This is a genomic window from Desulfovibrio sp. 6_1_46AFAA (assembly GCF_000224635.1).
GTDB classification, from domain to species: domain Bacteria; phylum Desulfobacterota; class Desulfovibrionia; order Desulfovibrionales; family Desulfovibrionaceae; genus Desulfovibrio; species Desulfovibrio fairfieldensis.
Genome location: NZ_JH114300.1, coordinates 797264 through 854934, shown reverse-complemented (window position 1 = coordinate 854934; position 57671 = coordinate 797264). Strand labels below are relative to the sequence as shown.

48 protein-coding genes and 1 tRNA gene (2 of these 49 running past the window's edge) are annotated in these 57671 nt (G+C 61.7%); 25 read left to right on the top strand and 24 right to left on the bottom strand.

Annotated elements, in window-relative coordinates; genetic code table 11:
• The 5 genes from HMPREF1022_RS03495 to HMPREF1022_RS03475 form a co-directional block, all read left to right on the top strand.
• On the top strand, positions 1-262 hold the end of the coding sequence (locus HMPREF1022_RS03495) for a DUF4851 domain-containing protein (protein ID WP_009301902.1). 560 nt of this gene lie to the left of the window's left edge; 262 of the gene's 822 nt are visible here — the last part of the coding sequence; the start codon falls outside the window, past its left edge; it ends in the stop codon at positions 260-262.
• A 434-nt stretch (positions 263-696) separates the two neighbouring features.
• Positions 697-1938, top strand: coding sequence for a pentapeptide repeat-containing protein (locus tag HMPREF1022_RS03490; RefSeq protein ID WP_009301901.1), 1242 nt, complete (start codon positions 697-699; stop codon positions 1936-1938).
• 139 nt (positions 1939-2077) lie between these two features.
• Positions 2078-4243: a polyphosphate kinase 1 gene (gene ppk1, locus HMPREF1022_RS03485; protein WP_008686387.1), complete on the top strand. Its 2166-nt coding sequence runs from the start codon at positions 2078-2080 to the stop codon at positions 4241-4243.
• 25 nt (positions 4244-4268) lie between these two features.
• Positions 4269-5078: an HD domain-containing protein gene (locus tag HMPREF1022_RS03480; protein WP_009301900.1), complete on the top strand. Its 810-nt coding sequence runs from the start codon at positions 4269-4271 to the stop codon at positions 5076-5078.
• Entirely contained in the window at positions 5063-6709 is a 1647-nt protein-coding gene (locus HMPREF1022_RS03475) for a Ppx/GppA phosphatase family protein (RefSeq protein ID WP_232221539.1), read from the top strand. The genes HMPREF1022_RS03480 and HMPREF1022_RS03475 overlap by 16 nt, the downstream gene beginning before the upstream one ends.
• Before the next feature lie 51 nt (positions 6710-6760).
• Here the strand turns inward: HMPREF1022_RS03475 and HMPREF1022_RS03470 are convergent, their stop codons facing one another.
• A complete protein-coding gene (locus HMPREF1022_RS03470; RefSeq protein ID WP_009301898.1) occupies positions 6761-7594 on the bottom strand; it encodes a nitroreductase family protein in 834 nt (277 codons plus the stop codon).
• Positions 7595-7705: 111 nt separating this feature from the next.
• Here HMPREF1022_RS03470 and HMPREF1022_RS03465 point away from each other — a divergent pair, with 111 nt between their 5' ends.
• Positions 7706-8473 carry a helix-turn-helix domain-containing protein gene (locus HMPREF1022_RS03465; protein ID WP_009301897.1) on the top strand — a complete coding sequence of 256 codons (768 nt, stop codon included), beginning with the start codon at positions 7706-7708 and terminating at the stop codon, positions 8471-8473.
• Between the two features lie 7 nt (positions 8474-8480).
• On the opposite strand, the gene HMPREF1022_RS03460 is transcribed toward HMPREF1022_RS03465, so the two are convergent.
• Complete coding sequence (locus HMPREF1022_RS03460; RefSeq protein WP_009301896.1) at positions 8481-9338, bottom strand: DMT family transporter; 858 nt, start codon at positions 9336-9338, stop codon at positions 8481-8483.
• Between the two features lie 250 nt (positions 9339-9588).
• Between HMPREF1022_RS03460 and HMPREF1022_RS03455 the strand changes: the two genes are divergently transcribed.
• Positions 9589-10182, top strand: a complete 594-nt coding sequence (locus HMPREF1022_RS03455) for a hypothetical protein (RefSeq protein WP_009301895.1) — start codon at positions 9589-9591, stop codon at positions 10180-10182.
• A 78-nt stretch (positions 10183-10260) separates the two neighbouring features.
• On the opposite strand, the gene HMPREF1022_RS03450 is transcribed toward HMPREF1022_RS03455, so the two are convergent.
• Positions 10261-11826: a polysaccharide biosynthesis/export family protein gene (locus HMPREF1022_RS03450; protein WP_008686394.1), complete on the bottom strand. Its 1566-nt coding sequence runs from the start codon at positions 11824-11826 to the stop codon at positions 10261-10263.
• 202 nt (positions 11827-12028) lie between these two features.
• On the bottom strand, positions 12029-12427 hold the full coding sequence (locus HMPREF1022_RS03445; protein ID WP_008686395.1) for a DVU3141 family protein: 399 nt from the start codon (positions 12425-12427) through the stop codon (positions 12029-12031).
• 451 nt (positions 12428-12878) lie between these two features.
• Here HMPREF1022_RS03445 and HMPREF1022_RS03440 point away from each other — a divergent pair, with 451 nt between their 5' ends.
• The 10 genes from HMPREF1022_RS03440 (at position 12879) to HMPREF1022_RS03395 (ending at position 25395) form a co-directional block, all read left to right on the top strand.
• A complete protein-coding gene (locus tag HMPREF1022_RS03440) occupies positions 12879-13904 on the top strand; it encodes a molybdopterin-binding protein (protein ID WP_442852258.1) in 1026 nt (341 codons plus the stop codon).
• Positions 13905-13963: 59 nt separating this feature from the next.
• Positions 13964-16687, top strand: a complete 2724-nt coding sequence (locus HMPREF1022_RS03435) for a molybdopterin-dependent aldehyde oxidoreductase (protein ID WP_009301894.1) — start codon at positions 13964-13966, stop codon at positions 16685-16687.
• Positions 16688-17119: 432 nt separating this feature from the next.
• Positions 17120-19585, top strand: a complete 2466-nt coding sequence (locus HMPREF1022_RS03430) for a pyridine nucleotide-disulfide oxidoreductase/dicluster-binding protein (protein ID WP_009301893.1) — start codon at positions 17120-17122, stop codon at positions 19583-19585.
• On the top strand, positions 19582-19797 hold the full coding sequence (locus HMPREF1022_RS03425; RefSeq protein WP_009301892.1) for a DVU_1557 family redox protein: 216 nt from the start codon (positions 19582-19584) through the stop codon (positions 19795-19797). The genes HMPREF1022_RS03430 and HMPREF1022_RS03425 overlap by 4 nt, the downstream gene beginning before the upstream one ends.
• A complete protein-coding gene (gene trsM / locus HMPREF1022_RS03420; protein ID WP_009301891.1) occupies positions 19794-20516 on the top strand; it encodes a DVU_1556 family methyltransferase in 723 nt (240 codons plus the stop codon). Before HMPREF1022_RS03425 ends, trsM begins: the two co-directional genes overlap by 4 nt.
• Positions 20513-20998, top strand: a complete 486-nt coding sequence (locus HMPREF1022_RS03415) for a DVU_1555 family C-GCAxxG-C-C protein (protein ID WP_009301890.1) — start codon at positions 20513-20515, stop codon at positions 20996-20998. The genes trsM and HMPREF1022_RS03415 overlap by 4 nt, the downstream gene beginning before the upstream one ends.
• Positions 20995-22437 (top strand): radical SAM (seleno)protein TrsS, encoded by a 1443-nt coding sequence (gene trsS, locus HMPREF1022_RS03410; RefSeq protein WP_009301889.1) that lies wholly within the window; start codon positions 20995-20997, stop codon positions 22435-22437. Before HMPREF1022_RS03415 ends, trsS begins: the two co-directional genes overlap by 4 nt.
• Positions 22434-23582, top strand: coding sequence for a DVU_1553 family AMP-dependent CoA ligase (locus HMPREF1022_RS03405; protein WP_232221537.1), 1149 nt, complete (start codon positions 22434-22436; stop codon positions 23580-23582). The genes trsS and HMPREF1022_RS03405 overlap by 4 nt, the downstream gene beginning before the upstream one ends.
• Entirely contained in the window at positions 23579-24814 is a 1236-nt protein-coding gene (locus tag HMPREF1022_RS03400) for a DVU_1551 family NTP transferase (protein WP_009301887.1), read from the top strand. The genes HMPREF1022_RS03405 and HMPREF1022_RS03400 overlap by 4 nt, the downstream gene beginning before the upstream one ends.
• Positions 24811-25395: a histidine phosphatase family protein gene (locus HMPREF1022_RS03395; protein WP_008686405.1), complete on the top strand. Its 585-nt coding sequence runs from the start codon at positions 24811-24813 to the stop codon at positions 25393-25395. Before HMPREF1022_RS03400 ends, HMPREF1022_RS03395 begins: the two co-directional genes overlap by 4 nt.
• A 13-nt stretch (positions 25396-25408) precedes the next feature.
• On the opposite strand, the gene HMPREF1022_RS03390 is transcribed toward HMPREF1022_RS03395, so the two are convergent.
• Entirely contained in the window at positions 25409-25969 is a 561-nt protein-coding gene (locus tag HMPREF1022_RS03390) for a hypothetical protein (RefSeq protein WP_009301886.1), read from the bottom strand.
• 404 nt (positions 25970-26373) lie between these two features.
• Between HMPREF1022_RS03390 and HMPREF1022_RS03385 the strand changes: the two genes are divergently transcribed.
• Positions 26374-26460: transfer RNA gene (locus tag HMPREF1022_RS03385), tRNA-Leu, on the top strand.
• Between the two features lie 245 nt (positions 26461-26705).
• On the opposite strand, the gene HMPREF1022_RS19145 is transcribed toward HMPREF1022_RS03385, so the two are convergent.
• The gene (locus tag HMPREF1022_RS19145) at positions 26706-27017 is read right to left on the bottom strand and encodes a DUF2726 domain-containing protein (protein WP_442852257.1); all 312 of its coding nucleotides are present in this window, start codon (positions 27015-27017) and stop codon (positions 26706-26708) included.
• The gene (locus tag HMPREF1022_RS19140) at positions 27014-27409 is read right to left on the bottom strand and encodes an AAA domain-containing protein (protein WP_156802812.1); all 396 of its coding nucleotides are present in this window, start codon (positions 27407-27409) and stop codon (positions 27014-27016) included. Before HMPREF1022_RS19140 ends, HMPREF1022_RS19145 begins: the two co-directional genes overlap by 4 nt.
• A 302-nt stretch (positions 27410-27711) precedes the next feature.
• Between HMPREF1022_RS19140 and dsrO the strand changes: the two genes are divergently transcribed.
• The 4 genes from dsrO (at position 27712) to HMPREF1022_RS03365 (ending at position 33226) form a co-directional block, all read left to right on the top strand.
• On the top strand, positions 27712-28449 hold the full coding sequence (gene dsrO, locus HMPREF1022_RS03380) for a sulfate reduction electron transfer complex DsrMKJOP subunit DsrO (protein WP_009301884.1): 738 nt from the start codon (positions 27712-27714) through the stop codon (positions 28447-28449).
• Positions 28442-29389 (top strand): hypothetical protein, encoded by a 948-nt coding sequence (locus HMPREF1022_RS03375; protein WP_009301883.1) that lies wholly within the window; start codon positions 28442-28444, stop codon positions 29387-29389. The genes dsrO and HMPREF1022_RS03375 overlap by 8 nt, the downstream gene beginning before the upstream one ends.
• 202 nt (positions 29390-29591) lie before the next feature.
• Positions 29592-32693, top strand: a complete 3102-nt coding sequence (locus HMPREF1022_RS03370; protein ID WP_009301882.1) for a molybdopterin dinucleotide binding domain-containing protein — start codon at positions 29592-29594, stop codon at positions 32691-32693.
• A gap of 5 nt (positions 32694-32698) precedes the next feature.
• Positions 32699-33226: an AAA family ATPase gene (locus HMPREF1022_RS03365; RefSeq protein ID WP_009301881.1), complete on the top strand. Its 528-nt coding sequence runs from the start codon at positions 32699-32701 to the stop codon at positions 33224-33226.
• A gap of 31 nt (positions 33227-33257) precedes the next feature.
• On the opposite strand, the gene HMPREF1022_RS03360 is transcribed toward HMPREF1022_RS03365, so the two are convergent.
• The 11 genes from HMPREF1022_RS03360 to HMPREF1022_RS03310 all read right to left on the bottom strand — a co-directional run bounded on the left by HMPREF1022_RS03360 (position 33258) and on the right by HMPREF1022_RS03310 (position 45163).
• Positions 33258-33485, bottom strand: a complete 228-nt coding sequence (locus tag HMPREF1022_RS03360) for a hypothetical protein (protein ID WP_008684783.1) — start codon at positions 33483-33485, stop codon at positions 33258-33260.
• Positions 33486-33670: 185 nt separating this feature from the next.
• On the bottom strand, positions 33671-33841 hold the full coding sequence (locus HMPREF1022_RS03355; protein ID WP_008684781.1) for a hypothetical protein: 171 nt from the start codon (positions 33839-33841) through the stop codon (positions 33671-33673).
• A 42-nt stretch (positions 33842-33883) separates the two neighbouring features.
• Positions 33884-35326 (bottom strand): putative sulfate exporter family transporter, encoded by a 1443-nt coding sequence (locus HMPREF1022_RS03350; RefSeq protein ID WP_009301880.1) that lies wholly within the window; start codon positions 35324-35326, stop codon positions 33884-33886.
• Between the two features lie 584 nt (positions 35327-35910).
• Positions 35911-36429, bottom strand: coding sequence for a HyaD/HybD family hydrogenase maturation endopeptidase (locus tag HMPREF1022_RS03345; protein ID WP_009301879.1), 519 nt, complete (start codon positions 36427-36429; stop codon positions 35911-35913).
• An 84-nt stretch (positions 36430-36513) separates the two neighbouring features.
• On the bottom strand, positions 36514-37212 hold the full coding sequence (cybH, locus tag HMPREF1022_RS03340; RefSeq protein ID WP_008684775.1) for a Ni/Fe-hydrogenase, b-type cytochrome subunit: 699 nt from the start codon (positions 37210-37212) through the stop codon (positions 36514-36516).
• A gap of 86 nt (positions 37213-37298) precedes the next feature.
• On the bottom strand, positions 37299-39107 hold the full coding sequence (locus tag HMPREF1022_RS03335; protein ID WP_009301878.1) for a nickel-dependent hydrogenase large subunit: 1809 nt from the start codon (positions 39105-39107) through the stop codon (positions 37299-37301).
• Between the two features lie 12 nt (positions 39108-39119).
• A complete protein-coding gene (locus HMPREF1022_RS03330; RefSeq protein ID WP_008684772.1) occupies positions 39120-40238 on the bottom strand; it encodes a hydrogenase small subunit in 1119 nt (372 codons plus the stop codon).
• A gap of 221 nt (positions 40239-40459) precedes the next feature.
• Positions 40460-41017, bottom strand: coding sequence for a DUF305 domain-containing protein (locus HMPREF1022_RS03325; protein ID WP_009301877.1), 558 nt, complete (start codon positions 41015-41017; stop codon positions 40460-40462).
• Between the two features lie 690 nt (positions 41018-41707).
• Positions 41708-43303 (bottom strand): (Fe-S)-binding protein, encoded by a 1596-nt coding sequence (locus HMPREF1022_RS03320; RefSeq protein WP_008684768.1) that lies wholly within the window; start codon positions 43301-43303, stop codon positions 41708-41710.
• 11 nt (positions 43304-43314) lie between these two features.
• Positions 43315-44253 (bottom strand): respiratory nitrate reductase subunit gamma, encoded by a 939-nt coding sequence (locus HMPREF1022_RS03315; RefSeq protein ID WP_008684766.1) that lies wholly within the window; start codon positions 44251-44253, stop codon positions 43315-43317.
• A gap of 487 nt (positions 44254-44740) precedes the next feature.
• Positions 44741-45163 carry an RrF2 family transcriptional regulator gene (locus tag HMPREF1022_RS03310; RefSeq protein ID WP_009301876.1) on the bottom strand — a complete coding sequence of 141 codons (423 nt, stop codon included), beginning with the start codon at positions 45161-45163 and terminating at the stop codon, positions 44741-44743.
• A gap of 314 nt (positions 45164-45477) precedes the next feature.
• On the opposite strand from HMPREF1022_RS03310, the gene HMPREF1022_RS16990 reads away from it, so the two are divergent.
• Positions 45478-46023, top strand: coding sequence for an RrF2 family transcriptional regulator (locus HMPREF1022_RS16990; RefSeq protein WP_008684761.1), 546 nt, complete (start codon positions 45478-45480; stop codon positions 46021-46023).
• On the top strand, positions 45947-46300 hold the full coding sequence (locus HMPREF1022_RS03300) for a response regulator (protein ID WP_009301875.1): 354 nt from the start codon (positions 45947-45949) through the stop codon (positions 46298-46300). The genes HMPREF1022_RS16990 and HMPREF1022_RS03300 overlap by 77 nt, the downstream gene beginning before the upstream one ends.
• Before the next feature lie 158 nt (positions 46301-46458).
• Here HMPREF1022_RS03300 and hmcF read toward each other — a convergent pair whose 3' ends face one another.
• From hmcF to HMPREF1022_RS03280, 4 genes are all read right to left on the bottom strand, one after another.
• On the bottom strand, positions 46459-47844 hold the full coding sequence (gene hmcF, locus HMPREF1022_RS03295) for a sulfate respiration complex iron-sulfur protein HmcF (protein WP_009301874.1): 1386 nt from the start codon (positions 47842-47844) through the stop codon (positions 46459-46461).
• A gap of 50 nt (positions 47845-47894) precedes the next feature.
• Positions 47895-48575: a sulfate respiration complex protein HmcE gene (gene hmcE / locus HMPREF1022_RS03290; RefSeq protein WP_008684756.1), complete on the bottom strand. Its 681-nt coding sequence runs from the start codon at positions 48573-48575 to the stop codon at positions 47895-47897.
• A gap of 171 nt (positions 48576-48746) precedes the next feature.
• Positions 48747-49160 (bottom strand): cytochrome c3 family protein, encoded by a 414-nt coding sequence (locus tag HMPREF1022_RS03285; protein WP_008684754.1) that lies wholly within the window; start codon positions 49158-49160, stop codon positions 48747-48749.
• Positions 49161-49266: 106 nt separating this feature from the next.
• Entirely contained in the window at positions 49267-49557 is a 291-nt protein-coding gene (locus HMPREF1022_RS03280; protein WP_008684752.1) for a hypothetical protein, read from the bottom strand.
• 233 nt (positions 49558-49790) lie between these two features.
• Here HMPREF1022_RS03280 and HMPREF1022_RS03275 point away from each other — a divergent pair, with 233 nt between their 5' ends.
• Positions 49791-50474, top strand: coding sequence for an MgtC/SapB family protein (locus tag HMPREF1022_RS03275; RefSeq protein ID WP_008684750.1), 684 nt, complete (start codon positions 49791-49793; stop codon positions 50472-50474).
• A gap of 350 nt (positions 50475-50824) precedes the next feature.
• Here HMPREF1022_RS03275 and rpoC read toward each other — a convergent pair whose 3' ends face one another.
• Both rpoC and rpoB read right to left on the bottom strand, forming a co-directional pair.
• Positions 50825-54997 (bottom strand): DNA-directed RNA polymerase subunit beta', encoded by a 4173-nt coding sequence (gene rpoC, locus HMPREF1022_RS03270; RefSeq protein ID WP_009301873.1) that lies wholly within the window; start codon positions 54995-54997, stop codon positions 50825-50827.
• 197 nt (positions 54998-55194) lie between these two features.
• A protein-coding gene (rpoB, locus tag HMPREF1022_RS03265; RefSeq protein ID WP_008684747.1) for a DNA-directed RNA polymerase subunit beta crosses the window boundary here: on the bottom strand, positions 55195-57671 show its 3' portion. The gene runs 1663 nt beyond the window's last position; the window shows 2477 of its 4140 coding nt (coding positions 1664-4140); its start codon lies beyond the right edge, outside the window; the stop codon is at positions 55195-55197.

Sequence of the window (57671 nt, the reverse complement as noted above, 5' to 3'; positions counted from 1 at the left end):
GCCCGGCGTGCCTCTCGCCGAGGATGACAGCGTGCCCCAGGACTTTGTGGAACGCGCCCAGGCCTCGTTCCGGCTTATCAGGGGCAGCGGGGAAGCTCCTTTGCCCGGCGGTTCAGGTGCGCTGCCTTTCTCGCCTCCGGAAGTGGATGCCAAGCTGCTTGCGGATATGACCGGCATGCTGTTGCGCAAACAGAGCTTTTTTGAATACCTTTCGCTGTTTGCGGATGATGTTCGTGAAATCATTTCCTATTTCCGGCGCTGAAGTGCGATTTTTCTCTAGGGGCTGTTTCTGACTCAGTCCTGTTGCTTTCCGGATTCGTCAACCTATGCTTTTTACTCCAGAATTTAGAAACAGCCCCTGATGGCTGATTGCAAAAATTTCGAACATGCTTTTTAGTTTTAGCAGGATCGTCAGCCAAAGCGCGGCATGCTGTATGTTGTAAAAAAGTGTTTTTAACCAGCCAGGGTTAGTGGCCGATTTGTAGATTCGTATTCTTCTTTCACGCAAGAAGCGTGAAGCCCGGCTGTTTCGGCAATCGGGCTTTCTTTTTTCGCTGTTCCCTGTCGGGCCGTTTTACCGCGAAAACGGCGGCTGCCGCTGTGGACAGCTACCCTACGATCAGATAAATGATTATTATGTCTTGAAAAGAGTATTGCAGTCCGGGACAGGCGGAGCCCCTGGACGGAGGAGAACCTATGTTGCGCAGTATGCGCCGTTTCAGTTTGCTTCTGGCGGCGTTTATTATTTTTTTCAGCCAGACCTCCGGCGCGGAGGTGCGTCTTTCCGGTGCGGGCAAACAACTCAGCGGGCATACCTTTGTGGGCGTCCGCCTCTGTGACCTGCGCCTGGCGGATACGGTCATCCGGGACATGGTGTTTGAAGACGTGGTCGCGGGCGGAGCGCTTTTCCGCAACATTATTTTTGAAAACTGCCGCTTTTCGCGGGTGGATCTGAGCCATTCCACATTTGAAAATGTGGTGTTCAGGAATTGCGCTCTGGAGTCGGGAAAAAATGCCGACGGCACGCTTGTGCTGACCACGTTCGAGGGCTCGTCCATGAAGGACGTGCTTTTTGAACAAAGCCGTCTGTACAGAGTCCGCCTGGCCGAACTTCAGGGAGCGGGCGGCAAGGTGTCGTTCAAGAAAATGACCGATATCGTGCCCGAAGAAAACTACGGGCTGTTGCTGTCCGGCCAGGAGCTCCGGATTTGTGTGGAAGATTCGCAGATCAGCGGCGGCAAGATCAAAATCCACATGGCTGAAAAAAATAAAAGCTTCCTGATTGCGCGCAACAGCATTTTCAGCCGCTTTTCAGTCTATTGCGACGCCATCTTCATGCAGAACTGCACCATCGCCGATTCCCGTCTGGGAGCCGCCGAGTTGATTGTGCGCGACTCCAGCCTGTCCGGTGCGGAGGTGCTCAGCACGGTCAAGGGCTATCTGGTCTATAATCTGTATTCCTCCGGCAAGGGCGGGGCGGGCAACAGCGCGCATGCTTTGGGCAAGGGCAAAATATACGTCCTGCACCGTGACCCGGCTCCGGCGCATTTGTCATTGGGCGGCGGCAACCTGGAAGCGCGGGACATTGTCCTGGCGTCGCCGATACTGGGCAGCAAGGCCGGGGAAGTCACCCGGCGCCTGGATTTGCGCAATGTGCAGATCAAAGGCGGCAGCTGGCGCTATTTGCGTCTGTTGAGCGGCCAATGGGAAAATGTGGTCATTGAGCCGCCTGTCATTGTGGACAAAAGCCGTCTGGAAAATGTAGCGGCCTATAATCTGCAATTTCCCCAAGGGGAGCCCTGGAGTGAGGTTGAAGAGTCCGAAGGGCCTCTGTATTTTGGCGTGACGCGGCGGCCCACGCCCTTTGCCTGGGAAGAGGTGCATGTGCCCGAGCCCGAGGATTGGGGCATTGCTTGGCGTGTGATCGGCGGGCGGTGAGCCGTCCCGGAAAATGTCACGAAAATGTCACCTTTTGCTTCTTGTCTGCCGTCCCATGTGCTGTATGCTGAACAAGCGGATCATAACGGGCGGGGCCGTGCCTGGATCGTGCCTGTTCAACGCTCACTGAGGAGATCGTATGCCCAAGGATGCCGTTGCAACCGGGTCCGTCGAGGTTGATGAAGGCCAAGCGGGGTGCTGCGCCGCGGCGATTGAAGATCTGAGCTGCCCGGATCTGTATCTGAACCGCGAGTTGAGCTGGCTGAAATTCAACGCCAGGGTGCTTGACCAGGCGCTGGATCCGCGTTTTCCGCTGCTGGAGCAGTTGAAATTTCTGGCTATTTTTCACAATAACCTGGATGAATTCTTCATGGTCCGGGTGGCGGGCATCGTGCAGCAGCACAAGAACGGTCTGCCCTGCGGCACGCCGGACAAGCTGCGCCCGGCCCGCCAGCTGGCGGAAATCCGCAAGCGGGTTCTGGCCCTGCAGGAAACAGCCTATAAGCACTGGAAAGAACTTTCACGCCAGTTGGCTAAAAAAGGCGTGCGCTTCCGGCGCTACAGCCAGCTCACGGAAAAACAGCGTAAATTTCTGGATGATTTTTTCCATACCGAAGTCTATCCGGTGCTGACGCCCCAGGCCATTGATCCGGCCCATCCCTTTCCCACCATTTCCAATCTGAGTATCAACTTTATCGTCCAGCTCCAGTGCCCGGACAATACCATCCGTTTTGCCCGGCTGCGCTGCCCCAGCAATGTTTCGCGTTTCGTTTTCGTGCCGCGCACCAAGGCGGCCAAGGATTACGTCTGCCTCGGCCTGTCCAGCAATCTGCGCGACACAGACGTGATTCTGCTGGAGGATCTGATCCGCCAGTATCTGGAAACCCTGTTTTACGGCAATAAAATTCTGGCCTGCGGCCTGTTCCGGATCACTCGCAATACGGACCTGGAGCTTGCCGAGGAAGAAGCCGACGACCTGCTGGAAGCCATCAGGGACCTGGTGGACCAGCGCCGCTTCGGCGATGTGGTGCGCCTGGAGTTCGCCAGCGGGGTGAATCGCATGCTGGTTGATTTTCTGGCGCGGCATCTGGAGGTGAGGCCGTTTCAAATCTACAAGATCCGGGGGCCCCTGGCTTTTTCCCAGATGTTGCCGTTTTACGGCGTGGACAGGCCCGGCCTCAAGCTGCCGCCGCAGCACCCCCGTCAGCCCGACATCTGCGGCATGGAAAGCATGTTTCCGGCCATCCGCGCCAAGGACAGGCTGCTCTACCACCCGTACGACAGTTTTTGTGCCGTGCTGGAATTTATCCGACAGGCCAGCGAGGACCCGGACGTGATGGCCATCAAGCAGACCCTTTACCGGGTAGGCGCCAATTCGCCCATCGTGGGGGCGCTCATGGAGGCCCGGAGGCGCGGCAAGCAGGTCACGGCCGTGGTGGAGCTGAAGGCCCGCTTCGACGAGGAACGCAACATCACCTGGGCCGAGGAACTGGAGGATGCGGGCGTCAACGTGGTCTACGGCCTCAAGGGCATGAAGATCCATGCCAAACTCTGCCTTGTGGTCCGCAGGGAGGGGCGCGGCCTGACCTGCTACGCGCACATCGGCACAGGCAACTACAATCCTTCCACCGCCCGGATTTATACGGATATGGGCTTGCTCACGGCCGATCCGCAGATCTGCGCGGATATAACGGATCTTTTCAACTACATGACCGGCTACGCCGTGCACGAACGCTATCAGCGCCTTCTGGTTTCACCGGTCAATATGCGCCGGGGCCTGCTCTCGCGCATTGAGCGCGAAATCGAGCATCAGCGGGAGCGCGGCAACGGTCAGATCATCATCAAATGCAATCACCTGGTGGACGAAGGGCTGATCCGCGCGCTGTACCGCGCCTCACAGGCCGGGGTGCGCATTGACCTGCAGGTGCGCGGCATCTGCTGCCTCAGACCGGGCCTGCCGGGGGTGAGCGAAAATATCGACGTCACCTCCGTGGTGGGGCGTTTTCTCGAACATCCGCGCATCTACTGGTTCTGCAATAACGGCGCTGACGAGCTGTACATGGGCAGTGCCGACATGATGCCGCGCAATCTCAACCGCCGCGTGGAAGTTCTGACGCCCGTGCTGGACAAGGAACTGCGCGACTATCTTCGCAATACTGTTCTGAAACTGCATTTGAAAGACACTGTACAGTGCTACAGAATGCTTGCCGACGGTGAATATCTTCGCATCAAGCCCGGAAAAAAGGACAAGCTTGTCAATTCTCAGGAGAGCCTGATAGAATTGTACAGTGCCTCTCAGAAGTAATGCCAACCCTAACGCCGACCAAACTATGAAAAAAGACAACGACGAAAACAAAACACTGGCTCCAACGGCCACAACGGCCAAACCCGCTCCCCCGGCCAGGAAGCGGCCTTCCCGCGCCAAAAGCGGCGGTACGGCCAAGGCCGCATCGGCGCCCGCCGCTGAAAGCGCGCCGAAAGCCGCTGCAAAGGCCCCCGCGGCCAAGACGCCGAAGCCCGTGGACGGCGCTGCCGCGCACTGCACGGTCGCGCCGGTGGACGTGGCCTACGAACCCAGCCTGCCCGATGACCCGGTCTACACCGGGGCTCTGGTTCACGGCCGACAGGTGGAGCACCTTGCCGCCGCGCTTTTCCGCGAATTTGCGCCGCTGCACAAGCTGGGTGCCCCTTGGGAAGAGCGCCTGCGCGCCGCCGCCCGCCTGCACGATATCGGTTGGGTGGAGGGCCGGAAAAAGCACCATAAAACCAGCATGCGGCTTATTGAAACGGATCCGGCCCTGGTGCCGGATGAGACGGAACGTTCCCTGGTGGCTCTGCTGGCACGCTATCACCGGCGGGCTTGGCCTTCGCCCCGGCATCGGCGTTTCGCAGCGTTGGGCAAGGATGATCGGAAATGCGTGCGGCGTCTGGCCGCGCTGTTGCGCTTGGCCGACGCCTTGGATTACAGCCGTCAGGGCCTGGTGGAGGACATCAGCGCCCGGATCGGCAAAAAGCGCGTGGAATTGTGCCTGCAGGCCAAGGCCCCCTGCCCGGAGGAAATGCGCCGGGCCAAGGTCAAGGGAGACCTTTTTGAAGCCGAGTTCGGCAGGGAGCTGCGCTGTTCATGCCTGCCGCAATGAAGTCCCCGGCCCATGCCGCCGTTCCCGCTGGGTCAGTGGGAACGGGCGAGGCCCCCGGAACCGCCGTTCAGCCCGGCAAGGTGCTGGGCATTTTCGACCTGGGCAGCAACTCCGTGCGCCTGATGCTGGTGCGGGTGGGGCCGGTCAATGCCTCCTGCACGGTGCTCAATCAGGTTAAGCATATGGTCCGTCTGGGCGAGGGCGTGTTTCTGCACGGCCGCCTGCACGAGGAGGCCATGCAGCGCACTGTCCATGTGCTCCAGGGCATGGCCGGGATGTGTTCGGCTTACGGCGTTACGGATATTGTGGCCTGCGCCACGGCAGCCGTGCGCGACGCGGATAACGCCCCGGTTTTTCTCAAGCGGGTCCGGGAGCATACGGGCCTGACCTTCACCGTCATTTCCGGACGGGAGGAGGCGCGCCTGATCTATCTGGGCGTGGCCAGCGGCCTGGAATACAGCGAGGAAAACCGGCTGTTCATCGACATCGGCGGCGGCAGCACGGAGCTGATTGTGGGCAATTCCCACAATTTCTCCAATTTGGATTCCGTGAAAGTGGGCTGTGTGCGCCTGAGCAACCAGTTTTTCGGCGCGGACGACGGCCCGGCATCCGCGGCGCGTTACCGCCAGGTGCAGGACGCCATCCGCAATCAACTGCTGCACGCGGTCAAGCGCATTGAAGGTTACGATCTGGCCGAGGCCGTGGGCAGTTCCGGCACCATCCAGAACCTGGCAGCCATGGCCGCTGCCGCCGACCAGACGGGACTGGGCAAAAAAGCGCCGGAAGCGCGCTTTCTGACCTATGACAAATTGTTGCCCCTGGCGGACAGAATCCGAAATTGCACTCTGGAGGAGCGCCGGGCTCTGCCGGGCATCAATCCCAAACGGGCCGACGTCATCGTGGCCGGAGCGGCCATTGTCCAGACCCTGATGGAAGAGCTGGGCGTGGAGAGCATCAGCGTCAGCAACCGCAGCCTGCAAAACGGCATTTTGCTGGACTATCTGATGCGGACCCGGCCCGATGTCTTCCCCGAGGGCATTCCCACGCGGGAGCAGAGCGTACTGCAACTGGGCCGCCTCTGCCGCTTTGAGGAGCGCCACTCCCGCCACGTGGGCGATCTGGCCCTGATGCTTTTCGACAGCGCCGTCAGTCTGGGGCTGCACAAAGGCGGCAAGGGCCGTCGCGAACTTCTGCGTTACGCGGGCCTGCTGCATGACGTGGGCATTTTCATTTCCTTTGAGAACCACCATGCCCACAGCCATTATCTGATCCGGAACAAGGAACTGCTGGGTTTCACGGATGAGGAAATCGATGTGCTGGCTGCCACGGTCTATTTTCACCGCAAGCGGGCTTCGCCCAAATACGAAATTTTCGCGCAACTCGCTCCGGCCCGGCAGGAGGCCGTGCGGATTCTTTCCCTTTTTCTGACCCTGGCCGAGCGCCTGGACAAAACCCATTGCCAGTTGGTGCGCGCGGCGGAATTTCAACGCCGGGGCAAAAAACTGGAGCTCCACATCAAAACCGTGGCCGCCTGCCCCATGGAATTGCGCGAAATGGAGCGCAGCCGCAAACTGCTGCACAAGGTGCTGGGGGAGAAGGTGGGCGTTCGTCTGGTACCGTGTGACGTTTAAACGTCACACGGTACCAGACGCCGGGCGCGAGTCCGGCTACCGGCGGCCCGCTCAGCGGCCGGACCAGACCACGCGGTGGATTTCGGCCGGGCCGTGTTCCGCGGTGCGCATATAGTGCACCGCCGGAGAGCCGAAAAGCATGGCGTAGCCCAGTTCATGCGTCTCCGGAATGCCCAGCCGGGGCAGCAGTTCCGGCAGCACCAGCCGCAGACACCAGTAGAGCAGGCCGCACCAGACCGTGCCCAGACCGGCGCTCTGGGCCATGAGTTCAAAGTACGAAAGATAGATCAGCGAGTCCTGCTCCCGGCAGGGCGCGTCCACGGCATTGGAAACCAGAATGCAGTGGGGTGCCTGCCGGAAAATGGGGTCCTGGCCGTTGCGCCAGAGCTCCGGCGCGGTGGTGAAAAAACGGCGGCGCGGGTTTTCCGGCATACGGTTTTCCCGTACCAGATTCTCCAGGCGCTGGTAGACTTCGCGCCGGAAGTCATCCATGACCTCAAGATCGTCAATGACCGTCACCCAGAGCTTACGCGCGTTGACCCCCGTGGGCGCTTGCGCCGCCACGTCCAGCACTTGGCGAAGCAGCGCGGGGTCCACGTCTTTCCGGATGTAGCGGCGTACGGAACGGCGGCCCTTCATCAAGGTCGCCACCTGCTCCGGCGCGGGCAGGTTCCCTTTGAGAGCTTTGCTTTCCGCAGGACTGTGCCCCAGAATGGAAATGGCCCCCACGGGACAGACCGCCAGACAGTGCAGGCAGCGCATACAGATGTCCTCATTGGGAATAACCGGATACTGATCCCGCATCTGAATGGCCTGGGGCAGGCAGTCCTCGGCGCAGGTGCCGCAGGAAACGCATCTATCTTTATCAACAGTAAATTGCAGCATTATAAACTCCTTTGCGGGCGCAGACGCCCGATGGAGCCATGATAGGCGCGGGGCCCCGGCCTGACAAGAGCGGCGGCATGGGGCCCCGCATCTCGTGGAGCAAGAGGAAGAATGCGCCAGCCGGAACTGACTTTTCATATCGCCCGCGAAGCCGGGCTGGAAATGGTCTTTTCCAGGGGCTCGGCCCTGCGCTATCCGGAGCATACCCATGTGGCGTCCTGTACCCTGACCCTGGTACGCCGGGGCGTGGTCTGCCTGCGGCGGGGCCGGACGGAATGCGTTTACCCGCGCGGCAGCGTGTATGCCGTGGCGCGGCATGAGCCGCACAGTCCGGCCTACAGCGACGATTTTGATTGTGTTTCCCTCTGCATTGACCTGCAACGTTGCGCGGCCCTGCGCCGCGAGGCGCTCAAACGCGTCTGCGCGGAGTATTGCGGCCTGTTGCGGGAAAAGGGCCTGCTGCGCCCGGAGGACGCGGGCGCGCTGCTGACCGGCCTGAATACCCTGCTTCCGGAGACGGGAATGCCGGTCAGGGACGGGCGGCCGCCGCTGCATCCCGCTGTCAGCGCATCGCTGCGGCGTTTTGAGCTCCCGGAGGAGGAAGGCGCGGACACGGCCCCCGCTGCGGATGCGCTCAGCCCCTTTCATTTTATCCGCCGCTTCAGGCGGGAACTGGGGCTCACGCCGCACAAGTATCTTGTGCAAAGCCGGGTCCGCGCGGCTCGCCACCTGCTCGCGCACGCGCCGTCCATTGCCGACCTGGCCGCCCGGCTCGGCTTTTGCGATCAGAGTCATCTGGACCGCTGTTTCAAGCGGGCGCTGGGCGTCAGCCCCAGGGCTTACCGCGAGGCCTGCATTTTCTGGGAGAATTGGGGCTGACCGGCGGTCAACTCCGGCCACGTTGAAACAATGCCAGCCCGGCCAGAATTAGGGCCCCGCCCGCGAAGGTCCCCGGTCCGGGCATCTCAGCCAGAACGGCATAGCCCAGCAAAAAGGAAAAGAGCGGGGTCAGAAACATATAGGCGGCTACAGTGCCGGTGCTTTCCGCCAGGGCCAGCGCTTTGGCCCAAAGCAGATAGGCCAGGGCGCTGGGGAAAAGCCCCAGAAAGACGACCGCGCAACAGTGCGTCCAGGGCGCGAGGCAGAATCGGCGCACGGCTTCGGGCGCGAAAGGGCTGAGCGTCAGCGCGGCGCAGACGAAGCTCCAGGCGGTCAGCGTCAGCGTGCCGCAGCGCCCGGCATAGCGCCGTTGCAGCAGATTGTAGCCGCTGATGCAGACGGCTGCTCCCAGAGTCCAGAAAATCCCGTCATTGAGGGAAAGCGTTCCGTCCCAAAGCGTAAGGATCAGGACTCCGGCAAAGGCCAGAGCCAGAGCGAGCCAGCCCGAGGGACGCAGCCTTTCCCGCAGCAGCCCGGCCGCCATGACCGCCGTGATCAGGGGCGCGGTGGAGATCAGAGCGCAGCTCGTGGCGGCGGTCAGGCCGGCCTGTCCCGTGTTGAACAGCCAGAGATACAGGGAAAAGCCAAGAATGCCGGAAAGCAGGAATACGGGCCAGTCCCTCGCGGCAGGCTTTGCGCGCCGCGCGGCCAGGCAGAGCAGGGCAAGGGCGGCCACGGCGCACCGCAGAAAGCCGAGAGTCGCGGGCGTGAACGAAGCCAGCGCCACCTTGGTGAAGACATACGCCGAGGACCAGAGCAGGACGGCGCAGAGCGCGTAACAATGGCTGCAATAACGGGCGGACATGGCATCTCCTTTTGAAGGATATGCTATGCGCCGCCCCGGCGGCCCGCTTGGATAAAATTGCGCTCCGGCTGCGGTGGGAAGCGGATATTCGTTTTTCTGCCGGGCGGTGAGGAAAAGCGGGTTTTTCCACCGGGGAGCAGCCGCTGCTCTAAAGTTTACGGCCGGAAGAGCGATATATGAAATAGGGGAATTGGAATATTCTGCGTGCCGCCCGTTGCTGCGTGGGAGAGGCGGAGTAGAGGAGGTCTGTATGGGCGTGGACGGCATCAATGTCATGGCCAGGAATTTCGTTTCCACCGACAGCCAGGAATCCAAATACAGCAAAGCCCGGCAGATCGCCGCCGAGGCGCGCGGTCAGATGGCCAACCGCCAGGACAGCGTGCTTCTCGCGGGCATGGCGGCCTGTATGGCTGCTGACCCCAATGGCGCGAGTATGAGCCGCAGGGTTCTTGAGGGACAGAAAGCCGCCCGCCGGATGCAGTTGGACATGCGGCAGAACGTGGCTGAAAAGTCTCAGGATAATCTGGATGAGATCAAAAAACGCCTGGAAGAAAAGACCGAGGAAATCCTGAACGGTTCGGACGAGCGAAAGGCTGCTTCGGAATCTTCCGTGGATGAACAGGGCGCGTCTGCCTCCGTAACGGCTGATGCGACTGCCAAGCCCGCGCAAGGGCGTACCGACGGCGGGGCGCGGCTGATTGCAACCACGGCATTCGATACCGGCGGCGCGGAGAGTACTGCCGCCGTTGCCGCGGCAGCCTCGGTGGCAGCGCCGGTCGAGGCTGCCGGAACCTCCGCGACTCAAGCCGGTGCGCTGCCCGGAGCTCTTGACCTGACGGTGTAAGTTTTTTTCTTTTATAACTGCAACGGCGCGCGCTCTTCACCGGAAGAGCGCGCGCCGTTTTGTTCGTCAAATGGAAGATTATTGCAGGAACGGCAGGCCGAGCACCGCGCCGGTGGACACAGCCACCTGCATGAGCACCTGGGAAATGTCCTTGACGGCCTGCATATTCTTGGATTCCACCTTGGGAAGCACCAGGATCTGGTCGCCGGAGCGGATGGCGTCGCCGTTCTGGGAAACCGAGCCGTTCTGGTGCATGACCAGCACATGATCCCGATCGGCCCGGTTGCTGTAGCCGCCCGCGCCCTTGATGTAATCCCGGAGATCCTTGTCCTCGTTCCAGAGCATGGCCTGGGGCACCATGACCTCGCCGCTGACCAGCACCACGTCGCTCTTGCCGGGGATCACGATGACGTCGCCATCCTCCAGCACCAGCTTGCCGCTGTCCGCGCCGTTGTCCAGCACCACCACGCCCTCGGGCTCCACGCTCTTGGCCCGTTCCACGAATTTGGCGATCATCTCCGCTTCCTTGGCCCGGATCTGTGATTCCTCGGAGCTGGAGGACGAGGCCGTGAGCGCGGTTTCCTCCAGGCGGCGCAGGGAGTCGGCAATGGCTTTCTTCTGCCGGGCGGCCACGCTTTTGCGCTTGATGTACATGGCCTTGATATTGGCCCGCCCCGGCTCCACGGCGATGAAGTTCTGCACGTCCTTGAGGCGCGCGCCCCGGCGCACCGGAAAACGCGACGTGCCGCGCACCGCGCCCTGAACTTCGATCATCATGGTGTTGCCCGTGGCGTCGGCCATGAACTCTACGCGGTCGCCGTCCTCCAGGTTGAGATGGCGCAATTCCTTGAGCGGCAGATAGGTGCTGTAGGGCGCGCCGTTGCGCGTGCCGTTGAGGGCGACGTGCGAGGCCCGGCGTTCAGGTTCGGCCAGTTCCATGAGCGCCGCGCCCGTGGCCCGGCCCTTGAGAAACTCAAAACGCGCGGCGTTGCGCACCGCGCCTGTGGCCGTGACCGTCGGGCCCTTGTCGCCCACCACCAGGGTGTCGCCTTCCTGCAGGCGCACGGAGGGCAGCTCGCCCCGGCGCGCAAAGGGATAGAGGTCCAGGCTGTTGATGGTCTTGCCGTCGCGGATCAGGTTCACGGCCCGGTAACTGCCGCGCACCGGGTCGATGCCTCCGGCCTTGTCCAGAAAGCTGAGCACCGGATCATTGGGCGAGCCCGCGTAACGGCCGGGCTTGGCCACGCCGCCGGTCACGAAAATGGAAACGGGCCGGGCGTCCAGCGGAGCCGCATAAACCTGTGTGTCGGCATGGCCGGTGGCCGCCAGCTTGCTGCGCAGGTCGTCCACCAGCTTGTCGTGGGCCAGCCCCGCCACGGGCAGGGGGCCCACTTCCGGCAGGTCGATGCGGCCCAGCGCGTCCACAGTGAAGGTGCCGTCCACATTCAGGCCGCCGCCCCAGAGGCGCAGCACCACGCGGTCGCCGGGAGCCACCGCGCCGTTTTCCTGGCTTTTGGCGAAATTACCCTGAAAAAGATTGGCCCCGTAGGGCAGCACGCTGTCGGCGGCCCGGGCGGACGGGCCCGTCCCGCAGACAAGGCCGACACAAAGGAGAGCGAGAACAAAGCGGAATGATTTGAGCATGGTTGTGATCACGCCTTGTGTTGATCCGGGCCGCGCGGCGTGAACGCGGCGCAGAGCTGTATTGCGCGACAGACTGAAAGGGCGATTTTTGTTTTTCGGCAAGGAAGAAGGCGATTGCGGCTCAGGAATAGTACTCTTTGGTACAGGCCCGGGCCGCAATCGCCTTCTGACGCAGTCCAGAAGGCAAAAGGCGTCCTTTCAGTCAGGGAGTGTCGATACCCTGTCCCCAAACCCTCGGCGCCATCCGCCACTGCCCTTCGCCGTCCCGGCAGATGACCACCACCTCGGCCTCTTTCTGCCCGGCCAGCACGGTGGCACGTTTGCATTCCTCGCCCTTGGCCGAGGTAAAACCGTCGTCCAGGGTGACGCGGACGCTCTTGCCGAAGGCCGGGTCGTCCAGCGTGGTGGATTCCCCGGCGGAGGCGGAAATCAGATAGGCTTCCACCGGGCCGGGCTGATATGCCGGGGGCGGGGGCGGATCGGAGAAAAGGCCGCAACCGGCCAGGAGAAAACCCGCGGGCAGGGCCAGAGCCAGAATCCGGGCGGAAACCGACATGGAAGGCCGCCGAGGCCGGGACGGACGACAAAAGAATCTGTTCATGGCAAGTTCTCCGGCTTGCGGCAAGACGCCGTGCCGTGCGCTGTGCCGTCAAGGAGCGGCAGCGTGTTTTTCTGCTTCCTCTTGCAGGAAAAAGGGCTCCTGTCAATTCCCGCCCTCATCCGTTGTCCTGCGCGGGAAAAAAGTGATCCCCCGCGCTCCCGTCTTTCGCCAATAGTCACGTTTTCAGTGAAAAGAGAGAAAATAGATAGAAAAAAGTATTATAAGACAGCCTGTTAAAATGTCCACGATTTGTAAATGCCTATTTTTTATTTTGCATATTATGGCGGGATTGGTAATATGTTGATAAAAGCATAGTTCAGAAATATGCACAACTTCAATGAGATTGCTTTCGCAACACCCCGGCGACGCGGGAAATATTTGTAAAAAACCATTGGGACGACAACTATCTCATATCTAAGGCTTTGGAGACGCCATGTCGAAACCGGCGGCCATGAAAACCATTGATGTGCGCGATGCCGTGGGCAGCGTGCTTTGTCACGACATCACCCGCATCGTGCCGGGGCAGAGCAAGGGGCCGGTCTTCCGCAAAGGCCATGTGGTGCGGGAAGAAGACATTCCCGTACTGCTGGAAGTGGGCAAGGAGCACCTCTTCGTGTTCGAGCCCCTGCCGGGCATGGTGCATGAAAACGAGGCGGCGGCCCGCATTGCCGCGGTCACGGCCGGGGCCAACATCCTGCTCAGCGAGCCCAAGGAAGGGCGGATCAATTTTTCCGCCGCCTGTGACGGCCTGCTGCGGGTGGACGTGGCCGCGCTCAGCCGCATCAACAGCCTGGGCGAAATCACCCTGGCAACGCTGCACAGCTTGCAAAAAGTGGACAAGGGCCGGGACGTGGCGGGTACCCGCGTGGTGCCGCTGCTCATTGGCGACGAAAAGCTGCGCGCCCTTGAGGGCATGGTCGGTTCTCCGGTGGTAGAGGTGCTGCCCCTGCGCCGTTTCCAGGTGGGCATGGTCACCACGGGCAGCGAAGTGTTTTACGGGCGTATTCAGGACGGCTTCGGCCCGGTGCTGCGCAAAAAATTCGCGGGCCTGGGCAGCAGCGTCATGGGCCAGACCCTGACCAGCGACGACGTGGAGATGACCGCGTCGGCCATTGCCGCCTTTCTGCAACAGGGCGCGGACATGGTGGTGGTCACCGGCGGCATGTCGGTGGACCCTGACGACCGCACCCCGGCGGCCATCCGCGCGGCGGGCGCGGAGGTGGTCAGCTACGGCGCGCCGGTTTATCCCGGGGCCATGTTCCTGCTGGCCTACGCCCGCACGCCCAAGGGCCGCGTGCCGGTGCTGGGCCTGCCGGGCTGCGTCATGTACCACAAGGCGAGCATCTTCGATCTGCTGGTGCCGCGCCTGCTGGCCGGACTTGACGTGACGGCGGAAGACGTGGCCGTGCTGGGGCACGGCGGTTTCTGTTCCGCCTGTCCGGAGTGCCGTTATCCCGTCTGTCCTTTCGGCAAATGAAGTCCGGGGCGGATTGGCCGCTTCGGCACGGATATCCATACATTACCAAGGAGTCGCACATGGAAACAAAAACGCTTGTGGTCAATGGCATTCCCAGACGATTGCTGGTCAACCCCGACGACACCCTGGTTGACGTGCTGCGCGGGCAGTTGCAGTTGACCAGCGTCAAGGTGGGCTGCGGCAAGGGCCAGTGCGGCGCCTGTACCGTGATTCTGGACGGCAAGGTGGTGCGTTCCTGCATCACCAAAATGCGCCGTGTGCCGGAAAACTCCGCCGTCACCACTCTGGAGGGCATCGGTACGCCCACCTGCCTGCATCCGTTGCAGCATTCCTGGATTTTCCACGGCGCGGCCCAGTGCGGTTTCTGCACGCCGGGCTTTATCGTGTCGGCCAAGGGGCTGCTGGATGAAAATCCCAATCCCAGCCGTGAGGACGTGCGCGACTGGTTTCAGAAACACCACAATATCTGCCGCTGCACCGGCTACAAACCGCTGGTGGACGCGGTCATGGACGCGGCGGCCGTGATGCGCGGCGAAAAAACGCTGGAGGACATCCAGTTCAAGATGCCCGCCGACGGCCGCATCTGGGGTTCGCGCCTGCCCCGGCCCAGCGCCGTGGCCAAGGTCACGGGCGTGGCGGAATTCGGCGCCGACGCCGCCTACCGCATGCCGCCCGACACCCTGCATCTGGCCTTGGCCCAGGCCAAGGTTTCCCATGCCATCATCAAGGGCATCGACACCTCGGAAGCCGAAAAGATGCCCGGCGTGTATCGCGTGCTGACCCATAAGGACGTCAAGGGCAAAAACCGCATCACCGGCCTGATCACCTTCCCCACCAACAAGGGCGACGGCTGGGAACGGCCTATTCTTAATGATACCAAGGTGTTCCAGTATGGCGACGCCCTGGCCATCGTCTGCGCCGACAGCGAGGCCAATGCCCGCGCCGCGGCGGAGAAGGTTAAATTCGACCTGGAGCTGTTGCCCGAATACATGAGCGCGCCCGAAGCCATGGCCCCGGACGCCATTGAAATCCATCCCGGCACGCCCAACGTTTACTACGACCAGAACGAAGCCAAGGGGGCGGAAACCCAGCCCTTCTTCGACGACCCCGACAATGTGGTGGCGGAAGGCAGCTTCTATACCCAGCGCCAGCCCCATCTGCCCATTGAACCGGACGTGGGCTACGCGTATATCAATGAGCAGGGCCAGGTTGTCATCCACTCCAAATCCGTGGGCATCCATCTGCACGCCCTGATGATCGCGCCCGGCCTGGGCCTGGAATTCCCCAAGGATCTGGTCATGGTGCAGAACACCACGGGCGGCACCTTCGGCTACAAGTTCAGCCCCACCATGGAAGCCCTGCTGGGCGTGGCCGTCATGGCCACGGGCCGCCCCTGCCATTTGCGCTACAACTATGAACAACAGCAGCAGTACACCGGCAAGCGCTCGCCTTTCTGGACCACTATGCGCTACGCCGCCAACAAGCAGGGTAAAATCCTGGCCATGGAAACGGACTGGTCCGTGGACCACGGCCCGTATTCGGAATTCGGCGACCTGCTGACCCTGCGCGGCGCGCAGTACATCGGCGCGGGCTACGGCATCCCCAACATCCGGGGCAAAGGCCGCACGGTCTGCACCAACCACTGCTGGGGCGCGGCCTTCCGCGGCTACGGCGCGCCGGAAAGCGAATTCCCCTCCGAAGTACTTATGGACATGCTGGCCGAGAAGCTGGGCATGGACCCCTTTGAGCTGCGCGCTCTCAACTGCTACAAGGAAGGCGACACCACGCCAACGGGCCAGACCCCCGAAGTCATGAGCCTGCCGGAGATGTTCGACATCATGCGGCCCAAGTATGAAGCCGCCAAGAAACGCGCCAAGGATCTCTCCACCCCCGAAGTCAAACGCGGCGTGGGCGTGGCTCTGGGCGTGTACGGCGCGGGCCTGGACGGCCCGGACACCTCCGAGGCCTGGGTGGAACTCAATGAGGACGGCGGCGTGACCGTGGGCTCCTCCTGGGAGGATCACGGCCAGGGCGCGGATTCTGGCGCTCTGGGCACGGCGCATGAAGCCCTGCGTCCGATGGGCATCCCGGCGGAGAAAATCCGCCTGGTCATGAACGACACCAGCAAAACTCCCAACTCCGGCCCGGCCGGTGGTTCGCGCTCGCAGGTGGTCACGGGCAACGCCATTCGCGTGGCCTGCGAAATGCTCATGGAGGGCATGCGCAAACCCGCTGGCGGCTTCCTGGACTACGCGGGCATGAAGGCCGAAGGCCGTCCGCTGCGCTATGACGGCAAGTGGTCCGCCCCGGCCAAGGACTGCGACGCCAACGGCCAGGGCAGCCCCTTTGCCTGCTATATGTACGGCCTGTTCATGGCCGAAGTGGCCGTGGAAAAGGCTACCGGCAAAACTCAGGTGGAAAAGCTCACCTGCGTGGCCGACATCGGCGAACTCTGCAACCAGTTGATCGTGGACGGCCAGATCTACGGCGGCTTGGCCCAGGGCGTGGGCTTGGCCCTGTCCGAGGATTATGAGGACATCAAGAAGCAGAGCACCATGGTCGGCGCGGGCATTCCTTCCATCCAGATGATTCCCGACGAAATGGAAATCGTCTATGTGAAGACTCCGCGCAAGGACGGCCCGCACGGCGCGTCGGGCGTGGGCGAAATGCCCCTCACCGCGCCGCACCCGGCCATCATCAACGCCATCTACAATGCCTGCGGCGCGCGTATCACGCACCTGCCCGCCTATCCGGAAAAGGTGCTGGAAGCCATGCCCAAGTAAGACAATCTGCAAACAGGCGGAGGGCAACCTCCCCAGAGCGTTGACAAAGTCAACGCGACCAAAAATCAGAGGTAGATCACGGCTTTGCCGTGCCGTTAGCTGCCCGAAGGGTGCCCGGCAGCGTCGGGCATTTCCTTTAGCCGCAACGCGGTTTAGGGAAACAGACAGCAGCGTAGCGACTGATTTTTGTGCCTTTCCGCCCGGCGAGTTTTCCTGAAAACGAGCCGATGGCGGCGCAAACACCGCGTAAGCGGGGTTTGTCGTCAGTCTGGGGGAGGGCAACCTCCCCCTTGTTCGTTTATTCGTTGTGGACCGCGCGGCGGGGATTTGCGTGTAAATCCCCGCCGTGCCATACTTGCGAACAGGTTCCGCCCCGCGCCGGGAGTCTCCCGCGCGTGAAATTTCCAATGTCCACATACTGAGGCCGGGAAAATGGATCAGACCCGTCTGCATGAAATCGAGGCCCGCTGTACCCAGGAGAGCCCGCCGCATTGTCAGGCGGCCTGCCCCTTCAATCTGGATGTGCGGGCCTTCATGGCCCGGATGGCCGAAGGCCGCCCGGCGGAAGCCCGGAAAATTTTGGAGCGCCATCTGCCTTTGCCGGGTATTCTGGCCCGGATTTGCGATCATCCTTGTGAAAACGTCTGCCTGCGGCTGGACCTGGGCGGCAGCCTGGCCATCCACGCCTTGGAGCATGCCTGCGTGTATGCCGTGGGCACGCAGAGCCGTCCCCTGCCCATGCCGCGCAAAAAATTCAGCTTGGCCGTGCTGGGCGCGGGCCTGGCGGGCCTGGCGGCGGCCTGGGATCTTTCGCGCAAGGGCTACCCGGTGACGGTTTTTTATCAGGGCGACGCGCAAAGCGTTCTGCTGGGACAGTACCCGGCCTTGCGCCCGGACCGTGAGGATGATCCCCTGGCCGGCGACTGGGAACTGCTGGGCCGCCAGAAGGTGACGTTCAGCCCCGCCGCCCTGGACGAAGATTGTCTGGCTCGGGTGGCGGCGGAGTTCGACGGCGTGCTCATAGACGTGGGCGCGGCCCCGGGCTTGGCTCCAAATTTTGCCCCGGCGGAGAATGCGCCCGGCGGCATGGACGCCGTGGATGGCATGAACGGCGTGGACGCGCTGACCCTGTACTGGCGCGACAATATCTGTTGCGCCGGTTGGCTCAGCCGGACGCCCACGGGACACGTCTATGCCTCGGCTTCTGCGCAGGCCGGGCAGGGCCGCCGCGCTGCCCAGACCCTGGAACGGCTGGTGGGCAAGGTGTCGCTGACGGCGGCGCGTGAAAAGGTGCAGGGCCCCTTGCACACGCCTCTGGACGGCATCGCCCCCCTGGCGCGGGTGGAACCCTCCGGCCCGGTCTATACCACGGAAGAAGCGGCCCTGGAGGCCGGGCGCTGCCTGCAGTGCCAGTGCCTGATCTGCGTGCGGGAATGCGTCTATCTGCAGAAATACAAAGGCTATCCGCGCGTCTACGCCCGCCAGATCCACAATAACGCCTCCATCGTCAAGGGCCTGCACACGGCCAATGCCCTGGTCAACGGCTGTGCGCTCTGCGGGCAGTGCGAGGAATTGTGCCCGGAAAATTTCTCCATGGCCGAGCTCTGCCTGGCGGCGCGCGAGGATATGGTACAGCGCGATTTCATGCCGCCCTCGGCCCACGAATTCGCCCTGGAGGACATGGAAAATGCCTCCGGTCCGGAATGCGCCCTGACTTTGCCGGATATAGCGCTGCCCGAGGGCGCATGCGCGTCCTGGCTGTTCTTTCCCGGCTGTCAGCTGGCCGCCTCGCGCGGAGAGCAGACTGCGGCGCTGTATGCCTTTTTGCGCGCGGCCCTGCCTTACCGGGACGGGGAGGGCGGCGTGTCCCTGCTGCTTTCCTGTTGCGGCATCCCGGCGCGCTGGGCCGGTCGCGAGGCTTTGTTCAAGGAGCACACTGCGGAAATCCGAAAAGAGTGGGAAGTTCTGGGGCGGCCCCGGATCATGGCGGCCTGCTCTTCCTGCCTGAGCGCCCTGCGTCTGGCTCTGCCCGAGGCGCGGCCCGTGTCCGTCTGGGAAGTGCTGGACGGCCTGCCTCTGCCGCCGGAACACGTGGACGGACTGGCGAAGGACCGGGCCGAAGCCGCATTGCCCAAGGTCTTTTCCATTCATGATCCCTGCACGGCCCGTTGGGATGCGGCCTGGCTGAAAGCCGTGCGCGATTTGGCCCGGAAATGCGGCGCGCGTCTTGAGGAGCCGCGCCTGACCGGCGCGACCACGGCCTGCTGCGGTTACGGCGGTCTGGTCTGGTGCGCGCAGCCCGAGCTGGCCCAAGCCATGAGCGAACACCGTGCCGCCGAGCTGCCGTATCCGGCCTTGGCCTCCTGCATCATGTGCCGGGACCGGTTGGTGGCGGACGGCAAAGAATGCTGGCATTTGCTGGACCTGCTTTTCCCGGCCTCTGATGGGGGAGAAAGCGCTGGGAGAGGAACCCGCAGAGGGCCAGGCCTGTCGGCGCGCCGGGCTAACCGGGCGGCCCTGCGCCGCCGTCTGCTGCGCGACTATCTGGGCGAAAACCTTCCGGAACCGGCCCCCGGCGCGCTGCATGTGCCGCCGGACTTGCTGGCCCGCCTGGAAGAGAAGCACATTCTGCTCTCGGACGTGGTAGAGGCCGTAGCCGGGGTGGAGGCCTGCGGAGAATATTTTGAAAATCAGGAAAACGGGCACCGGTTGGGCTCTTGGCGCCCCCGTCAGGTGACCTTTTGGGTGGAATGTGGCCGGGAGAACGGCGAGCTTGTCCTGTACGACGCCTGGTGCCACCGCATGCGCGTGCCTGGTTCCGGTGGGCCCGGTGGTCCCGGCGGCTCCGACGCGGGGGACGGCCGGGACTGCTGTGAGCAGGGAGGTGCAAGCGCATGACCATGGGACCCAGTTATCCGGCGGACGGCGGCCCATGGCGGTGCGGCCGTTGCGGCTGCCCGCTGGAGCAGGGCAAAGTGCAGGTCTTTTATCTGAACAGCGCTTTTGACGTCTTTCTGCCGCGTTGCCCGCAGTGCGGGCTGACCATGGTGCCCAAATCCCTGGCCGAGGGTAAAATGCTGGAAGTGGAAGCGCTGCTGGAAGACAAGTGAAGCCTCTCTGGGAACAGGAAGATTTTCAGCGCGTGGCGGGCGAGATCTGGCGGCCGGGCGGTCCGGAGCTGACCCGGCGCGCTCTGGAACTGGCCGCGCGCCGATGCGGCCTTGCGCCGGGCGCGCGTCTGCTGGACCTGGGCTGTGGTCCGGGCGCAAGCCTGGAACTGCTGGCCGGGCTGGGCTACCGCCCTCTGGGGCTGGACAGGCGCACGCATGCGGCCTGGGAGAAGCGGGCAGCCGGAGCGGAGCGCAGCCCAGCCGTGATTTTTCTGCAAGGGGATGCCGCTTGCCCGCCCCTGGCCGACAACAGCGTGGACGGCGTGCTCAGCGAATGCGTACTCTCCCTCCTGCCTGACCCTTTGGACGCGTTGCGCGGCTGCCGTCGGACCTTGCGACCCGGCGGCGCGTTGCTGCTGAGCGATCTTTTCCGACATGGAGACATGCTGGAGGAGGAAGGCGCGAGCCTGGCTCCCCCGGAATCCGGCTGCCTGGCCGGGGCGCGTTCGCGTGCCGTCTGGGAGGGCCTGCTTGTCCGGGCCGGTTTTGTACCGCGTTATTTTGAGGACCACAGCCGGGCGCTGGTCGAACTGGCGGCACGGCTGCTCTGGTACGGAGCCGACGCCGCGCCCGAATGGCTGCGCGGCGGCTGCGCCTGCGGCGGTAGGCGCGGGGCTGTCGGCTACGGCCTGTGGATAGCGCAAAAGGAGGGCTCATGAATCCTCTCATGCTGGAATTGTTGCCCATGGTCCGCCAGGGCTATTGTTGCAGCCAGTTGCTGATCTTGCTCATGTTGCAGGCGCGTGACCAGCAGAATCCTGATCTGGTGCGCGCCATGCAAGGGCTCTGCCACGGCATCGGCCAGTCGGACGGCCCCTGCGGCCTGCTGACGGGCGGGGCCTGCGCCCTGGCTCTGGCCGCGGGCAAAGGCGCGGACGACGAGACGGCCCATCCCATGCTCACGCCTCTGCTCAATGAGTACGCCACCTGGTTTTACGAGCGCGTGAATCCTTACGGCGGCATCAGTTGCGGCTGTATCGCCACGGGCCTGGGAGCCGCTTCCGGCGGGGCAGTAACAGACGCGACGCCCGATCCCGTGGCCTGCGGCGATCTGCTGGCCGAATGCTGGGAAAAAATTCTGGAACTGGCCGAGAATTATGAGCTGGATCTGACCGCCGTCCAGACGGGGCCGATGCCGTGATTCTGCGCCGCACGCAAAGCCTGTGCCCCATCTGTCTGCGCCGTATTGAGGCCGTGTACGAGCGCCCGGAAACGGCGGGGACGGAGCAGGGCGTCTTTTTGCGCAAAACCTGCCCGGAACATGGCGTGTTCAGCGTGCTGGCCTGGGTTGGGCTTGAGCCTGTTGATGCACTGGGCGTCGTACCCGGCGTTGTGAATGCGCCGCCTTTCGAGTCCTGGGCGCGGCCCAAAAGTCCCTCCTACCCGGAGGAGCCCCGTACCGCTGTGGCGCGGGGCTGCCCCTTTGACTGCGGGCTCTGCCCCCTGCACGCCCAGCACACTTGCACCGGCTTGGTGGAAGTGACCATGCGTTGCGATCTGGCCTGTCCGGTTTGCTATGCCGGAGCGGGCAGAACAGAGGGGACCCTGCCGCCTGATCCTCCCTTGGCCGCGCTGGCCGCGCAACTGGACAGTCTGAAAACGGCCTCCGGGGCCTGCAATGTGCAGATTTCCGGCGGGGAGCCCACCATTCGCGAGGATTTGCCCGCCATAGTGACGCTGGCGCGGGAGCGCGGCTTCGGCTTGGTGCAGCTCAATACCAACGGCCTGCGTCTGGGGCGGGATGCGGGCTACGCCGCCCGGCTGCGGGCCGCGGGTCTGGATTCCGTGTATCTGCAATGGGACGGCGTGCGCGAAGCCGTGTTCGAGACCTTGCGCGGCAGAGCCTGCCTGAACCTGAAGCGCCGGGCCGTGGAGGCCTGCGCCGCCGCCGGCCTGGGCGTGGTGCTGGTGGCCACCTTGGCCCGCCACGTCAACGACGGTGAGGTGGGGGACTTGCTCCGCCTGGCTCTGGCATTGGGGCCTGCGGTGCGCGGCGTGCATTTTCAGCCCGTGTCCTCGTTCGGCCGTTATCCCTGGGCCTTGAGCGACGCGCCCCGGCTGACCCTGCCCGAAGTTATGGCCGCGCTGGTGCGGCAGGCGCCGGAACTGGTCCGGATGGAGCATTTCCACCCGCCGGGCTGCGAGCATGCGCTCTGTTCCTTCAGCGCGGCCTACCGCCGCACAGGCGCTGATGACACCGCGCTGGAATGGCTGCCTCAGGCCGGGCAGTCCTGTTGCTCTTCCGTGCCGCCCTTGGCGGCGGAAGGCGCGCGCAAGGCCAGGCAGTTTGTGGCTCTGCATTGGAAGGGAGCCGAACGGATACCGGAGGCGGACGCGCCGGGCGGCGCGGCGCGTCCGGAACGTGCCGATGATTTCAGCCGCTTTCTGAACCGGGCCGGAGCGGAGCGGCGTTTCACCGTTTCGGCCATGGCCTTTCAGGACGCCTACAGTCTGGATCTGGAGCGGGTGCGCGGCTGCTGCATCCATGTGGTCCAGGCGGATGGGCGGCTGGTGCCTTTCTGCCTGCACAATCTCACGGCCCGCGACGGCGCTCGTCTTTATAGCGGGGCCTGGGCGTGAGCCGAGAGCGTTGTTTCGGCCCTTGCCCTCATCCCATGGACCGCTGGCTGGCCCAGGCCTGCGGCGCGGAAAGCGTGGCGGCGCTTCCGATACGGCTGCGCGCGGCGCAGACCGAAGCCCTGAACCATATTCTGCGCCATGCCGCGCGGCACAGCGCCTTTTATGCCCGGCATCTGGCCGGTTGTGATCTGGAGATGCGCGGGCCCGAGGATCTGGCTCGCCTGCCCTTGACCACGGCCACCCATCTGCGTGACTGGCGGGATTTTTGCTGCGTGTCGCAGGGCGACGTGCAGCGCATGGTCAGCCTGCAAACTTCGGGCACCACGGGCGCGCCCAAGCGCCTGGCCTTTACGGAGCACGATCTGGCCCGCACGCGCGACTTTTTTCAGGTGGGCATGGGGCAACTTGTGCGGGCGGGCCAAGTCCTGGCCGTATTCCTGCCGGGGGCGGAGCGCCCCGACGGCGTGGCGGATCTATTGCGGAGAACCTTGGGCCCCTTGGGCGTCATGGTGGAGGGACTGCCCTCTGCTATAGCCGTTGACATGACCCCCGCCGGAGCTGCCGCGCGTGCGCACTGGCTGACGGAGCACCGGCCCCAGGCCCTGGTGGCCTCGCCCGCGCAGTTGGAAGGTCTGTTGCGCAGCTTTCCGAGGGCCGCGCCGCCGGACCTGCGCGGAGTGCTTTCCAGCACGGACCGGCTTGACCCGGACCTGAGGCAACGGCTGCGCGCGGCCTGGAACCGTGAACTGCTGGATCACTACGGCCTGACGGAGAGCGGCTTCGGCTGCGCCGTGGAATGCCCGGCCCACGACGGCTATCATTTGCGGGCCCTGGACGCCCTGCTGGAAGTGGTGGACCCGCGCGACGGGCGACCGCTGCCCTGGGGAGAAACGGGCGAGGTGGTGCTGACCACGCTCAACCGCGAGGCCATGCCGCTGATCCGGTACCGTACCGGCGACATTGCGAGCTTGCTGCCGGGACCCTGTCGTTGCGGCAGCCCCTTGCCGCGTCTGGGGCCGTTGCTGGGGCGGCTGGATACGGACGCGGGGCAGGGCGTGCGTGTGGTCCACCCGGCCAAGGGCAGCGGCGCGTCACGGGCGAAACAGCTGGATGCGGCGCGTTTTCCTGAAGGAGTGGGATTGTGAAGGCATGCGCCATTCTGCTGGCGGCGGGCCGGGCCTCCCGCATGGGAGCGGTGAAGGCCCTGTTGTCTTTGCCTCTTTTGCCCGGCGGCGAGCCGTGTTCCGCCTTGGAGGGACTGGTCCGCTGTTATCGCGGGGCGGGTGTGGAAGACATTCTACTGGTCAGCGGTTTCCATGCGGCGGAGGTGGAGGCGGCGGCGCGCGGGCTGGGGCTGACCGTCGTCCGCAATCCCCGGCCGGAAGAGGGCATGTTCTCCTCTGCCTGCGCCGGGCTGCGCGCCGTGCCTGACGGCTGCGCCGCCTGTTTCGTGCATCCGGTGGACGTGCCTCTGGTCCGCTCTCTGACCTTGGGGGCGCTGCTGGACGCGGCGGCAAGTGAATCTCAGCACGGATCATCTTCCGTACTGATTCCCACCTATGAGAGCAAGGAAGGTCATCCGCCGCTGCTGCCCGCCGCGTACCGGGAGCACATCCTGGCCCATGCGCGGCAAGGGGGCGAGGGCGGCCTGCGGTCCGCACTGGCCGGACTTCCCCGACGGTATGTGCCGGTGGCGGATTCCTTTATTCTGGAAGATATGGACCGCCCTGAGGATTACGCCCGTCTGAGGACGCTGGCCGCGTTGCGGGAGGCGCTGTGGCCCGCCGAGGCCTGGAATCTGCTGTGCCTGTGCCGCGTCCTTGAGCGCGGCTTGCGCCATGCTTGCGCCGTGGGCGCCGTGGCGGCTGCCTTGGCTCAGGTCTTGCGTGAGAGCAGGGCGGAGCGGGGATGGGCCGGGACCGGGCCGGATCCTGAGCTGGCGCGCGCCGGAGGGCTGTTGCACGATATCTGTAAGGGCCTGCCGGAGCATGAAAAGGCCGGGGGCCGCTTCCTGGCGGAGCTGGGCCTGCCCGTGGCCGCAGCTTTGGTGGCGGATCATCGTGATCTGAGCGTACCCGACGCCGCGCCGCTGACTGAGCGCGAACTGGTCTATCTGGCGGACAAGTATTGTCACGGCCGGGAGTTTGTGCCGCTGGAACTGCGTTTCGGCCAGAAGCTGGATCTGTATGCCGCCGATCCCGCCGCCTGTGCGGCCATTCGGGGCCGTCTGGGGCGTGCCCGGGCCCTGGAGGCGCGTCTGGCCCGTGAAATGGGGCGGCCCCCGGCGGATATTGCACGGCAGGCCCTTGAGGCCCTGCCCGAGGCCAAAGACGGGGAGCCGGAAGCCGAACCGAACAGTAGCAGAGGCGATACGTGACGGCGGAGCGGGGCCTCTGGCTCGTGCGTCACGGCGCATTGCCGCCTAACCCGGAACGGCGTTTCGTGGGTGCGCGTGATTTGCCGCTGAGCAAAGCCGGGCGCGCCCAGATTCGGGCCCTGGCTGTGGACCTTGCGCCGGTGCTGGCCGACCCGCGCCTTGTTGCTCTGTTGAGTTCGGATTTGTCCCGTTGCCGGGAAACGGCGGCTATTCTTGCCGCCGCTGCCGGGCGGCCCCTGCTTGTGCATGCGGACGCGGATCTGCGCGAAATCAGTCTGGGAGACTGGGAAGGGCTGACGCCCGCGGAGGTGGAGCGGGCCTTTCCCGGTCAGTACGCCTCGCGCGGTCGGGATTTCGCTCATTTCAGCCCGCCCGGCGGCGAAAGTTTCGTCCGGGTGCAGCAACGGTCCCTGGCGGCTCTGGAACGCTGGCGGGCGCGCTATCCCGAGGGGCTTCTGCTCCTGGCCGGGCATGCCGGGCTGAACAGATGCCTTCTGGCCCGCTATCTGGCCTTGCCCTTGGCCGATCTTTTGCGCATTCCGCAGGGCTATGCCAGCCGGACATTCCTGCCCGGCTGGTAAGCCTGCCCCGCATTCAATTCAGGCGCAGTTCCACGCCGTTTTCGTCAAAAAGCGTGATGTTCAGCGAGATATAGTGGTCCGCCAGAGTCCGGAGCGGAAGTTCCAGGGAGATGTGGCGCAGATCCGCCAGGTTGAAGCCGCTCAGCCAGCGGGCGGCCTCCAGGCCCAGGTCGGCCAGGCGGTCCAGCGGCGTGAAGATCACGGCCGGGCAGGTCTTATAGAGATAGAGGCTGCCGTTGGCCGGCACCAGCGGGAACAGCCCACAGGCCACGGGCCGCTGTGCGCGCATGAGGCGGCAGCCGTGGTCCGTGTCGGACTTGCAGCCCCTGGCGTCCAGATAGGCCGTATCCGCGTTGAGCAGATAGAAATCATCGCTGAGGGTGGGGCGGAGCTGCCCCGGCAGCAGGGCCATGGGGAAGGGGACGTTTGAGTCCTGCGGGCCACAGCAGTAGCGGCAGTCGCGGCAATAGCCGTTTTGCAGCCAGTCGCCGCGCCAGCGCAACGGACGGCGGCGAGGAAAGAGCGCCCGCCAGAGCTCAAGATAGTGCCAGAAACCTTTTTGCAGTTTTTGCATAGGATGTCCTTTAGAGCATTTTGCGCTTGAAATTATCGCTTAACGGCGAAGTAAATTCGCCTTGTGATAATTTCGCGGTGCGGCTTTCCACGGAAAACCCGCACAGAGCGTTGAGATATTTTCAATATCAAAACGCTCTAGAAAATAAAAACGAGCGCTATCCGCGCAACGATGCACGGTTTGTATCTATCTTCCCCTATCCCCAAGATGCGAACTCTGTCAAACGCGACAGAGATTGCCGTTTGCAGTGGAGCGCCGTTCGCTTTCATGCACGCCGCCGAATTTCTTCCGTACTCTGCAATTTGGCGGCCCGTAAGGATTTTCGGCAGTTATGGAAATTTTTTTTGCCTGATTTGAAAAAAATACTTGCCAGCCGGTGTCGCTTAGGCTAAATACATCTTCGCGCCGAAGTGGTGGAATTGGTAGACACGCTAGGTTCAGGGTCTAGTTCTCGCAAGGGAGTGGGAGTTCGAGTCTCCCCTTCGGCACCACAAATTTAAAAAGGCCGGAATTTCTGAAAAATCAGAATTCCGGTCTTTTTGTTTGTTTTTTCCGAGAATTGCCTCGATTTGAAAATTTACCAACAGGTTTCGGCAGGATTCGTTAGATAACGGCGGCAACTTCTATGCACTTGGTGCAGAAAAATTTGTCCAGACTCAGACGTGATCACCTACTCAATCTCAGCGTCCATGAGCTTGAGATCATTTCACTCCATCACGTTTAATTTTTACCTTTTCTATTTCTCCCTCCCGTTTGTAGCCAATCGTAGAAGATGTATAGCATATTTATCCGGAATTGAATTTTTAACCGCGTCCCTCTTTAGCTGTTCAGGATTATTTTCATGGTACTCAAAACCATCAACTTCTATAATAAGAGTACATTTTTTGTCTTGCTTATTATATATAACAAAATCAATAGAATCTCCGTTGTTGACAAAGTCGGCCTCACGAGTATCAAGTCTTCTTGTTTCCCTGATTATATTGCGTAGCATGACTTGCTCAGCTATATCGTAGTGAGAATAATTTGACTCTTGAAGAATCTCTTTCAGAGCCGTAAAGATGATATTTCTGACATAAATATAGATCTATACAGTAGTTTTGACTTCAACGTATCAAGTTTATTCGAGTAATTTTTATACAGCAAGTCAAAAATGGAAACAATTTGGCTATTGATTATGTGTTCATCTAACGTATTATATTGAATATACCTCAACAGCTCATGTACATGATGTCCATTTTTCTGGAATAATTCATTGTCCGTTACCAATACGAATTGCTTCCGTGCTCGTGAAACACCCACATTGGCCAGGCACGCTTCATCTACAAAGCCGCCCCCTTTTTCCGCGCTCCACGAACTATCCAAAACAGTACTCATGATTATTACATCATGCTCACGCCCTTGAAATTTATGAGCGGTTGCTGACCCAAAAATATATTTCAACCAGCACTTCTCTCTGATCGAGGGCAGTCTGGCCTTGCGGACACCGTGTCGCGCCGTGCGCGGAGGGCAGTAGTCCTGGCCCTCGCTTCACCGCAGTTTTAGGTCCGCAGCGTTTCGGGCATTTTTCTCGCCGCCTCCTTTCTCTCTTCTCTGTTTCCGCATTCCGTGTTGAGTTGCCGCTGTCTTTCTCGCCCATTCTTGACAGTGGGGGCATATCGGGTATGTTTGTAACCATTATCCTTGGGCGGGTATCGTAATCCGCCGTAAAAGTGCAACTAACCCGAAATCACAGTGGTTTTCATATGCAGCGAAGAAAATTTTTACAGCTTGCCGGGCTGGCCGGTATGGCCGGTCTGGGGCTTGCCGCGCCGGTCCAAGGCGGCGTGCCTGCCTTGGAGCAGGGGCGCCGCCCCCGTTACGGCATGCTTATTGACCTGAAAAAATGTGTGGGCTGCCAGGCCTGCACCGTATCCTGTTGCATGGAGAATGCCGTGCCGCCGGGTGCGTTCCGGACCAGCGTGGGAGAGTACGCGCTCAGGCCGCAAGGGGAAGAGCGCATGTATATCGCGCCGTTGCCGCGCCTGTGCAATCACTGCAAAGAACCGGCCTGTCTGCCGGTGTGTCCGGTCAAAGCCACGTACCAACACGACAACGGCATTGTGGTCATTGACGCTTCCGCCTGTATCGGCTGCGGTTTCTGCGTGCAGGCTTGCCCCTATGACGCGCGTTTTCTGAACCGCCAGACCCGCACGGCTGACAAATGCACGTTCTGCGCCCATCGCTTGGAAGCCGGGCTGCTGCCTGTCTGTGTGGAAAGCTGCGTGGGCGGCGCGCGCCTGTTCGGCGATCTCAACGCGCCCGACAGTCTGATCCGGCGCACGCTGGACGCCCATAAGGATGCGCTGAAGGTGCTCTATCCGGAAAAGGGCACGGAGCCCTTTGTGTTTTATCTGCATCTTGACGACGTTTTTGTTGCCGCGGACAATGTGGCGACCCCCATGTCGCCGCGCTTGCCGCAGCAGGAGGAAAGCCATGCCTAGTTTCATGGAGCTTTCCAATATCGCGCCGCCGGAAGTCTGGGGCGTCTGGGAGCCGCTGGCGTTTTTCTTTCTGACTGCCGGGGCGGCGGCTGCCATCCTGGCCTGCGCGGCCCTCTGGCGGCGCGCATCCGCCGGAGCGGGGCGCTTGTTCGGCGTGGTTGCGCTGGCCTCGGGCCTTGCCGGCCAAGCCTGCCTGCTGATGGGCCTGGAACAACCCTTGCGCGCCTATGAGCTGTATCTCCGTCCGCATTTCATTTCCTGGACGGCCTGGGGCGGCTTTCTGATTCCGCTGTGCCTGCTGTGCACCGTGCCCCTGGTCTGGCCGCGCCGGAAAGGACGCGTGCATCCTCTCTGGTTTCTGCCCGCCATCGGGGCGGCCTGCGCCGTTTTCATCTATGCGGACAGCGAGATCATGGATTGCGTGGGCCGTGTGCTCTGGGCGCGGCCTCTGCTGCCCATGGGTTTCATTCTCGCGGGCTTGAGCGCGGCCTTTGGTTTCGCCTGTCTCATGGCGCCGCGCACGGATGGCGCCTTTTCCCTGTTGCCCTGGGCCAGCGCGGCGGCCGCCTTTGTCTGCGCGCTGGCAGCTCTGGCCTTCCGCGCGCCCGAGGGTTTTGCCCAATTCGCCACATACTGGTGGCACGCGCCTGAAACCATCTGCCTGATCGCCGCCGTCATCGCCGCAATCCGCCCCCGCCGCTGGTTCCGCCTGACCGGAGCCATGACCTGTGTGAGCGCCTTCATGGTCTTCTGGAAAATCATCCATATGGGACAGGCCTTCGGCAGAAATGCGTCCACGTTTTCCGATGCGGCGGCTTTTCTGGATATTGTTTCTCCCGGTTCCCTGCTGATTCTGGCAGGCGGCGCCGGTCTCTGGCTGGCGCTGGCCTTGCTGCTTTCCATGCTTTTTCCCTGGAATGCGGCGAAAGAACCCGCCTGAGCCGACTTGGCATTTTAACTTTGAAAGGCTCTAACGCCGCACATGGTGCGGCGCGCCGCAACGCGGCGAGGATTCAGCCGAAAAACATTGTTTTCGGCGGGATGAAACTTTGAAACTGCGCAGTCTTTCAAAGGTAATCTGTCCTGAGGGCTGAATCGCCAACGCGCCGGACGCATCTTCGGCGCAACAAGGTTGTAGAAATATGGATGACAAGAAACGGAATTTTTTGAAAAAAGGCGCGCTTGCCGCCGTGGGGCTGGGAGTTTTCGCCGCCGCCTCGCTGGATACGGCGCGGCGCATGGTGCGGGGCCTGCGCGAGGGCACAGCAGGCGTGCCTGTTGCCGACGCGGAAAACAAGAATTCCCTGGTTCCCGAATACCGGATGAATCCGGAAGGCCATGCCGTGCCGGTCAAGGGGCAGCGCGTGGCTTTCAACCAGTGCTGGGGCTGCACCACCTTCTGCGGCGTGCGCCTGCATATCGACGAGGCCACGGACCGTGTGGTGCGGGCCGCGGGCAATCCTTACAATCCCTTGTCCACCAGTCATCAGCTGCCCATGAGCACGCCCGTGAGCGAGGCTCTGGCCGCGCTCTCCGCGCGCGGCGACAGCGGCTACGCGCAGCGGGCCACGGTCTGCGGGCGCGGGGCGGCCATGCTGGAGGCCAACAGCAACCCTTTCCGGATCACCCGCTGCCTGAAGCGCGCGGGCAAGCGCGGCGAGGGCAAGTGGAAGAGCATTTCCTTTGAGCAGCTGGTGGCGGAAGTGGTGGACGGCGGCGACCTTTTCGACGAAGGGCATGTGGACGGCCTGCGGGCCATCCGCGAAACCAAGGGACCGGCCAATCCGGAAATGCCCGAATTCGGCCCGCAGTCCAACCGCCTTTTGCTGACCTACACCACGGAGGACGGCCGGGAGCAGATTTTTCTGCGCCGCTTCGGCCAGGCCTCCTACGGCACCAAGAATTTCGGCAAGCACGGCGCGTATTGCGGCCTTTCCTTCCGGCTGGGCGCGGGACTTTTTTTGAATGACCTTCAGGCCATGCCCCACACCAAACCCGATTTCGAGCACTGTGAATTCGTGCTGTTCTGGGGCACGGCACCTTCCCAGGCGGGCAATCCTTTCAACCGCTCGGCGCGGATGCTGGCGGACGCACGCTCTGGGGGAAAAATGCGCTATGCGGTCATTGATCCCGTCCTGCGCCTGCCCGTGACCAGCGCCGCGCGGGACCGGGCGCAATGGGTTCCGATTCGGCCGGGCATGGATTCAGCCCTGGCCCTGGGCATGATCCGTTATATCCTCGACAACAACCGCCATGACGCGGCCTTTTTGTGCCACCCCACACTGGCGGCCGCGCGCAAAGCCGGAGAGGCCGGATTTTCCAATGCCACGCATCTGGTGCGGCTTTCCGGCAAGCAGGCCGGGGCGCTGCTGCGGGTGGCCGATCTGGGCGCGGCGGGAGTCTTTGCCGGTGCCGACAAGAACGACGCCGTGGTCATGAGCCCGGACGGCCGCATGCTGCCCGCCGGGGCCTGTGAGCAGGCGGCCTTGTTTTACCGGGGTTCGTTGCCTCTGGACGGTGAACAGGTGGAAGTGGCCAGCGCATTGCAACTGCTCAAGGAAGAAGCGGACAGCCGCAGCCTGGAAGAATATTCCCGCCTGTGCGGCGTGCCGGTGCGGACCATCACCGATCTGGCGACACGGCTGACAGCTCACGGCAAACGCGCGGCCGTGGATGTGCACGGCGGCATGATGAGCACTTCCGGCGTCAACGCCGCCTTTGCCGTGCTGACGCTGAATACCCTGATCGGCAATATCAACGTCAAAGGCGGCCTTTCCGTGGGCGGCGGGGGCTACCACAAGGCAGCCCTCAAGGGGCCGCGCTATGATTTGCTGGCCTTCGAAGGGCAGAGTGCTCCCAAGGGCTTTCCGGCCATCCGTTGCCGGGCACCGTATCAGAAGTCCACGGAGTTCAAAAAGAAGGTCGCGGCCGGTGAAAATCCGTATCCTTCGGAATATCCCTGGTTCCCCCTCACGCCGCCCAACATGCCCGCCGAACATCTGCTGGCGCATGCCAACGGCAATCCCTTCAAATACAAATGCTGGATCAACTGGAAGGGCAATGCGCTCTACGGCCACGGCGGGCTCAAACAGGCGGTGGGCAAATGTCTGGAAGACTCCCGCGATCTGCCGCTGATTATCGGCATCGATACCTTTCATAATGAAACCAACGCCTATGCGGATTATCTGGTGCCCGATCCCTGCATGTATGAGCTCTGGGGCGGTTTTTCCGGAGCCTGGGCCGGTACGCTGACCCCGGTCTCCACGGCCCGCTGGCCCGCCGTGACGCCGCGCCAGGCCCGGAGCGCCTCCGGCGAGCCGGTCTGTATGGAGCTGTTCATCATTGAGGCGGCCAAGCGCATGGGCCTGCCCGGTTTTGGGGACAAGGCCATCCGGGGCGCGGACGGCACGCTGCATCCGTTGCACACCCCGCAGGATTTTTATCTGCGGCATGCGGCGAATATCGCCTGGTTCAAAAACGACGTGCTGCCGTCCCCTGGGGCGGAGGATATCGCGCTTTCCGGGGTGCGGCCCATCCTGGGGGATATTCAGCGCATTCTGCCGCCCGAAGAGCAGGGGCCCGTCACCTTTCTCTACACCCGCGGCGGCAGGTTCGCGCCCTATGACGCGGCCTATCGAGGCGAGGAACTGGGCGTCAAATGGGAAAAGGCCCTGGCCGTCTACAACGAGGACGCGGGCACGGCCGTCAATTCCCGGACAGGCAAGCCGTATCGGGGCACGCCCTGCTGCCTGCCGCCCCTGCTGTATGACGGCCGGAAGCTGCGCGAGGTCTGGACCTCTGCGGAATATCCCCTGGAGCTGATTTCCTTCAAATCCAGTCTGATCAATTCCTACGGCGTTGTGTCGCCCCGGCTTCTGAGCATCAAGGGCGTCAACCTGGTGGTTTTGCATCCTGCCGATGCGCAAAAGGCGGGCGTCCGGCACGGCGACAGGGTGCGCCTGGTCACGCCGGGCGGCAGCGCGGCGGCCTATGCCAGTGTGGGGGAAATGGTCATGCCCGGCGTGGTGGCGGTGGAGCACGGTTTCGGGCATACGGGCCTGGGCGCCTCTGATGTGGAGATCGACGGCGTGCGCACCCCGGCCCGGAAAAGCGTGGCGGCGGGCATCAACCTCAATGACCTGGTGCCCCCCGATCCCACCCGCAAGGGCCTGTCCGCTCTGGCGGAACATATGGGCGGCCCGGCGGCCCGGCAGGGCATACCGGTGCGTATCGAGAAGGTTTGAGGGGGGTGCTGATCAGCTTCAGCGGCTTGCCCGGCGTGGGTAAAAGCAGCGTGGCGCGACTTCTTGCCCAGCGGATCAAAGCCGTCTGGCTGCGCATTGATTCACTGGAGCAGGCTTTGGTCCGCTCCGGCGTTGTTGACCGGGATGGCCTGGGGCCAGCGGGCTATTACGTGGGCTATGCCCTGGCGTTGGATAATCTGCGGCTGGGCCTTACCGTACTGGCGGATTGCGTCAACCCGCTTGCCCTGACTCGCAATGCTTGGCGGGACGTAGCGTTTGAAGCGGGCGCGGAGCTGCTGGAAGTGGAATTTGTCTGCTCTGATGCACGGGCGCATCGGGCACGGGTGGAAGCGCGGTTGTGCGAAGTTCCCGGTCTGCTTTTCCCCGACTGGCGGGCGGTATGGGAACGGGAATATGAGGTCTGGGAGCGCGCGCCTCTGGTGCTGGATACCGCCGTACTGTCGCCGTGCGAGGCTGTGGAGGCCGTTTGCCGCGCCGTGCGGGCTGTAGCGGCGTCTTCGCGGGCGCGTTGAGACGGAGACGCGCGCCCCTCCCGAAGTTCTTTCAGGCTTTGTTTTCTTCCAGCGGCATGGCTTCCCAGGCTTCGAAGTCATAGAGGCTTGTGCCGGGATTTTTGGCGCAGGCCGAAGTGTGATCGTAGGTTTCCACCACCGGCCATTGGGTAACCCGGCCCAAGGCTTCCTGAAAGGAAGCGGCCTCAATGATCTGATGGCGGCTGATCGTAAGGTTTTCGTTGGGCCCCGCGATATAATGCACACGGTACTGCGGCATGACTGTTTCCTTTACGGCGGCGGGACGTGCCCGGACGCCGGGTGGTTGAACGAGCATTTCAAGTGTTACATGCTCTGGTTGCGCCGGGCGGCAAGCCGCATCGGCCTTTGAGAGAGAAGGTGAAGAGCGGGAGCGCGTTGTGGGCGCGCTCCCGCTCTTTCGTCAGTTCTGATGCAAGGCCTGGTCTAGCTGTGAGCGCTCGGGAAGAGATAGCTCACGAACCAGAGCACCACGAGCAGGGTGACGCCGAGCCCCCAGCTCCAGTGGATGAGCTTCAGTTCCGTCTCATCCAGGGGTTCATATTCCATTTTCTGGACTTCTTCGTGGAACTTCACGTCCTTCTTGTCTTCAGACATATCCGACTCCTTGTGAGGATGAAACCTCTTGGGTGAAACGCGTTAACCGGCCATCACAGGCGGCGTCATGCCGTGGAAGAACGCCCACGAGATGAACAGACCGATCCAGATAATAAAGCCGAACAGGCAGATGATGTACACGACGGCCAGTTTGCCGATGCCTTCCTCCATCAGCTTGCGGAAGTTGGAAACCATGCCGATGGTGAAGAAGGTCAGGGTGAAGAAGATGGTGCGCAGAGGTCCGAGCGTGCTGATGACGCTCTTGCCCATGGCGGCCAGTTCCTTGGACTGCAGGCAGATCAGCAGCATAATCACGAAGGTGCCCACATAGCCCAGCACGAAGCGCGGGAAACGGGCCCACACGTCGCCGAAGGTCATGGTGCGTTCGCCTCTGGTCTTGTCGAACTTGGCTGCCCAGACCCAGGCCAGCACAAAGGCCCACACGCCGATGAAGATGTCGATGAAGATTTTAACCGTGGTCGTGACCATGGTGATCCAGCCGGATTCCCAGATGATGCCTGCTTCCATGGCCTTGGCGCGGATCAGGGCGTCGGTGATGGCGCCGCTGGCGATGGCGCCGCCGTCGGACTTGACCGCCAGGCCCATCCAGCCGCCGGCCACCATGGGCTCGTTGTGCAGGAAGAAGGCGGCCACGAAGGGCAGCACCAGCATTTCAATGCAGGTGAAGACCACGATCAGCGAGGAAACCATGATCGGCACTACGGGCCGGGCGCGGATGGCGCTGCCCGTGGCGATGGCGGCGGACACGCCGCAGATGGAGATGCCGGAAGCCATGGGCACGGCCCATTCACGGCTGAATTTGAAGTATTTGCGGGCGATGTAGTACACTGTGGCCCAGTAGATCAGATAGGCTTCCACAATGGCGCAGAGACCGCGGAAGATGATGTGGCCGGCATAACCGGAAGCGCCGGCGGCCTTCACGCCCAGTTCCGCGCCGAGCACCACGATGGCGATTTTGACGAACAGTTCGGGACGGCAGGCGTCACGCAGCATATCGGCCAGGGCGGGGGCGACGTTGCTGATCAGGATGCCCGCGATCAGGGCAACGATGAAGCCCGCTTCCGTGGTCAGGCCGATGGACCAGGAAATGCCGAATTTGGCCTGCTGGTTGGGCGTGGCCGCGATGTGGGCGTTGGCGCCCAGCATGAAGAAGAATTCAGCGATAAAAAAGACGATGGTGAAGGCCACCACAAAGCGGCCCACATTGCCGCCCAGGCATTTGATGCCCACGGCGAGCACCGCGGTCATTGCCGCCCAGGTCAGCAACAACGAGCCGATGCCGGAGATGTTGGCATAGCCTTTGTTGGTCACCGAGAAGGCATCGCTCATGTTCGTCCACATGTTGGTCTTGAGCACCCAGCCCAACACGTCGACGCCCCACAGGTTCAGAGCGGCCAGGATGAAGACGAAGCAGCCGATAAAGAGGGCTACGCTGTCTTCGGTTAATTTGTTGTTGTTTGCCATAAACCATCCCTCCTAGAAGTGCAGATACGGGATTCTCCTCCACCATAGGTGGAAGTCCCTTATGCTGATGTCCGGCGGGACGTCGACAACTCGGCGCGCGTCGGGCAGAAAAGCCGTTATTTGGCTGTGCCCCCATATGCGGTCTGAGGCAGTGGATTTTCCGTTGCCGCAGGCAGGCGCCTGCGGGCGACACGGACAGTGCGTGCCTACCAGAGCCCTCATCCGCTGTCAACACTATAGCTGTAAATTCAAGCTGGCAAAAGCGGTATTTCGCTATCCGTGGACTTTTTTATCCGTCAGTACTGTGAAGCCCGCATGTTTTCTCTGTAATTTTTTTCGAAAGAGCGTTTGTGCATATTTTCTCAAATATATTGCAGGCCGTATATTCTCATTCCGTGGTTGGTTGAGTGCATTATGCAGGGCCGTCCGCTTTTTTTGAGTGATTCAGCTTGCGGAATATGACGGCTTTGCCGCTCTGTCCCCCGGTGGCGTGAATTCAGGTATTTTGTCGTAAAAACCGGGAGTTTTTTCATGCCGCGCGCGAATGGGCGGATATCCCGGTCCGGATGTCGCGGGGAAACGGTTCAGAGCTCGGCCAGGACCGGGGCCGAAAGATGGCGGGGCTCCGGGCGGCGGATGGCTTCAATGCCCCAGTGGCGAAGCAGTCCCAGGGCCTGGTTCACAGCCTCGGGCAGGATGCGCTCCACTTCCGGCGAGCAGTGCGCGCCCAGGGTCATGGCCGCTGGCTGCACGCCCAGCAGGGCACAGCGTCGCGGCTGGGTGCCGCGCAGGGCCGCCAGACCCAGCACTTCGGAAAAGCTGTTCTGATGCGGGCCGACTTTCTGCGCTGTGACATAGGCGGGTACTTCCTCCCGCAGGGTCAGCTCGCCCGGTTCAAGGCCGAAATCCACGGCATCCAGCACCAACAGGCTGTCCGCCTCCTCCACGAAGGTGAGCAGGGTCTGGCCCTGCGTGCCGCCGTCCACCACGCTGACGCCCGGCGGGAAATCCCAATGGGCGTACAGATGCTGCGCCAGGCGCACGCCGAAGCCCTCGTCGCCGTAGAGAAGGTTGCCCAGTCCCAGGATAATTGTTTTTTCCATATCCTTTCTCGCAATTCCGGCCGGTTCCGGCGCGGGGATGCGCGGGAACCGGCCGGGCGTTTGAACGCTGTGAGGTTACGCGGATCAGCTCCGGCGGCGCTCACGGAAGCCGCTGATCATAGTGGAAACCAAGGTGGTCTTGCCCATGATTTCCTCACGAATCACCATATAGATGTGCACGGTGACGAAGGTCACCAGCAGCAACATGCCCAGCCGGTGCAGGCTGCGCAGCTCCTGGTCATTGCCGCCCACCCAGTACATCAGGTCCAGCATGAAGAGGAAGGGCCTGAAGATGGGTGACTGGGGGGCGCTCTGGGCATACAGGCCCAGACCGCTGAGCATGATGATCAGCATGAAGACCATGCCCACGGCCATGCCCGCCTGGGCCAAGGGATTGTGTCCCACATAGACCCGGGGCTCCTTGTCCAGGAAGAGATACCAGCGGATGTCGCTCCACAGGCCGCCCCACCAGGATTTACGCCAGAACGGCAGGATGACCAGCTCCCGCGAGTACCTGTTGCCGATCAGAGCGTAGAGGTAGCGCAGCACCGTACTGATTATCAGGATGAAGCCGGCGATGAAGTGGGCCATGCGGGTATAGCCCATGTAAAAGGTATCGTAAGGCTGCCCGGTGACGGAAAGCCAGGGTTTGCCGATAATGTAGCCCGTGACGATCAGCACGCTGACGCACGCGACCATGGTCCAGTGCCAGATCCTGATGGGCAACTGGTAGACATAGGCTGACTTGCCCACAGGCTCCAGCACGTTATCACTGTTGTTCATGACATTTCTCCACAAGGCGGGGGTTCCGTATGCCGGATTCACCCCGCGCCCGTACGTTGTTGCCGCGCCAGTGCGGCAACAACGGTTCAGAAGCTCCGGTCCACGCGCACGGTCAGCAGGTCCTTGCCGTCGGGCCCGATGATATGGGTGGCGCAGGCCAGACAGGGGTCGAAGCTGTGCAGGGTGCGCAGAATTTCCAGCGGCTGATCGGGAATATCCATGTGGGTTCCCATCAGCGCGGCCTCGTATGCGCCCAGCTGGCCCTTGGGGCCGCGCGGGGCGGCGTTCCAGGTCGTGGGCACAATGCACTGGTAGCGTTCGATCTTCCTGTTCTTGATCACGATCCAGTGGCCCAGAGCGCCGCGTGGGGCTTCGGTAAAGCCCACGCCGCGCACCTCGCCTTTCGGCCAGGTGTCGGGGCTCCAGTTTTTAGTATTGGCCGTGGAGGTGTTGCCGTTTTTCAGGTTGGTCACCAGCCGGTCATAGAAGTAGCGCAGTTTTTCGGCGGACCAAGCCAGCTCCAGGGAGCGGGCGGCGATGCGGCCCAGCGTGGACTGGAGCACCGAGACCGGCGCGCCCAGACGGCCGCAGAAGTCGTCCACCATGCCCTTGATGGCGTCGTCCTTTTTTGCGTAGCCCACCAGGGTGCGGGCCAGGGGCCCCACTTCCATCTGGTTGCCGCGCCAGAGCGGGGTTTTCAGCCAGGAATAGCGGGCCTGTTCGTCCACCTGCTTGAGGTCCGTGGGCGTGCCCTTGATGTTCGGGCCGGGCTGATAGTTGGGGTCGGTGACGCCGTCAAAGGGATGCAGGCCCACCTTGCCCAGGGGATAGTCGTACCAGGAGTGATTGACGCTCTCCTGAATTTCATCAAGGTCCGTGAGGTTGACGGGCAGGACTTCCTCAAAGTTGCCGTTGATGATCGCGCCGCGCGGCATCAGCAGGCTCTTGTCCGAGAAATCGTTGGCGATGTCCGGAATGCCGCCGTAGGCCAGCACCGAAAGTTTGGACAGGCCGCTGCCGATGCCGAGCCAGTCCTTGTAGAAAGTGGCCAGGGCCAGGGTATCGGGGATCACCACCTGCTGGGCGAAGACCCGGCATCGCTCGATGACCTGAAGAATGTATTCCAGGCGCTCCTGGTTGATGACGTCGGCCGCGCCGTAGGCGTTGATGTTGAGGGAACAGGGCACGCCGCCCACCAGCCAGTTGGGGTGGGGATTTTTGCCGCCGAAAATGGTGTGGATGTGAATGACGTCTTTCTGGAAGTCCAGGGCTTCCAGATAGTGGGCCACCACCATCAGATTGGCTTCGGGCGACAGCTTGTAGGCCGGATGACCCCAGTAGCCGTTGGTGAAGATGCCGAGATTGCCGGATTCGATGACTTTGAGCAGCCGGTCCTTGACCGATTTGAAATAGCCCGGCGAGGAATTGGGCCAGGGCGAGAGCTTCTGGGCTAGGGCCGAGGTCTCGTATGGGTCGCCCTTGGAGGCCGAGACCACATCCACCCAGTCCAGGCCCGCCAGATGGTACATGTGCACCAGATGGTCATGGTACATCAGGCAGAGCTGCATCATATTGCGGATGATATTGGCGTTGTCCGGGACGTCGATGCCCAGGGCGTTTTCCACGGCATGCACCGAGGCCAGGGCGTGGGTGCCGGTGCAGACGCCGCAGATGCGCTCCACAAAAGCCCAGGCGTCGCGGGGGTCTCGGCCCTTGAGGATGATCTCGATGCCGCGGAAGATGGTGCCGCAGGACACGGCGTTGGTGATGACGTTCTGTTCGTCCAGATTCACCTCGCAGCGCAGATGGCCCTCAATGCGGGTGACCGGGTCCACCACGACGCGGCGGCCCGCGTCAATGACTGTGTATCCTTGCGTGGTATATTCGTAGGCCATGGATATCGTTCCTTAGCTGTTGGAGTCGTTGGTATTGGTGGTTGAAGCGCTGGTGTCGGCCTTTTTTTCGGGGCAGCGGGCATGCCGGATCATGCTGGCAACGCCGTGCACGGCCACACCGGCGGCCACACCGGCCACGGCGGCCACACCCACAGTCTCGGCCGTGGCGTTGGTGCCGAAGTGCGGGATGGTGGTGATGCGGTCGTAGAAGGAGCCCTGATCCCAGAAGTTCTGTTCCGAGCAGCCGATGCAGCCGTGCCCGGACTGGATGGGGAAGGACACGCCGTTGTTCCAGCGTGTGGCCGGGCAGGCGTTGTAGGTGGTGGGGCCTTTGCAGCCCATCTTGTACAGGCAGAGGCCCGAACGCGCGCCTTCGTCATCCCAGGATTCCACATATTCACCGGCGTCGAAGTGGGCCCGGCGGTAGCACTGGTCGTGCACGCGTTTGCCGTAGAACATTTCCGGGCGCCCCTGGGAATCCAGCGCGGGCAGACGGTCATAGGTGATGATATAGGCCAGAATGGCGCTCATGACTTCCGGAATGGCCGGACAGCCCGGCACCTTGAGCTGGGGCTTGTTGGGAAAGAGCTTGTGCAGCGGCGTGGCCGCCGTGGGGTTGGGGCTGGCAGCCTGGACGCAGCCCCAGGAAGCGCAGGTGCCCCAGGCAACCACGGCCTTGGCGTGTTCCACGCCGCGCGCGAGTTTGTCCATAAAGGGCTTGCCGCCGTCGATGCAGTACATGCCCTGGCCGTTCAGGGGCGTATTGCCTTCCACGGCCAGAATGTACTGCCCCTTGTATTTGCTGATGGCCTCGTCATAGGCCGCCGTGGCCTGTTCGCCGGCGGCGGCCATGATGGTGTCCTGATAGTCCAGGGCGATCATGGCCAGAATGATGTCCGTGGCCAGGGGGTGGGCCGTGCGCAAAAAGGATTCCGTGCAGCAGGAGCAGGAAAGCCCGTTGATCCAGAGCACGGGAAGACGCGGCTTGGTGGACAGCGCCTCGGCCATGACCAAATCCGAGCCGGGGCCGAGCCCCAGCGCCACGCTGGTGATTGCGCAGAATTTCAGGAAATCCCGGCGGCTGACGCCGCGGTTGCGCAGCATTTCAGCGGTTGTCTCAAGATGTGCCATATAACGTTACCTCAAATGTAAATTATAGCTTCAATGGTTCGCACAGGGCGGCCTGCAATGCCGCCCGGCCCCGGCCGACGGTGCGCAGGGAGAACAGCGGCGCGGGCCGCCATTCGCCGGACGCAAACACTGAAGACCACTGCGCCTCACGGCGCAATGCCCCCCATACGTAAGCCCTGCCCCGACAGCAGCCCCCTGCCGCCGGAACATCCTCTCTCTCGTTAGATGTTGTGATCGCCCCGGTCGTTGAGCCAGGTTCTGAAGGCGTGCATCTCCGCAGCCTGGGCTTCGATGATTTCCTGGCCCAGCTTGAGCAGATCCGCTTTCTGCGAATGCACAAGCACGGGCACGGTCATCGTCACCGCCATGCCGTGGTGGGGCAGCATCTGCTGCACAAACTGCACATTGGGATTTTGGGAAGTATACATATGCATCATATTCTGCATATCATGGCGCATGGCATCATACGCCTGCTGATCCAGCCCGCCCGCATCCTTGAGCCAGGCTTTCATCTGCTCGATTTCCTCTTTCTGGGCCTTGATGATCTGCTTGGCCCAGGCGGCCACCTGCGGGTCCTGCTGTTTCTTGGGCGCGGCCAGCAGCACTTCGGACATCTGCACGGCCCCTTCATGATGGGCGATCATGCCGGAAAGGTAGACCCTGTCGGAATACGCGTTCTGGTCGTGGGCCATGTCGTGGCCGCCCATGTTTTGTTCCATCGCCTGTGCGGGCATGGCTGCCAGAAGAAGGAAAAGAAGGCTCAAATATATTTTACGCATGTTTTGCTCCAGAATTGCATCGGCCATCCGTGCGGCCCGGTTCCAGCCGTAAGCCCGCCTTGTTTCGCGCCCGCTTCCGATAAGGGAAGCGCGCCTGCGGTACAAAAGCGGTCCGGTGTGACCGGAGTGGTGTGTGCCGTGTCCCTGCGGACCCGGCTGCCTTTCGCGTACGGGAGCTATGCTGACCACGCGGAAGGCCGATTAAATATGTTACGGCATCCCTGCCGGGTACAACGCCCGCCGCCCGTCGAGCGGCTCGTCGGCTGAAAACCGGCTATATAGGATACCTGATATCTTGCCTTGTCACAATGCCTTGATGCTTGGCAGGCCATATAAAAGCATATGGGAAATACCCTGCTTACGCGTAAAAAATACTATAGCCATTACGAAAGAAAGGCAAGCAAAGTGGTTCGGCATTAGGCAGATCACAGCGTTCCGCAGATATTTTATGTGGAAATTGAAAGTGGTGCCTGGGGCGGCATGCGCCGCCCGCGGAAGGGGAGGGGGGAGGGCATTTCAACTTTGAAACGTCGGAATGCAGGTCGATTCGCATTGCGTTCCGCCTTTTCAAAGGCAATTCTGTGAGAGATCAATCTTGGGCCGGTCCTGGGCCGGGCGGTGGAAAAAGGGCGCAAAAAAAGGGGGGCTCTCGCCCCCCTGTGTATCGGCTTTCATAGTGCGCCGGGGATGTTATTCCTCGTCGCCTTCCCACTTGATGAAGCCGGGATTGACGTTGGTCATGGCGTTGACGATCAGTTCCACCAGGCCGCCGTAAGCGAAGCTGTTCTTGGAATACAGGTCGTTGTGTTCCAGCAGTTCGCGGATCTGGCCCTTGCAGTTGGAGCAGGGCGCGCAGATGTACTTCTTGGTCTCGGGGCCGAGGCATTCCTTGAAGGCTTCGCCGATCTGCCACATCTTTTTGCGTCCGGAGATGTTGCCGCGCCATTCGTCGATGTTGTTGCGGGTCATGATGGCAAAGCCGGACCCGCCGCCGCAGCAGTAGTTGTCCACGCCGTGGCAGGGCATTTCGCGGAACTTGGGCGCGATCTTGTGCAGAATCTCGCGCTGCGGCTGCACGATGCCCATCAGGCGCACCGCGTTGCACGGGTCATGCAGGGTCACCGGGAAGTCGTTGCGCGAAGGATCGAGCTTGAGACGGCCGGACATGACGATGTCGCGCAGGGTCACGTAGCAGGATTCGCGCGGCACCTGGTACTCAAAGGGGATCACGCGGTCCGCGATGACGGTGATGGCCTTGTGGGCGTGGCCGCATTCGCCGATCACGATTTTTTTGACGCCCAGTTCCTTGGCCGCCATCATGTGCTGCAGGGCGATGCGCGCGGTCTGGGCGTCGTCGTAGAACACGCCGTAGTTCACGCCGTCATAGGCCACGGCCTTGCTGGACAGGGTCCAGGACAGGCCGGCCTCCTGGAAAATCAGGGAGAAGGCCGCGATGTTTTCCGGCCAGGCCATGATTTCACCGGCATTGTGCAACAGCATGATGTCCGCGCCCTGCACGTCAAAGGGGGTGTGGATGCCCACGCCGGTGATTTCCGAGTAGTCCTCGTCGATGAACTCCACGTTCTCCTTGACCACTTCGGGCGTCATGCCGGTGGAGGAGCCCACCTTCATCTGGTTCATGGTGCCCTTTTCGTGCAGTTCGCGGGGGTAGATGCCCAGCTCCTGGCTGAACAGCTTGCGGATTTCACGGGCGATCAGGCCGTTGTCCACGCCGATGGGGCAGGTCTGGGCGCAACGCCGGCAGAGGTTGCAGCGATAGGCCAGCTCGCCCAGACGGGCCACGGTCTTCCAGTTCAGATTGATGTCGCCGTAACGCCATTTGGCGAAGGGCTCTTTTTTCACATACTGCTTGTAGATGCGGCGAAAAATTTCCGAACGGAAATTGGGCCGGTACATCTCGTTCTCGCCGGACATCTCAAAAAGATGGCAGGCGGCGGAGCAGGAGTTGCACTGCACGCAGTTGTCCATGCTGGTTTCCAGCATGGGCAGGAAGGTCCAGTTGTTTTCCTTGGAAAAGAGCTTGCGCATGCCGTCGAGGAACTTGTTGACAAGCTCTTCCTCTTCCTGCGGGGTTTTGGGCTTGGGAATATTCAGCACGCACACGTCGTCCAGAATACAGGCCGTGTTTTCTTTCTGCTCGTCGGTGAAGGGCTTCCAGGGCATGGGCTTCACGTCAAGCGTGAGCTCGGGAAGGGTATTCGGATCAATGCTGACCATCTGCCCTTCGGCAGTGGAAACATCGCTCAAACGCAGATTGTCTTTCATGTCGGAACTCCCTAGTCTTCTTTCTTGGGGGCTGCGGGATTGGTGGTAGCCACATCCACCCAGGTCTTGGGGCTGCCGTCGCCGGCAATGTGGTCGGCAGACCAGGTCACATCGTACTTGAGCATCTCGGAGATCTTCTGCTTGTTTTTCTCGCTGTAGGTGGTGGGTTCATCGCCCCAGCGGATGTCGTGGTACATGAAGTACTTCATGATCAGATGGCCCATGTTGGTCACGGGAATCCAGATCAGCAGGAAAAAGCCCACCAGCAGATTCAGGGTGAAGAAGACGCTGGGCAGGGGTTGGAAGTTGAAGGTGAACAGGTTGTAGATGAAGGTGCGTGACAGCTCGAAATACGAGGGATTGAAGGTCCAGGCCGCCAGCGACAGCAGGCCGAAGAGCACGAAGGCCCCAAGATTGAGGTAGTGCTCGGGCGTGGTGTACTTTTTCAGGCCTTCGTCCTCACGACGACGCTGGATCAGGGCGATGCCGCCGCCGACGATACAGAACGAACCCAGCAGCACCACGGCGCTGATCACGTTGCCCACAAAGGCCATGACGCCGCCCTGCGGGTCCAGGCCGCACAGCTGGGCAATGACCGAGAGCACCACGATGATGGTGCCGCCCATGAGCATATACATGCCCACATGGAAGGGATAGGTGCGGAACCAGAGCTTCTGGTTGTGTTCCAGGGTGGCGTGCAGGAAAAGCACTTCCACCAGGATGCCCTTGATGTCGCCCCAGTGCGAAATGTGGCGGGGCTTGGTCCACCATTCCTTTTCCTCCATGAAGCTGCCGCCGTACGTGGCCTTGGGGCCTTCATGCGGCACGGGATAGAGTTCCCAGCGCACGTGCAGAGGGCTGGCCGCCATGTAGGCCTTGATTTTCAAGTAGGCCAGGCAAATGAAGCCGACTACCGCCAGGTAGCCCAGAATGTAGAACAGAGTGGTCATGCGTTTTCTCCCGTAAGTCAAGATGCCGCTGCATCATGGGTTTGCCGGGACATCGGCCCCGGGCCGATGTCGCCGCAACAAGCCCGGCATACGCCTGCTTGCCTTTCAACCTCATCCCAAATTACGCACGCGCCCAGCCCGTTGTAACTTCATCCTTATCAGGAATTGGTTACAAAAGCGGGAAAGTCAAGGTGCGTGGCAAGTCACTTCTGATAACGGAATTTCACAAAAATGCAAAGATCCCGGCCTGATTCGGAGGAATCATAGTAATCTTGAGTGAAATAATTTTATTTAAATAAATCAGCTATATTATGTGAAAGAGAGCGCCGCAAAAAAATTTTTCGCGGCGCTTGGAAAAATATTTTTTCATCAGAGGCGGAAGAAGAGGAAACAGGACAAGAGGGCAGAGAAACCCCATCGTCCAGAAGGCAGCATGCCGTGCGGACCGCTCACGAAAGGCAGGCTGAAGAGCGGGCGGCGGCGGGATTTACAGGGCGGAAAAGAGTTCCTTGTCGCGCAACAGATCTTCCATGGTGATGGATTCCAGCGCGCCGTCGAGCGTGCCCTGGAGGCTCTCCCAGGCCTTGCGTACCGCGCAGTCGCCGAAGCGGGAACAGTTTCTCGGATTTTCCAGGCACCCGGCCAGTTCAATGCCGCCTTCCATCAGCTTGACGATGCAGCCGAAGGTCAGCTCTTCCGGTTTGCGCAGCAGAATATGCCCGCCTTTGGCGCCGCGGACGCTGCCGGTAATACCGGCAAGCCTGAGCTGGCGCAGGATCTGTTCGATGAACTGCGAGCTTATGCCGGTTTTCGCGGCAAGCAGATTGGAGGAAATGGGCTCGTTCATAACGTGCTTTGCCATGTAAAAGAGAATTCGTGCCGCGTAGCGTGTTTTTGCCGAAAGTTTCATAGCCTCTGTCCCCCGAAAAACTGGACTGAGATCCAAAACCTAAACGCCGGAACAGCGGCGTAAAGATTTTGCACCTTTTCAGCCTAATCCTAACATTTTTATACGGACTTTGTACCACATTTCCTTTAAAAAACTTTTGCGAAACTCTTCACACGGGCGGCCCGTGCGGGGCAATGCGTCTTGTTTTTCCCTGTGGTGCCGGACGGCTTGACGGATGCCGGCGGATACGTTAGGGAAAAACATGAGTAAAACAGTCTAAATTAGATATATCAACTTTTGCTGTTATTATTGCATCCTCTTGAGAAGGGATAAAAATGCGAATTTCCACAATGAGCTGCCATGCGCTGCACCTCTTATTGTGCCTTTCCGAACAAGCGGAGGATATGCCCGCATCCGCTTCAGAACTGGCTGTCTGTACGGGCATCTCGGAAAAATTCGTCCAGAAGATCATGCGACTGCTGCAAAGCGGCGGCATTGTCAAAAGCATCCGGGGCATAGCCGGGGGGCATGTACTGGCCCGCAACCCCGACGACGTCAGCCTGGCGGACATCATTGCCGCCGTGGAAGGAGGCATAACCCTTCCCGGCGTCAACAGCGCCGCGCCCTGTGGCCGGGTCGCGCTGGATGCCTGGGCCGACGCCGCCCGCAGTCTGCAAAATTCTCTGGGCTCGGTGACGCTCGGCTCCGTCCGGCAGAGCTGCGGAGCTTCGTTGCGCGCCGTACTCAGTCAGTCGGCGGAATACTCAACCCGGCCTATGCCGGACGCCCAAGCGGGAGGACCTCATGCAAAAGCATATTCTCTTGGTCGACAGCGATGCCGAAAGCCTCGACAGGCTGTCACGGACGCTTCGTCTGCATGACTATCGGGTGAGCGAGGCCCGCGACGGCGCTGAAGGCCTGGCTCTGGTGGACAGCCTGCGGCCGGACTGCATCATTTTTGATGTGGATCTGCCGCGCGTCTCGGGCTCCATCATGTACAGCAGGCTGCGTCGCAGTGAAAAAAACAGGCAGCTGCCGGCCATTGTCTGCAGCGACGCGGGGCCGCGTCCGGTGGATTTCGGCACCGGCATTCCCGTGCTGCCCAAGAGTTGCGCCCCGGAAGCGCTGCTTGAGGCTGTGCGGGCGGCGACAGCCTGACGCCTTTTGCCAGGAGGGACGGGCGCGCCGCCGTCCGCGTGTAAGCCTCTCCGGAGCAGGCGTGGTTATTCCCTCAGGGCGGGCATGCGATCTGCAAAAGGACATGGAGGAATCGCATGCCCGCCGGTTTCATCGCCGTTAGGGGCGTTGCGGCGATGCTAAGGAGCTTCGTGGCGGATATGGGGCGGAACCACCATCATATCCACCAGAAGCGGTTTGAGGAATGACCATTTGATGTTGTGTTCCTCGTAGACTTCCATCATATCCCTGATGGCGTCCCAGCAGTTGTGACAGGGAGTCACGACCAGCTGTGCGCCGGTGGCCTTGATCTGATCCAGCTTGTTTTTGAGGCCGATATTGCGTTCTTTGCGATAGAGGCCGATGCCGTTGAGGCCGCCTCCGCCGCCGCAGCAAAAATTGTGGTCGGCATTGGGCGTCATCTCGCGGAAGTCCTCCGCGATATAGCTCATGATTTCCCGCGTATATCTGCCCAGTCCGTCGTTACGCACATAGTTGCAGGCATCCTGAAGTGTACAGGGTATTTTGATCTTCTTGGCCGGATCGATTTTCAGCTTGCCGGTGCGCAAACAGTGGGCCACCCATTCCACGTAATGGATGAAGGGCACCGGCGGGTCGCCGCTGGCGCGTCCGCCCCAGTAGGGGCCTTCCACCACGGTGCCGCGATGGGCATGACCGCACTCGGTTCCCACCACCATTTTAGGTTTCAGGCGCTCCACCGCGGCGTAAATGCGCCTGATGTTCTGGGCGCAACCCTCCCAGTCGCCCGCGAACATGGTCAGCGACGTATTTTCCCAGCCTTCGCGCGGCACAGTCCAACTGGTGCCCGTGACGTGAAACAGAATGGCGGCCTGCGCAATGTCCTCGGGATAATGCTTTACCTCGCGGGCGTTGAGAATGTACATGACATCCGCGCCCTCTTTTTCAACAGGGATTTCCAGATCCGGCCATTCGTCCTGGTTCTCCTCCACCATCCATTCGCAGGTTTCCAGCCAGTCTTCTTCCGTAACATCCATCTGCGCGCCGTAGACGCGGTGCATGCCCGAGCCGATCTTCATTTCCCAGGGCACGAAGCCGTGCATGAACAGAATGCCGCGCAAATAGCTGAACATGACGCCCGTATCAATGCCGTGCGGGCAGTAAAGTCCGCAACGGTTGCAGCAGGTGCACTTGCCCCAGGCTACATCCATGGCGTGAATCATGAACTCGGTGTCCACCCGGCCCTTGCGCCGGAGCATCTCGCCCAGGGTGGATTGGATCTTGTACGAAGGGATCTGCGTGGGGTCATTGTTACTGGTTTTGTAGAAAAAACAGCTTTCCGCGCACATCCCGCAATGCGCGCAGATGGCCAGCCAGGTCCGGGTGCGTGATTTGCAGGTCTGTTTGAGGTCGCGGGCCAGAGTCGCCTGATTCACGGGCATTTCCCGCATCTGCCGGTAATAGGTCGCGCCGCCCTTGTCCTGAAGCAAGGCGTGAATGCTTTCCTTGCTGGTGGCGGGCGTGGGACTGCACAATAACTGGGACATGTCGCGCTCCTTGCGGGAGAAAAAAATGGAATTGATCCCGATGCCGCTGTTTACCAGGGAAATGCCCCGCCGCGCGTGCCGCCGCCACGCTTGATGGCGAAATCCATGCCGAGCTGCGCACGGGACATGAAGTAGAGAACGATATGTGAAAGTTTGGTGAACGGGGCGAGAATCAGGAACAGTTCGCCGCTCAGTACATGCAGTACAATCCAGGTCTGGTAGGCGGAGGTGTCCAGCCGGGCCATCAGGCCGGTGCAGAAGGGCAGAAGGGTCAGCAGCAGCACGAGCCAGTCCCCGCCGGAGTTCAGTTGCCGGAGCGCGGGCGAAGCCAGTCGGCGCGCGATCAGCAAGAGAATGCCGGCGACGCTCATTATGCTCAGGATATCGGCCAGAGCGTTGGGCAACGAGGGCAGGGAGATGCCCGTGAAGTTTTCAAGCAAGACCGTGTGCCCCAGCAAAAAAAGCGGCACCAGCACCGCTCCCAGATGCAGCAGAAAGAATGACGCCATGGCCGCGGGTTGCGAGCGCCAGCCGCTGGTGCCGCCCGGTATGAGCCATTTGACGATGGAAATCAGCGCGCCGGGGATGGAGCGTTCCGGATGGTAGCTGTAGGCCACGCGCTCCAGACGCCAGTCCAGACCGCGCACGTAAAGGACGGCGCGCGCGAGAAGCCCGACCACAAAGACCAGCAAAGAGAAAACAAAAAGGGGACCGGTAATGAAGTTCAGCATCAACTCTGTCTCCTGAATGACGTGCGGCGATAAAGGGGCTCCTGGGGCGGGCAAGATACTCCGCTTCCGAGCGGGGGCAACACTCCGTCATCCGCTGACGGCGCCGACGCTCCCACACCTGAAAACTCTGCGGACAAGGCGTGTTCCCGGTGCGCAAGGGCCCGACCTCTCTTATTTGCCTTTATTGCTTTTCCCGCTCTGCGCGGCCACGGCCTTGCTGTGGCAGACCCTGCAATCCACGAGGCGCGGTCCCGCGTCGGCCTTGCGGTGACAGGCCGTACAGGTGGCGTGGAGGTAGGGAATTTGCCTGTGCTCGGGCTGAGCTTTGACGTCCAGAAAGGTTTCGGACATGCCTTCATCTGTTTCCCGGTGGCAGAGCGTGCATTCCGCATTGCTGCGTTCCATGTGCTCCACATGCCTGTCGTGCGTGAAAAAGACCGGGGGCATGGTATGCGTCGTCAGCGGGGGAAAGGTGATGGGGATGCGTTCCTCGCCTCTGGCCGTGTCGGAGAAAAGAGCAATGCCCAAGGCGAAAAGCAGAAAGCAGAGTAGAGGCGTCCCGAATCCGAATGCTGTGTTACGCATGTCACGTCCTTGATTCCTGGTGAAATTCCGGCATGCCGCAACGCGGCAACCCTGCCGTCCGGAAGATGACGGGGAATCCCGGGCTGAGACGGGATTCCCCGGGCCGTCATACGGAGGGCCGCCCGGCTGTCAGCGATTCCGCTACGCTGCGCACGAACACGGCGCACTTGTACGGATCGCGCTTCATACAGCGCAGGGAATAGGCCACCGCCGCACAGAGGAAGAGGCGGGACTCATAATCCAGATGATTGGTCAGCAACCAATGGTCCTGGGGGCCTTCCTCTTCCGCGAGCTCGCGGGCGCGGCGCAGGTCCTCGGAATAGTCTCCGCCGGTGAGCCGGGTGTACAGATCACAGATTTCCTCGGCCAAGTACTCGCGTTCGGGTAGGGCTGACATGATGTTCTCCTCGCGCTACGGGCGGTTAGGTTCCCGGGCGGAGCCGGGATCCATGTTCATGATTAATTAACTGGTTATATTTATATAGTCTTTAATTAATACAAGTTAATTCTCATATTAAGTATATAATGTCAAGTATGTTTTTGGGGTTGGCTGCCTCGACCGCTCCGGAGGGGCCGGAGCGGTTGAGTCTGTTGTACATCTGTGTTAGGCCGGTATTTGGAGGAGAGGGTATGGACTTGGGATTGTTGCAGGAATTTGAGTTTCTGGGGCGCCTTTTCCTGGCCGGGCTCTGCGGAGCCTTTATCGGCTATGAACGGGCCAACCGCCGCAAAGAGGCGGGCATACGTACCCATCTGGTGGTTTCCATGGGTTCGGCACTGTTCATGATCGTCTCCAAGTACGGCTTCGCGGACATGATCCCCCTGCACGGCGTGGCCCTGGACCCTTCGCGCGTCGCGGCTCAGATCGTGACCGGGGTGGGCTTTCTGGGCGCGGGCATGATCTTTGTGCGCGGGCAGAACATCAGCGGCCTGACCACAGCGGCGGGCATCTGGGCCACGGCGGGCATCGGCATGGCCGTGGGCTCGGGCCTGTATCTGCTCGGCGTGTTGGGCACGGCGCTGATTTTTTTGATCCAGATTTTTCTGCACCGGCACTTTACCTGGCTGCGCGCGCCCAGCATGGAGCATCTCTGCCTGCATATCCGCGACGGATGCACGGGTCTGGATGTGGTGCGCGCGGCCCTGCGCGAGCGCAAGCTCTTTATCTCGAGCTTTAAGGCCGTTCCGGACAAGGAGGGTCAGATCATTATGGTGGACGCGCACATCAAGGTGCCCTACGGCTACGATCTGGCCGACCTGCTGGATCTGCTGAAGAAGGACGGCCATGTGCTGCGGGTGGAAATCAAGAGCTGAGCCCCGCCTCCGGAGCGGATTAACTTTGAAATTTTACAAATTTCAAAGTCGGCATTCCGGCGAAAAACGTTGTTATCGTTGCTGTCGCTCCCCGTATGGCTCCGTTGTCGCCAACGGGGACAAGCCCTTCGGGCTGCCTTCGGCCGCTTCGCCGGAATCCACGCCGCGTTCCTCTCGATGCCTGTACGCCCTTTGGGCTACAGGCACGGCCCTACGGGCCGCCCGTCGGGCCGGTCGCCGCGGCGGGCGATAGAGCCATTCAAAAGTGAAATCGCGCTATCACGTCAACACGAAAAAGCCCCGGAAGGTATGCCTTCCGGGGCTTTCTGTTATCTCTATGAGTACGGCCGTTACTGATTCAGATCCACCAGCACGGGGTTTTCTTCCAGTTCTTCCAGGAATTTGTCGGGGCGTTCCTTCTGGTCCGGCACCTCGATGTCGCCGTTCACGTATTCGCGGTAGCCCGTACCCGCCGGGATCAGGCGGCCCACGATGACGTTTTCCTTGAGGCCGCGCAGATAGTCCATCTTGCCCTTGAGCGAGGCTTCGGTGAGCACCTTGGTGGTTTCCTGGAAGGAAGCCGCCGAGATGAAGGATGAGGTAGTCAGCGAGGCCTGGGTGATGCCCAGCACCAGCGGTTCCGCCGTGGCCGGAACGCGGCCCTCGGCTATGGTCCTCTGGTTTTCGGCCTTGAACTCGCTCTTGTCCACCTGCTCGCCCACCAGGAAGCTGGTGCCGCCTGAGTCGAGGATGGTCACCTTCTTGAGCATCTGGCGCACAATCACTTCGATGTGCTTGTCGTCGATGCCCACGCCCTGGAAGCGGTAGACTTCCTGGATTTCGTCCACCAGATAGCGGGCCAGGTATTTCTCGCCTCGGGTGCGCAGGATATCGTGCAGTTCCGGATAGCCTTCGGTGAGGGGATCGCCCGCTTCCACGAAGTCGCCGTCCGCAGCCGTGATGTGCTTGCCCTTGGGCACAAGGTATTCCTTGGCCTCGCCGATTTCCGGCGTGACCACCAGCTTGCGCTTGCCCTTGGACTCGCCCGCGTAGGTGACGGTGCCCGCGATTTCGGAAACCACGGCCATGTCCTTGGGCTTGCGCACTTCAAAGAGCTCGGCCACGCGCGGGAGGCCGCCCACGATATCCTTGGTCTTGGAGGTTTCGCGGGGCTTGCGGGCGATGATGTCGCCAGCCTGGATGTTCTCGCCGTCCTTGACCATGATGATGGAGCCCACGGGCAGGCTGTAGATGGCCGCAGCCGCGCCGTGCACGCGCTTCTTCACATTGCCGTTGTCGTCGCAGATGGAGATGGAGGGCCGGAAGTTGGTGGTGCGGTACTCCATGATGGTCAGTGAGGCCTGACGGGTGACGTCGTCCACCTTTTCCTGCACGGTCTTGCCGTCGATGATGTCCGTGAAGCGGATCACGCCGTCTTCTTCGGACACAAAGGGTTCGTTGAAGGGGTCCCATTCGGCCAGCACGACGCCCTTGGTCACTTCCTGGCCGTCATGGACCATCAGGCGCGCGCCGTTGGGAAGAATGTATTTCTCCCGTTCGCGGCCCTGCGGGTCAACGATGGTCAGCTGGCCGCTCTTGCCCAGCACCAGTTGCGCGCCGTCACGGTTGGTCACGGCCCGTACGCGGTTCAGGATCACCCGGCCCGCGTTCTGGGCTTCGAACTTGTTCTTTTCAATGGTGCTCGAAGCCGTGCCGCCGATGTGGAAGGTGCGCATGGTCAACTGGGTGCCCGGCTCGCCGATGGACTGGGCAGCGATGATGCCCACGGTTTCGCCGGTATTGACCAGATGGCCGCGGGCCAGGTCGCGCCCGTAGCACAGGGCGCAGATGCCGCGTTCCGACTGGCAGGTCAGGGGCGAGCGCACCATGACCGAGGAGATGCTCTTGTCGTTGATCAGCTTGGCTTCACTTTCCGTGATCAGGGTGTTTTCGGGCAGCAGGATTTTTTCCGGCTCGTCCGGGTCATGCACGGGGTAGAGCAGCACACGGCCTATGATGCGTTCGGCCAGCGGGGTCTTGATGTCGCCGCCTTCCTTGATGTGGGTCAGCTCAATGCCGTCCACCGTGCCGCAGTCGTGCTCGGAAACGATCACGTCCTGGACCACGTCCACCAGGCGGCGGGTCAGGTAACCGGAGTTGGCCGTCTTCAGGGCCGTGTCCGCCAGGCCCTTGCGCGCGCCGTGGGTGGAGGTGAAGTACTGCAACACCGAGAGCCCTTCGCGGAAGGACGAGGTGATGGGCGTTTCGATGATTTCGCCCGACGGTTTGGCCATCAGGCCGCGCATGCCCGCGAGCTGGCGCATCTGGTCCTGGTTGCCGCGCGCGCCGGAGTTGGACATCATGAAGATGGGGTTGAAGCTCTGGTTTTTCTCCTGCTTGCCCGTCTTCTCGTCCGTGAGCACGTCGTAGGAGATCTCCTTGATCATTTCCGTGGAAACGTCCTGCGTGGCCTTGGTCCAGACGTCCACCACCTTGTTGTACTTTTCCGTACGGGTGATGATGCCGTCGCGGTACTGGCGTTCGATATCGTCCACCTCGGCCTGGGATTTGGCCAGGATGTTCTTCTTGCTTTCGGGAATGGTCAGGTCCTTCACGCCGATGGTCACACCGGCGCGGGTGGCGAACTCATACCCCATGTCCTTGAGCTTGTCGCAGAGGATGACCGTGGACTTGATGCCGCAGGTGCGGTAGGCCGCGCCCACCAGCTTGGCGATGGCCTTCTTGGTCAGCACCGTGTTGACGTGCTCGAAGGAGAGCTCCGGCGGCAGAATGTCGCTGACCAGCACGCGGCCCGGCGTGGTCTGCACAAGATCCTCGCCTTCCTTCATGCGCACCTTGACCCGGGCGTGCAGGGAGACCTGGCCCGCGTCGTAGGCGGCTTCCACTTCCCAGGGCGCGCAGAAGGTCATGCCCTCGCCCTTTTCAAAGCTGCGTTCCACGGTCATGTAGTAGAGACCCAGCACGATGTCCTGCGAGGGCACAATGACCGGGCCGCCGTTGGCCGGGGAAAGAATGTTGTTGGTGCTCATCATCAGCACGCGGCATTCGATCTGGGCCTCCACGGACAGCGGAATATGCACGGCCATCTGGTCGCCGTCGAAGTCCGCGTTGTAGGCGGAGCAGACCAGGGGGTGCAGGCGGATGGCCTTGCCTTCCACCAGCAGGGGCTCAAATGCCTGGATGCCCAGGCGGTGCAGGGTCGGGGCGCGGTTGAGCAGAATGGGGTACTCGCGCACCACTTCCGAAAGGATGTCCCAGACCACCAGTTCCTCGCGCTCCACCATCTTTTTGGCGCTCTTGATGGTGGAGGCATGGCCGCGTTTTTCCAGTTCCGAATAAATGAAAGGCTTGAACAGCTCCAGGGCCATCTTCTTGGGCAGACCGCACTGGTGCAGCTTGAGGTAGGGGCCCACGGTGATGACCGAACGGCCCGAGTAGTCCACGCGCTTGCCCAGGAGATTCTGGCGGAAGCGGCCCTGCTTGCCCTTGATCATGTCCGACAGAGACTTGAGCGGGCGGCCGTTGGTGCCGGCGATGGCCCGGCCCCGGCGGCCGTTGTCGAAGAGCGCGTCCACGGCTTCCTGGAGCATACGCTTTTCGTTGCGGATGATGATTTCCGGCGCGCCCAGCTCCATGAGCCGTTTGAGGCGGTTGTTGCGGTTGATGACCCGGCGGTAGAGATCATTGAGGTCCGAGGTGGCGAAACGGCCGCCGTCCAGGGGCACCAGGGGGCGCAGTTCCGGCGGAATAACCGGAATGACCTCCATGATCATCCATTCGGGCTTGTTCTGGGATTCCAGAAAAGCCTCCACGATCTTCAGGCGCTTGGTCAGCTTTTTCTTCTTGGTCTGGCTCTTGGTGGCCTCGCTTTCCTCGCGCAGCTCAACACGCAGCTTTTCCAGGTCCAGCTCTTCCAGCAGGCTGCGCACGGCTTCCGCGCCCATGCCCACGGTGAGCACCTCGTCGCTGCCGTAGTGGTCCAGAATCTGAAGATACTGGTCCTCGGAAATGACCTGACGCTTCTGCAGATTGGTCTGGCCGGGATCCAGCACAATATAGGAGTCGAAGTAGAGCACCTTTTCCAGATCGGCCATGGTCATGTCCAGCAGGGTGCCGATCTTGGAGGGCAGGGTCTTCAGGAACCAGATGTGGGCCACGGGCGCGGCCAGCTCAATGTGGCCCATGCGCTCGCGCCGCACCTTGGAGGCGATGACTTCAACCCCGCATTTTTCGCAGACGATGCCGCGGTGCTTCATGCGCTTGTATTTGCCGCAGTTGCACTCGTAGTCCTTCACCGGGCCGAAGATTTTGGCGCAGAACAGACCGTCCCGCTCCGGCTTGAAGGTGCGGTAGTTGATGGTTTCCGGTTTTTTCACTTCGCCGTAGGACCATTCGCGGATGGATTCGGGCGAAGCGATGGAAATCTGGATGGCTTTCAGATTGCGGATGTTGGTCACATTGGCCGACGTGCCGCGAGCAGTGAAAAGATCGTCCAGGCTCATATATACATACCTTGCTTTGTAAAAAGCTCGTTGGAATCGTTACTGTAATCCGTACGGAGGCCGCAACAGGCGTTTAAAGCAATTTAACACTTGAAATGCTCGTTTACGGCGAGCAAAGCCCGCCTACCCGCATCCCGCGGCAAGGATTTGCACCAAATCCTTGCAGAGCAGTTCACTCATTTCAAACGCAAATTGCTCTATTCCGCCTCTTCGTCGCGGTCGCGCATGTAGCCCACGCGCTTGGGCTTTTTTTTGCCTTCCTCCTGGTGCAGGGTCACGTTGAGCCCGAGGCTCATGAGTTCCTTGACCAGAACATTGAAGGATTCGGGCAGACCGGCTTCCAGGAAGTTGTCGCCCTTGACGATTTTCTCGTACATCTTGACGCGCCCGGTCACGTCGTCGGACTTGACCGTGAGGAATTCCTGGAGGAGGTAGGCCGCGCCGTAGGCCTCCAGAGCCCAGACTTCCATTTCGCCCAGACGCTGACCGCCGAACTGGGCCTTGCCGCCCAGAGGCTGCTGGGTGACCAGGGAGTAGGGGCCCGTGGAACGGGCGTGGATTTTTTCGTCCACCAGGTGGTGCAGTTTGAGGATGTACATGACGCCCGTGGTGACCCGGTTTCTGAAAGGCACGCCGGTGCGTCCGTCATACAGGGTGGTTTTGCCGTCGTTTTCCAGACCGGCCTTGTCCATCCAGCCCCAGATGTCCTCTTCAGTGGCGCTGTCGAAAACCGGCGTCTTGGTCACGATGCCGTTGCGCAGCTTCTTGACCGAGGCGACAAATTCCTCGTCGTCCATGCCGTCCACCAGCGCGCGGACCTCTTCGGAGCCGAAGACGTCCTTGACTTCCTTACGCAAGACCTGCATGGCCGCGCCGGAATCCACCAGTTCGGCCAACTGACGGCCCAGTTCCTTGGCGCCCCAGCCGAGGTGGGTTTCCATGATCTGGCCGATATTCATACGCGAAGGCACGCCCAGGGGGTTGAGCACAATGTCCACGGGCCTTCCGTCGGCGAAGAAGGGCATGTCCTCTTCCGGCAGGATGCAGGAAACCACGCCCTTGTTGCCGTGGCGGCCGGCCATTTTGTCGCCCACCGAGAGCTTGCGCTTGATGGCGATATGCACCTTGACCATCTTGATCACGCCGGGGGGCAGATCGTCGCCTTCGGTGACCTTCTCGCGCTTGGCGTCGTAAATGGCCTTGAGATAATCCACCTCGTGGTCATAGGCCCGGAGCAGTTCGGCCACCTCGTCGTTGACTTCCTTGCTCTTGAACAGACCGGCCAGTTTCTTGACAGGCAGCTGGGCCAGCTGTTCCTCGGTGAGGGCCGCGCCGGCTTCGGCCAGCACTTCGCCCTTTTTCTTGCCGGGCAGGGAGGCCGCGATCTGCTTGCCCAGCACATGCGGTGCAAGCAGATCCCGCGTGCGCTCGGTAAGGGCGCGCATATGGTCGGCTTCCTTCTGGTCCAGCACCGAAGTGTCGTGGGCCTCGATAGCCAGGGTGCGCTCGTCCTTCTCGCCCGAACGGCGGTTGAAGACCTTTACGTCGATAATGGTGCCTTCCACTCCCGGCGGGACCTTCAGGGAGGTGTTTTTTACATCCCTGGCCTTTTCGCCGAAAATGGCCCGCAGGAGCTTTTCTTCCGGGGTGAGCTGGGTTTCGCCCTTGGGGGTGATCTTGCCCACCAGAATGTCGTCAGGCTTGACGGCCGCGCCGATGCGGATAATGCCGCTTTCGTCCAGGTTGCGCAGCATGTCTTCGCTGACGTTGGGGATATCGCGGGTGATTTCCTCGGGTCCCAGCTTGGTGTCGCGGGCCACCACTTCGAATTCTTCGATGTGGATGGAGGTGAAGACGTCCTCCTTGACCGTGCGTTCGGAAATCAGGATGGAGTCTTCGTAGTTGTAGCCGCACCAGGGCATGAAGGCCACTACCAGGTTCTTGCCCAAGGCCAGCTGGCCTTCGTCGATGCCGGGACCGTCGGCCAGGATCTGGCCTTTCTTGACGATCTGGCCGGGATAGCAGGTCGGCTTTTGCCCGAAGCAGGAGTTCTGATTCGACTTGTGGAACTTGAGCAGGTCGTAGGCCCGCACACCGCCCTGATCCTTGTAGATGTCGCCTTCATAGGCCACCACGATGCGGTCGGCGTCCGCGTACTGCACCTTGCCGTCGGCCGGGGCCACAATGCAGGCGCCGGAGTCGCGGGCCACGTCCACTTCCATGCCCGTGCCCACCAGGGGCTTTTCCGAGCGCAGCAGAGGCACGGCCTGACGCTGCATGTTGGAACCCATCAGGGCGCGGTTGGCGTCGTCGTGTTCCAGGAAGGGAATCAGCGCCGCGGAAATGGAAACCATCTGGCTGGGCGAAATGTCCATCAGGGTCACTTCGTCGCGGTGGCGCATTTCCACTTCGCCCTTGACGCGCACAGTGACGAATTCTTCCAGCAGATGCCCTTCGCCGTCCAGGCGGGCGTCGGCCTGGGCCACCACCTGATCGCCTTCACGCGAGGCGTCCAGATGCACCACCTCGTCGGTCACCCGGCCTTCACGCACCACCCGGTAGGGGGTTTCGATGAAGCCGTAGTCATTGACCTTGGCGAAGGTGGTCAGGGAGACGATCAGGCCGATGTTCGGGCCTTCCGGAGTTTCAATGGGGCAGATGCGGCCGTAGTGCG

Excerpts from the sequence above, each read along its gene's own strand:
- HMPREF1022_RS03490 (WP_009301901.1), top strand. The coding sequence starts at position 697 with ATGTTGCGCAGTATGCGCCGTTTCAGTTTGCTTCTGGCGGCGTTTATT.
- ppk1 (WP_008686387.1), top strand. The coding sequence starts at position 2,078 with ATGCCCAAGGATGCCGTTGCAACCGGGTCCGTCGAGGTTGATGAAGGC.
- HMPREF1022_RS03480 (WP_009301900.1), top strand. The coding sequence starts at position 4,269 with ATGAAAAAAGACAACGACGAAAACAAAACACTGGCTCCAACGGCCACA.
- HMPREF1022_RS03475 (WP_232221539.1), top strand. The coding sequence starts at position 5,063 with ATGCCTGCCGCAATGAAGTCCCCGGCCCATGCCGCCGTTCCCGCTGGG.
- HMPREF1022_RS03470 (WP_009301898.1), bottom strand. The coding sequence starts at position 7,594 with ATGCTGCAATTTACTGTTGATAAAGATAGATGCGTTTCCTGCGGCACC.
- HMPREF1022_RS03465 (WP_009301897.1), top strand. The coding sequence starts at position 7,706 with ATGCGCCAGCCGGAACTGACTTTTCATATCGCCCGCGAAGCCGGGCTG.
- HMPREF1022_RS03460 (WP_009301896.1), bottom strand. The coding sequence starts at position 9,338 with ATGTCCGCCCGTTATTGCAGCCATTGTTACGCGCTCTGCGCCGTCCTG.
- HMPREF1022_RS03455 (WP_009301895.1), top strand. The coding sequence starts at position 9,589 with ATGGGCGTGGACGGCATCAATGTCATGGCCAGGAATTTCGTTTCCACC.
- HMPREF1022_RS03450 (WP_008686394.1), bottom strand. The coding sequence starts at position 11,826 with ATGCTCAAATCATTCCGCTTTGTTCTCGCTCTCCTTTGTGTCGGCCTT.
- HMPREF1022_RS03445 (WP_008686395.1), bottom strand. The coding sequence starts at position 12,427 with ATGAACAGATTCTTTTGTCGTCCGTCCCGGCCTCGGCGGCCTTCCATG.
- HMPREF1022_RS03440 (WP_442852258.1), top strand. The coding sequence starts at position 12,879 with ATGAAAACCATTGATGTGCGCGATGCCGTGGGCAGCGTGCTTTGTCAC.
- HMPREF1022_RS03435 (WP_009301894.1), top strand. The coding sequence starts at position 13,964 with ATGGAAACAAAAACGCTTGTGGTCAATGGCATTCCCAGACGATTGCTG.
- HMPREF1022_RS03430 (WP_009301893.1), top strand. The coding sequence starts at position 17,120 with ATGGATCAGACCCGTCTGCATGAAATCGAGGCCCGCTGTACCCAGGAG.
- HMPREF1022_RS03425 (WP_009301892.1), top strand. The coding sequence starts at position 19,582 with ATGACCATGGGACCCAGTTATCCGGCGGACGGCGGCCCATGGCGGTGC.
- HMPREF1022_RS03415 (WP_009301890.1), top strand. The coding sequence starts at position 20,513 with ATGAATCCTCTCATGCTGGAATTGTTGCCCATGGTCCGCCAGGGCTAT.
- HMPREF1022_RS03390 (WP_009301886.1), bottom strand. The coding sequence starts at position 25,969 with ATGCAAAAACTGCAAAAAGGTTTCTGGCACTATCTTGAGCTCTGGCGG.
- dsrO (WP_009301884.1), top strand. The coding sequence starts at position 27,712 with ATGCAGCGAAGAAAATTTTTACAGCTTGCCGGGCTGGCCGGTATGGCC.
- HMPREF1022_RS03375 (WP_009301883.1), top strand. The coding sequence starts at position 28,442 with ATGCCTAGTTTCATGGAGCTTTCCAATATCGCGCCGCCGGAAGTCTGG.
- HMPREF1022_RS03370 (WP_009301882.1), top strand. The coding sequence starts at position 29,592 with ATGGATGACAAGAAACGGAATTTTTTGAAAAAAGGCGCGCTTGCCGCC.
- HMPREF1022_RS03360 (WP_008684783.1), bottom strand. The coding sequence starts at position 33,485 with ATGCCGCAGTACCGTGTGCATTATATCGCGGGGCCCAACGAAAACCTT.
- HMPREF1022_RS03355 (WP_008684781.1), bottom strand. The coding sequence starts at position 33,841 with ATGTCTGAAGACAAGAAGGACGTGAAGTTCCACGAAGAAGTCCAGAAA.
- HMPREF1022_RS03350 (WP_009301880.1), bottom strand. The coding sequence starts at position 35,326 with ATGGCAAACAACAACAAATTAACCGAAGACAGCGTAGCCCTCTTTATC.
- HMPREF1022_RS03345 (WP_009301879.1), bottom strand. The coding sequence starts at position 36,429 with ATGGAAAAAACAATTATCCTGGGACTGGGCAACCTTCTCTACGGCGAC.
- cybH (WP_008684775.1), bottom strand. The coding sequence starts at position 37,212 with ATGAACAACAGTGATAACGTGCTGGAGCCTGTGGGCAAGTCAGCCTAT.
- HMPREF1022_RS03335 (WP_009301878.1), bottom strand. The coding sequence starts at position 39,107 with ATGGCCTACGAATATACCACGCAAGGATACACAGTCATTGACGCGGGC.
- HMPREF1022_RS03330 (WP_008684772.1), bottom strand. The coding sequence starts at position 40,238 with ATGGCACATCTTGAGACAACCGCTGAAATGCTGCGCAACCGCGGCGTC.
- HMPREF1022_RS03325 (WP_009301877.1), bottom strand. The coding sequence starts at position 41,017 with ATGCGTAAAATATATTTGAGCCTTCTTTTCCTTCTTCTGGCAGCCATG.
- HMPREF1022_RS03320 (WP_008684768.1), bottom strand. The coding sequence starts at position 43,303 with ATGAAAGACAATCTGCGTTTGAGCGATGTTTCCACTGCCGAAGGGCAG.
- HMPREF1022_RS03315 (WP_008684766.1), bottom strand. The coding sequence starts at position 44,253 with ATGACCACTCTGTTCTACATTCTGGGCTACCTGGCGGTAGTCGGCTTC.
- HMPREF1022_RS03310 (WP_009301876.1), bottom strand. The coding sequence starts at position 45,163 with ATGAAACTTTCGGCAAAAACACGCTACGCGGCACGAATTCTCTTTTAC.
- HMPREF1022_RS16990 (WP_008684761.1), top strand. The coding sequence starts at position 45,478 with ATGCGAATTTCCACAATGAGCTGCCATGCGCTGCACCTCTTATTGTGC.
- HMPREF1022_RS03300 (WP_009301875.1), top strand. The coding sequence starts at position 45,947 with ATGCAAAAGCATATTCTCTTGGTCGACAGCGATGCCGAAAGCCTCGAC.
- hmcF (WP_009301874.1), bottom strand. The coding sequence starts at position 47,844 with ATGTCCCAGTTATTGTGCAGTCCCACGCCCGCCACCAGCAAGGAAAGC.
- hmcE (WP_008684756.1), bottom strand. The coding sequence starts at position 48,575 with ATGCTGAACTTCATTACCGGTCCCCTTTTTGTTTTCTCTTTGCTGGTC.
- HMPREF1022_RS03285 (WP_008684754.1), bottom strand. The coding sequence starts at position 49,160 with ATGCGTAACACAGCATTCGGATTCGGGACGCCTCTACTCTGCTTTCTG.
- HMPREF1022_RS03280 (WP_008684752.1), bottom strand. The coding sequence starts at position 49,557 with ATGTCAGCCCTACCCGAACGCGAGTACTTGGCCGAGGAAATCTGTGAT.
- HMPREF1022_RS03275 (WP_008684750.1), top strand. The coding sequence starts at position 49,791 with ATGGACTTGGGATTGTTGCAGGAATTTGAGTTTCTGGGGCGCCTTTTC.
- rpoC (WP_009301873.1), bottom strand. The coding sequence starts at position 54,997 with ATGAGCCTGGACGATCTTTTCACTGCTCGCGGCACGTCGGCCAATGTG.